This window comes from Rhizobium sp. GN54, assembly GCF_021026345.1.
Taxonomy (GTDB): Bacteria; Pseudomonadota; Alphaproteobacteria; order Rhizobiales; family Rhizobiaceae; genus Mycoplana.
Genome location: NZ_JAJNCZ010000014.1, coordinates 55,164 through 99,647, shown reverse-complemented (window position 1 = coordinate 99,647; position 44,484 = coordinate 55,164). Strand labels below are relative to the sequence as shown.

The following is a 44,484-nucleotide window of genomic DNA, read 5'->3' as shown; positions in this document are numbered from 1 at the left end:
CGCGCCCGCAGGCCCCTGCGCTAAATGGAGAGCTCCGGGCCTACGCGCGCTGACCCGATGCAACCAGAGGCAGGGGTCCCTTTTGGGAGCCGATAGGGGGGCCCGTTTCGATGCCGATTGACAAACTACATCGAATACAAGAAGCGCCTGGGTTACTCTATTGCCTTTGCGGAAATCGATGAGGAGTTGACGAAGATCGGTCAGCGTTTCATTGCAGACGGCAAGACGGGAACCGAACGCAACAAAATCCTACGAATTTTGGATGCAAGGAAGCTGTCAGATACAGAGCTGCGCTTTCTCATCGAGCGGCAGGCAAAAGGTACCAAACCGTCACAAGATGAATTTGCACAACTAGAGCGCGCTCGCTTTGAAAGTTTCTTCCGAAGGGAGGTCTTTGCTGACTTGATCGAATTGGAAGAGCGGGTCGATCTGGCCAACAAAGTGCGAATGTTCGAGCTTCTTTCGACGGGTCGGGTGGACGGCTCGGTCCGCGAGACGGAAGCAATCGCGCCCACGCCGATGAGTCGGGCACTATTCCTTGGTCAGGCTTTCAAGGCTGCGGGGATTTACAGCGAGAGCGGATTTCTCGGTGACACACATATTACCGACGATGATTTGAATGGGTTCCGGGGGTTTATGGAAGCGAACAGAGCATTCTACGAGGCCCAGTTCGGTCGAAGCCCTCGCAAGGACCTTGCCACCTCTCCAATGCGACAGCTAACCGACCTGTTAGAATGGTGTCGTCTTAGGACCGAGAAGGTGGCGACGAAGACCGTGGAGGGCAGGAAGAAATACCACTATCGCCTGGATGCACAGAGGCTGAGTGGGTTGAAGAAACTACAGCGCATAAGGAAGGCAGTGCCGACCGATTGGCCGGCTATCGACGGGTTCGAGAACTGAGAAAGCATGGATGTCCCGGACTCCGTCCGGGACAGACTTTGTCTACTGTCGCAGTTGCATGCTTCCAATTGACTGAGAATGCAGTGATGTAATGTCGGCGGATAGGTGATTTGACTAGTTTTTAAATATTTCTCCATTTCACCTATCCGCCTCAATCGTCAGTGGCAGACGCAGTCTGCCCCTGGACGAAAGTCCAGTACGCAGCGCTTTCTTTCGTAGCTGTTGACGTTCCTCAGAATCGATCCGACCCCGCCCGGGAAAGGATCCAATATGACCGACCCAGGTGACTTCGACTGCAAGTTCCGACCCGCTGACCCAAGCGACTACAGCCAGCTTCACCGGTTGATCCGCAAATGCTGGGTTGAGCTTTATGCACCACATATCCCGAAGGCGTCGGTCAGGCGCTTCCTCGATAGCGACTCGATCGGCAAGCACTTGGAAGCATTTCTGCCGTTCTCTGATGTCGCTGTGGTCGATGGCGTGGTCGTGGGCGTCATAGGCTTGTTCGAACAGTCGATTACGTCACTGTTCGTTGCGAAGCGTTGCCGAGGGTTTCAGATCGGGACGTGCCTTCTGCACAACGCTGAGCTTGCTGGTGGCAGGACACTTGAGGTCGCAGCGTTCAACTGGCGCGCAATCGGCTTCTACGCGGCGAGGGGCTGGCGCAAGGTTGGCGAGTGCTCTGAGGACGTTGGGGGAGCGCGGGTCGAAGCGTTTCGGATGGAGAGATGTTGACGGTGTACCCCCGAATCAAACCTTCAACCTCTTCGTCTATTCAGCGGCATGAACAATTATTAGCCTATTCGAGACTATGTACATTCATTTCCTTTGTTGACATCATAGTCTTTACTATAGAATACGTCTCTCTCTCGAACTTCTATTCCGTCAACGTATAGAAGTCTTCTGCAGACGTAATTATCTCTATTGAAATTTATCGAACCTTCAAATATATCATCAATATTTTTTCCGACGACGTCCGCGCAGGTATATAAACCACCGATATGTAAATCTTGAACGTCGGCGCCATGGAATGCCTGCGGACCGCAAAGTCGGACATTGAGTAATTTTGCATCTTTGAGAATGGTATTGCGTAGGCCTTCCACGTGGGAATCCTGGAACGTAGCATTTGTAAAGTCGGCACCCGCCAAATCGGTTGCGCTGAATCGAATTCGCCTGAAGATCGCGCCGTGAAAGTCGGCTTCCGGAGCTTTAAGCCCAGTGAGATCGTTGTCAAAAATTGCCGCTCCACGCGCGTCTGCTTGGCGAAAATCAGCACGACGCAGAATTAGCGGCATAAATGGCTTGGCTGCTGCAAGATAAATTAGAATCTGGCCGCGCTCTGGGCTTAAGGCCTTATCTGAAAGGTGCGATGCGTTGCCCGCATCCGAAAGGGCATGATACGGCCGTAACGATGCTGTTAGAGCGGCAATTCTGCCAACAAGAAATTCTGACGGAAGCAGTCCTTCCGAGCAGTAATAGTCCATAAGCATCAGGCATGGAGACAGGGCTGTAGCTTCCTGTCTATTAAAGCGCGCGTTGTTCCGCTGGGAATCAGTCATTGATAGCCAGGACTTAGTTTCATCTTGAAGTTGTTGCATTGCGTTCGAAAAGTCATCCATCTGCGAAATTCGGCCCTGGGCTTCCACAAGCTGGTTCTGTATACTTATTATTCTGTTTTGCTCAGTGACTAGGGCATTCTGACGATACATTAGAACACCCCCTAGAACGCTAACGTAGGCCGTAAGGCAGGCGACGGATGCGGCAAACAACCAGCGCCGAGCTTGCATCTGTGCAAACCACGATGACGCCTCCAGAATTGCCCTCTCAGCGTGGTTGATAGCGGCGGCATTTTGACCGGATCTGAAGGTTCTGGAGGCTTTGATACATTCCTCAGCAACATTCTTAACTGACGCGAGGGATTTTCCGAACATCATCTTCACAAGTGGCTGCGCGATTAAAGTTATCACACCGAGCCCCACGCCGAGAACCAATACAATTGTCATGACGACTAAGCTTATCGATCTGGCGTTAATTTCAGATGACTCGGTAATCACGAACGCAAGGGGTCCCCCGATCACCAACCCGACTAGAATTCCGATGATAACGTTTGCCACGACTCTCCTCCTTCGAGCGACTGCGCGAAGTCATTATCCATTACAAATAATTTGAAACTATCGATGAAAGCCAGCGCCGTCACAGATGAGAACGAACGACTGATTTATAATGCATTGTTGGTAGGTCGTCGCCAGTGTAGCGAATTGGTGTAGTGGTTGTTCGACTAAAGGGTAGTTTTGAATGGAAATATACATGTGTTACAATAACAAAGTTGAGCATGAAATAAGTATGTAAATTTATATTGTGATAGAAAAGTAACCATCATGCCTTAACACGTTAGCGTTGCCATTCGGGGACAAGTGTTCATGAAAAAGAGCGACGAATACCACCGAGCGTGGGGAGGTAATAATGAAACAGGAAAGGTTATCTCCTCTGAGATAATTCAACGTGTCAAGCCACACATCGTAAATCTGAATAATGGACGCCTTTCGTCGGATGGTATTGTAACCACAAACGAATTAGATTTATCTTATATATTTGATGTTAGATTAAAAGATGAAATAGAAAAATCACAAATGTTCGGTAAGCCGTGTAGGATTGTTATATATGCGCATGGAGGACTTGTTTCGGAATCTTCTGGAATAAAAGTTGCTGCAAAGCACGTTGATTGGTGGTTAAGAAATGGAATTTATCCGATCTATTTCACGTGGGAGACGGGATTGATCGGAGCGCTCTCTACGATCCTGCGAGAATGCTCATCAGAGTTGGGGTTATCTGGCCGGCGCGATCTATGGGATCATACAACCGATCCATTGATTGAACTGGCCGGAAGGGCTTTGGGGACTGCAAAGATCTGGTCCGCAATGAAGCGTAGTGCAGAGCGGGGTGTCCAGCCAGGCGGAGGTGCTCTCGAGGTAGCGAGCCGGTTGTCTGCGCTTGCCGCGGAGTATCCTGGAAGCTTGGAATTGCACGCGATTGGCCATAGTGCGGGGGCAAATTTTCATGCAGAATTCTTGAGGGCGCTCGCTGCAGAGAGTAATATAGAGATCAAGACTCTACATTTACTTGCGCCGGCAATTAATATTGCCGTGTTCAAAAAGAACTTGTTGCCGCTAATTGCAGAGAATCGAATAGCGTTGCTTCGCATTTTCTCGATGAACGAACGACTGGAGCGAGAAGATACTTGTGGAGTGATTTACCGAAAGTCGTTGCTGTATTTCGTGGCCAGCGCATGCGAGGAGCGCCGTGGCGAGCCCATTCTGGGTTTGGAAGAGAGCGTTCGCGGTGACCGTGAGTTGATCCAGCTCTTTGGACTTGATGGAGCGCAGCCGAAAAAGCGTGCCAAATGCGAAATAGTTCTTTCGTCAACAAGCGCTAAAGAAGGACTGCGGGCGAGCCAAGCGGAGACCCATGGGGGTTTTGACGATGATCCTTCCACCATGAATGCGGTGATGCGAAGTGTGCTCGAGAAAGACGATGGCGAAAATTTGGACCAGTCTTTTCCGAATGAGCAGTTACAGAATGATGGTCGTAGCATCGCGGAGGAGACTTTAATCGATTGGCCAGATGCACTCGGATTTATACGTCGGCGTACGCTAGAAGTTGCTGAAAAGAAAACAATCATCACTCAACAAGCCAGCGATATATTAAGTACGCCGAAAATGAAAAATTCTATAAAGCGAGCTTTGTGTGTTGGAATTGATGGGTATAAAACAAAGCCGTTGAGATATTGTGTGGCTGACGCAAAAAAATGGGACGAAGAGCTATCGAGTCTCGGTTTTGATGTTCTGAAATTGCATGACGATGAGGCGAGCCGGGATCGCATATTGGACGAATTAGCGGCAATGGTGAAACGAAGTTCGCCTGGTGATGTTTTGGTCTTCCAGTATGCGGGGCACGGTGTCTTGTCGCCTTACGCAGATCTCGACCCCGCGACTGCTGATGACAACGCCATTGTTCCAATCGATGGAGAGACGGGGCAGCTGATTTTTGACTATGAGATGCGCCACTTGTTCGGAAACCTCCCCGAGATGGTAAATCTTACTTGCTTCATGGATTGTTGTCACTCGGAGACAAACACTAGGCAATATCACGTGAGCGCTGCGGGAGCAAATGCTTGGCTCGCTTCCGGACGCGATAATCTATCTTCGACCAAGGCATCACAAGAGACATACATTGGTGGCCGATTCATTGATCCAACATCTGCGATGCGAGATGCCTTCGAGCGAAGAAGTGCAAAGCGAGCCTTGGAAAGAAAGGTATCTGGCTCAAGCGTCTCTCGCTCACAAAGTGAGAATTTGTCCGCCGAGGCGATGGAGAATGTTTCATTTGCAGCGTGTCAAGATCGTCAGGTCGCTTACGAGCTTGATGGATCGGGCCGCTATACAAATCACGCCATTTCAATACTTAAGAATAACTTTGGTAGTGGTATTACTAATAGACAATTCCATGAGATGGTGAAAAACGAATTTATTCAATCTGGGTTTACACTGCAGATTCCAGCGCTTGATTGTAAATCATCCTATCTAGACCGAGTATTTCTGAAATCAATGGTGGGGTAAAGTTAGATCGGTTTTAGATACGAAGAAACAACTCACGGGAGGACGTAAAATGGTCACGGCATTGAATATGACTCTTCCGTTAAAGCAGGATGATCTTTCAAAGAAGAAATTGAAGGAACTGGAAGAGATATTTGCAACAAAATTGCAGACATCCATAGATTTGGCATTGCGTGCTTCGAATACAGTGCATTTTGCAAGGGTTCTTGTTATTGACGACAAGTACATACAAATAATTACTGAATTTGACGGGTCCAAAGAGGTCTATACGGAGTTTTTTCGAGTTAACCTTCAGCCGGTTTTTGAGGCTATTTTTTCGTTGGTTGAAGGAGCACCGAAATGGGACGAAATCAATAACCAGGACGATTTCTTTAAACTGTCGCGGAAGTTCCAAGTTCGCTCTCTCGGATCTTCGGTTGGCGGTGATGGGGAGGAGGGATACCTCTTCAGCGCGTTCGGCAACTCTACAGTTCGAGAAATTCGCAATGCGTTAACTGCAATGGAAGCCCTTCAAGGGGACCGCGGCAGTTCGTCGTTCGCTCCGGGATGGCCACAACCAGTGGCGATGCATCACCCCGGGACTGCTATGCATCACCCGGCGGTCGCGATGCATCACAGTGGTGCTGTGGATAGAGGAGGGGGGCCCGCAATGCATCACCCCGGGACTGCTATGCATCACCCGGCGGTTGCGATGCATCACAGTGGCGCTGTGGATAGAGGATGGGGGCCCGCTATGCATCACCCCGGGACTGCTATGCATCACCCGGCGGTTGCGATGCATCACAGTGGCGCTGTGGATAGAGGATGGGGGCCCGCTATGCATCACCCCGGGACTGCTATGCATCACCCGGCATACATTGCGCCTTACTTTGCCTACCCCTATTACCCATATGGGTATTAGTTCTGATGTGGTCTACGCCATCTGTGGGGCTGCGGGATGAAAGTTGGTGGGCGGCGTGGTGCACTAAGCGCGTACGCCGTTCGAGTTCGCTAGTGCTTTCGTTCTCTGCCCAGAATCTTGTAGCTTTCAACTTTGTCGCGAAGTCGGCAATCGTCCTCGACTCGTTGAGCTGGTCGGTGTTGGCTGTGTCCGACGAGTGGGTGAGATTGGTAGACCTGAGCTGGTTGTTACCCAATGTGTCTATCCCAAGTTTGATCACGAATGTAGCTGAGCTCATCGGGACCGGACACATTGTTATGGATGGAACGGGGGCTGCCGCGAACGATGAGGCGTATCGTCAAAAATGGCTGTGGGGAGCTGTTGCCGGCCTATACCACTTTGGCATTAAAGACCCTGTGTATCTAGATCCGGCAGCGACATCTTCTTGGATCAGCAACCAAATTAAAGTTGCGCCTTCTCCAGAGCTTTATCAAACAAACGAGGATTATGAAAAGGTCATTCAACTGCAGATCCCCTGTTCTCGTGACGAATTAATGGCTACGCTCCTACGCCGTCGCAGCTATCGAGGATTTGACAGTTCTGCAGCAATCCATATTGATGATCTTGCTGCATGCTTATTTGCTGGACTTGGAATTACAGGTTTTATTATTTCAGGACCACCTGGCTATGGCCCGCTTCCTCTCAAGCCAACTCCCTCAGGAGGCGGTAGAAATCCCTACGAGGCGTACGTATACCTCCGAAAGGTGGACGGGATCGAGCCGGGAATATATCACTATTCCGCAATAGATCACACCCTCGGGTTGGTTGGAAGTGAGTTAAACTATCGAATAGGTGATTTATTGGCCGGGCAAACGTGGTTCAACGACGCCTGCGCGCTGGTCGTGTTGGTTGCGTGCTTTTCGCGCACAATGTGGAAATACCCTCACCCGACCGGTTATAGGGTGGTTTTGCTAGAAGCTGGACACATTGCGCAGAACATGTTGATCCTTGCCGAATCGCGTGGATTAAGTGCCGCTCCCACCTGCGCAGTTCGCGATGATTTGTGCAGCAAAGTACTCAATCTTGATCCCTACCTGCAGGGTGTCGTCTATACTGTAGCACTCGGGGTTCGGGGAAGTACGCCAACGATCGCAGATCCCGTGATTATTGAGCCTAATACTAGACTGGGAGAGGTTAAGTCCAAGTAGTCTAAGAGGCACCGCGATGTTTGTGGACACAGGGAACGTTCAAAGAATTGTTGCTAAACAGTATCCGTGGGGTTGTGCGAGACATATTTTTTTACATGCGCCCACCAGCGTCGCGATGCGAGCCCTGCTGCAGGAAATTGTTCAATATGTATGCTACGGGGACATCGGGCCGACTCAAGAGTGGGCGATAAACATAAGTTTCACATATGCGGGATTAGCGGCTCTTATTTCCCCTGCAGTGCTTGAAAGGTTTGAATCGGCTTTTATTGATGGACCTCAGGCAAATCAGCTGGGTGATGCTATTAATAGTCCGAGTAGTCCATTGAACTGGTGGGAGAAGCAGTTTACCTCTGATCAAGTCCATTGCATTGTGCATATTCACGCTGCCAATGATGTTGCGCTACTTGCTGGGACGGCGGCCGTTGAAGCCGCTATTTCAAATACGGCTATCGAAGAACTCATTCCTAGAAGTGATGGAAGTCGTCTAGACGGCCGAGTTTTTGAGAGATCAAAACTTCATTTCGGCTATATTGATGGACTGTCTAAGTTAGAGATTGGATGGGATGACGGTCTTCGGCGCGCAGACCAGGTTGATTTCAGGAGCTTTGTGCTTGGATATCATAGTGACGAAATACAATCATTTCCAATGAACGGCGACGCTGCCGATCTTGTTCGGGATTCAAGTTATATGGCATTCAGATGGATTTATCAGGATGTCGCTTCTTTCGAAAAATATCTGGCGTTCTACGGCCCAAAAATGTTCCCGGAGTTTGAGCATAGTCATGCAATCGAATTATTGGCGGCAAAGATGATGGGGCGATGGCGCGATGGTACGCCCTTGGTTCTTTCTCCTAATAGTTCTCAGCCGGCGTTGGCGGGCGAGGACTTCACTTACGCTGGCGACAAGATGGGATTCAAGTGCCCGCTTTCCGCACATATTCGCGTGGTCAATCCTCGCGACCAAGAACTTATGCCGCATGCCAAAATCCAGGGCGTTCCTCGGATCCTTCGCCGCGGTCTACCTTACGGACCGCCTCTGGCGTCGCCGGTTGATGATGGAGTTGATCGGGGCGTAATAGGATTGTTTCTTTGCTCAAACATTCGAAGGCAATTCATTACGTTGATGCAGTGGATCTCGCGTAACGACTTCAGTCCGGACTTTGATAGCCACGGGGCGTATCAGGATCCAATAATGGGAAACCGCCAAATTCCAGGTTGCAAACCCGAATTTAAGATTCCGAACCCGCAGGGCGACGTTACAACGCCGGCGTTGCCGGATTTTCTGCGAACGAAAGGCACCCTCTATCTTATGATTCCGAGCCGTCGGACCCTGCAACGCCTGGTCGATGCTAGTGATCCTTTGGCGCACTAGACAAGAAAGCTATTGCATTTAATCAACCTCATGATCCAGATCGTCGGCCTGCCGGACAAGGCGGTCGCCGAAAGCCGGGAACGTGTGCAGGCGGCCCTGCATGCGTCGGGGCTTTCGCTGCCGGCCAAGCGGGTGACGGTCAATCTCGCGCCGGCGGACCTGCCGAAGGAGGGCAGCCACTTCGACCTGCCGATCGCGCTCGGCCTGATGGCGGCACTCGGCGCCATTCCCGCCGATGCGCTGGAGGGCTACGTCGTCATCGGCGAACTCAATCTCGACGGCACGATCGCCGCGATCGCCGGCGCGCTACCGGCCGCGATCGGCGCCAACGCGCTTGGCAAGGGCCTGATCTGCCCGGCCGACAGCGGCGCCGAGGCCGCCTGGGCGGGAGCGGAACTCGATATCGTCGCGCCCCGCAGCCTGATCGCGCTCGCCAACCACTTTCGCGGCACGCAGGTGCTGTCGCGGCCCGAACCGGCGATCCGAGCGGCGCCGGCCGACATGCCGGATCTCGCCGACATCAAGGGGCAGGAAAGCGCCAAGCGGGCGCTAGAGGTCGCAGCCGCCGGCGGCCACAATCTCCTGATGGTCGGGCCGCCGGGTTCGGGCAAGTCGATGCTGGCCGCGCGCCTTCCCTCCATCCTGCCGCCGCTGGCGCCTGCAGAACTGCTGGAAGTGTCGATGATCCATTCGATCGCCGGCCAGCTTGCCGGCGGTCGCCTGTCCGATCGCCGGCCCTTTCGTGCCCCGCATCATTCGGCGACCATGGCCGCGCTGATCGGCGGCGGCCTGCGCGCCCGGCCGGGCGAGGCGTCGCTGGCCCATCATGGGGTGCTGTTCCTGGACGAGTTTCCCGAATTCACGCCGCAGGTGCTGGACGCGCTGCGGCAGCCGCTGGAAACCGCCGAATGCGTGATCGCGCGTGCAAACCATCGGGTCAGCTATCCGGCGGCGATCCAGTTGGTCGCGGCCATGAACCCCTGCCGCTGCGGCATGGCGGGCGAGCCGGGGCAATCCTGCGCCCGCGGTCCGCGCTGCATGGCCGACTACCAGGCGCGCATCTCCGGCCCGCTGATGGACCGCATCGACATCCGCATCGACGTTCCGGCGGTATCTGCGGCCGACCTGATCCGGCCGATGCCGGCCGAGCCGAGCGCAGTCATCGCGCGCCGGGTCGCCCAGGCGCGCGAGGCCCAGCGCGACCGCTTCGCAACCCTCGGCCATCCGCAGATCACCACCAATGCCCGGGCCTCGACGGCGCTGATCGAGCGCATCGTCGAGCCAGACCCGGGCGGCCTGCAGCTTCTTCGGGATGCGGCGGAGAAGATGCGCTTCTCCGCTCGCGGCTACCACCGCGTTCTCAAGGTCGCAAGGACGCTCGCCGACCTGGACGGGAAGGACATCGTCGGTCGCATCCATCTCGCCGAGGCGATCTCCTACCGCATCGCCGGCGAGCGGCTGGCTGCCGCAGCCTGACGTCGGCGTATCGGCCACCGCGGTCGCCGCCCGGCGGCGGGGTCGGCTCCACCACGATCGCAGTCGTGCGGGCGACCGGGCGCACGGATTGTCGGTTGTATGCCTATCGACTTCCTCTGGGAGCCAAGAACGGCCCTCCGCAGGCCGTTGCCCGGAGGCTGCCGGGATCCGGGCTCGTCGCCCGCCGAACTGTCGGATGCGCTGACAAGCCCACGGGACGGATACATTGGATGGCGGAACCGTATGCTCTGGCCCCTGCTGCAGACGGCGTCCGCCAGCGCTCAGGCCTTGGCGTGGCCTCCGTGCGATCATGGCAGCGGACCCAGTACAAGAGCGCGCTCATTTCATTGCACATCATTCACAGGACGGTCACCATGCCCCGCAAAGCCTACCCGAACCGGACCGACAGCGTTTCCAGGACGATCCAGGCACCGCCGGGGCGGATCTACCGCGCCCTGCTCGATCCGGTCGCCGTCGCGTCCTGGCTCCCGCCGCAGGGCATGGACGCCCGCATCGTTGCGTTCGAACCCTGGGAAGGCGGCGCCTATGCGGTGACCCTGCGCTACCACGATGCCCATGGCAGCGGCAAGACGTCCGCCGATGAAGACGTCGTCCGCGGCCGCTTCGTGCGGCTTGTCGTCGATGAGGAAGTCGTACAAGTGATGCGCTTCGAAAGCGACGATCCCACCTTCGCAGGCGAGATGACCATCACCTGGGCGCTGGAGGTGCTGGACACACCGGAAACCGGGACGAAGGTGACGGTCAACTGCGCCAGCGTCCCGGCCGGCATCTCCAAGGTCGACCACGAGACCGGCTTACGATCGACGCTCGACAACCTTGCAGGTTTCACGGAATGACCCGCGAAGACCTGTGCGCTACGCCGGGGCAGGAGCTCCGCCCGGCGTAGCGCCCATCCTTCTGCGTCCGGCCGGAACGATTAGCCGCCCAGGCCTTCGAACAGTGCCGTGGAAAGATAGCGCTCGGCGAAGGAGGGAATGATAACGACGATGGTCTTGCCTTCGTTTTCCGGACGGCTGCCCACCTTGATTGCCGCGGCGAGGGCCGCACCAGAGGAAATGCCGACCGGCACGCCTTCCAGCCGGGCCACGAGCCGGGCGTTCTCGAAGGCCTCGTCGTTGCTGACGGTGACGACCTCGTCATAGACCTTCGTGTCGAGGACGGCGGGCGCGAAGCCGGCGCCGATCCCCTGGATCTTGTGCGGCCCGGGGTTGCCGCCCGAAAGCACCGGGCTGTCGACCGGCTCGACGGCGACGACCCTGAAGCCCGGCTTTTTCGCCTTCAGCACCTGGCCGGCGCCGGTGATCGTGCCGCCCGTGCCGATGCCGGAGACGAGGATGTCGACCTGCCCGTCGGTGTCGTTCCAGATCTCTTCCGCCGTCGTCTTGCGGTGGATCTCGGGGTTGGCCGGATTTTCGAACTGCTGCGGGATGACCGCGTCGGGCAGCGTCGCAACCAGTTCCTCCGCCTTGGCGATCGCCCCCTTCATGCCCTTCGCGCCCTCGGTCAGAACGAGTTCGGCGCCGAGCAGCGCCAGCATCTTGCGACGCTCGATCGACATGGTTTCCGGCATGGTCAGGATCAGTTTGTAGCCCTTGGCGGCAGCGGCGAAAGCGAGCGCGATGCCGGTGTTTCCGGAGGTCGGCTCCACCAGCGTCGTCTTGCCGGGCGTGATCTTGCCCTGCGCTTCCAGCGCCTCGATCATGGCGACCCCGATGCGGTCCTTCACCGATGCGATCGGGTTGAAGAACTCCAGCTTGGCCAGAAGGTTGGCCTTGACGCCCTTCTCCTTCGCCAGCTTGTCGAGGCGGACGATCGGGGTATCACCGATCGTCTCGGTGATGGAGGCATAGACGCGGCCGCGGCCGGGCTTGCGGATCTCAGGCATTTCGGTCTCCCTTTCATTCTGCTGTTGCAGGGAGAATAGGTTCTAAGGCGATCGCAGGCCAGTGGCAGATCGTCCACGCCTTGCCGCCGGACTGGAAAAAAGCGCTTCCCATCCGGGTTGAGAACGGATCTTTATTTCACGCAAGGCGGGCTGCGGTACGCGCGTTACGCAGCGCGTGTCGCGATATAGGCGGCCGTGCTGGCGAGGACGCCGGCTGCGATGCGGTTCAGCGTCCGCAGGGCGGTCGGCTTTTTCAAGAGCAGCCGGGCGCGGGACGCGAGCGCCATGTAGGGGATCAGCACGACCAACAGGACGATGAAGGTCGCCGTCAGCAGCAGTCCGTACTCGTCGAGACCGATCGCTGCGAGATCGATCAGCGTCGGCACCAGCGCGACGTAGAAGAGCATCGTCTTGGGGTTTCCGAGCGTCACCAGCAGGCCGGAGAGGAACGACATCGCCATGCTCGACGAGCCCCGCGCCTGGATGTCCTGCGGCACGAGCCCGGTCTTCCAGAGCTTCCAGGCGATGTAGCCGAGATAGAGCGCGCCGGCGATCTTGATCACCATGAAGGCGGTGGTGAAGGTCTGCGCGATGAAGGCAAGCCCCAGGATCACCGCCGTCAGGTAGATCATGTCGCCCAGGATCAGCCCGAGCCCCATGAAGAAGGTCTCCCGGAAGCCGGAACCGAGCGCGCGGGCCACGATCGCGGTGATGCCGGGCCCCGGGATCACCGCTGCGATGAAGAGCGCTCCGCTATAGGCAAGCAATGCTGCAAGTGTCATGGCAACCGCTCTTGAACGCGCGTCCCGGATATCTCTCTCCGCCCTCTCTACGCCGGCGCCGCTTCCGTTTCAAGCAGGTGCCGTGCTCGGCCTGCCTCCCCCGGGGCGGGCGCAGGATCGCGCCGGCCGCGACCTGATGTCACACGGTGGTGAAGAGGCGCTGATAGGAAACGCGCAGCCGTTGAAGAACAGGCGCTGCGCCCTAGCTTGTTGTGGCCGGAAGCCGGCCGCCGCCGGCACTGCGCGGGCCCGGCATCCACGCCATTTCCCGCGTCAAAACAGAAGGAGTGTCTCCATGTCCACCGGTTCCGCCGAAAAGCGCAGGACTGCACCGCTCAAGACGCCGTCGGGCCTCGCCTCGAATGCGATCACCGACATTTCCGCCGCGCTGACGACGCTGCTTGCCGACATGTTCGCGCTCTACCTGAAGACCAAGAACTTCCACTGGCACGTCTCGGGCCCGCACTTCCGCGACTACCACCTGCTGCTCGACGAGCAGGCCGAGCAGATCTTCGCCACGACCGACGACATTGCCGAGCGCGCCCGCAAGATCGGCGGCACCACGCTGCGCTCCATCGGCCATGCGGCGCGCCTGCAGCGCATCCCCGACAATGATGCCGACTACGTCACGCCGGGCGACATGCTGGCCGAACTCCTGGAGGACAACAAGCACCTCGTCTCGCTCCTGCGCGAGACGCACGACCTCTGCGACGAGCACAACGACGTCGCCACCGCGAGCCTGCTGGAGAACTGGATCGACGAGGCCGAGCGCCGCACCTGGTTCCTGTTCGAGACGACGCGGCAGGCGAAATAGGCTCGCTGTTTTCGCCAAGGTTACGGCCGCCGCAGGGCGGCCGTCCCAGTTCTGGAAGGCATCAGCAGGCTGACCACCGCACCGATGACCTGGACAGGCTCCAGCGCATGCCCGAAAGGGATACGATCGGTCGCGATCGCGGCGACAGGATCGAGAGCACTCCGGTGAAACGACGGCTGTCCGCCTTTCTGCCGTGACGCCGGGCCGGATCCCGCGCCTGCTCAGAACTCCGCCATCGGCGAAAGCCGCACGGGACCGGCCGGCGCGAGACCCGGCCGGCCGCGCAGCATGAAGCAGAGCTCCTGGCCTTCGGCGATGCTCTCACCCTCCCATTCCATCAGGTCCGGCGGAAACATGATCTCGACGCTGCGCGGCTGCAGTCCGAGCGCCTGCAGGATCGCGGCGAGCGTGGGAATGCGCGTGCCGACCACGTCGAGCAGCGTGAACACGCCGCTCTCACGCTCGTGCCGCCAGGCGACGACGGCCGGAAACGCCGGCAGGAGGCTCAGTGTCACATCCTCGACCAGCGCGGTGTTGAGCAGGAACGTCTGCGTGTTCCGGCTGACGGAAAACCGCTGCGAGACCGGCGCACGCTCCTCCAGCAGGCCGCGAAGAAGGGACAGGTCGCGCTCATCGGCCATGTCGAGCGTCCGGCAGGTCGGGGCCGCATCGACCGGAGCGGGCGCGGGACCGACGAAGCGATGTTCCGGCACGGTCACGAAGCCGTGGCGCGCGTAGAGACCCGGCTTGTCGGTATAGAGCACAATCGCCTCGAAGCCGCGCTCGTCGCATCGCTGCAGGATGCGCCGGACGAGGTCGCGAAACAGGCCCCGGCCACGGTATTCCGGCAGGACCGCGCCGGACTGGAGGCCGGCGGCATGGACCGGCCGCCCGTCGATCACGAGCGGCATCGCAAAGGCCGACAGGTTCGCCACGCACCGGCCGCCGCCGTCGAACCAGGCCGAGGACATCAGGGTCCGGTCGCGCCCGCCCATCCGGTCCAGCGGGCTGACATCGATGTCGAACACGGTCAGAAGCAGCGCCTTCACCGCCGCCCAGCCGCCCGGATCGTCGAAATAGTCCTCGCGAAAGCTCAGCCCGGCGCGGTCTCCGGTCATGCGTCGGCCCTATACCCCGGTCGAGCCGAAGCCGCCGGCGCCGCGCTCGGTCGCACCGGCCTGCGACACCTCGCAGACCCTGGCCTGCACCACCGGTGCTATCACCATCTGGGCGATGCGCATGCCGCGCTCGATCGAAAAATCGGCGTCACCGAGATTGACCAACAGCACCTTCACCTCGCCGCGATAGTCGCTGTCGATCGTGCCGGGCGTGTTGAGGCAGGTGATCCCGTGCTTGAAGGCGAGGCCCGAGCGCGGGCGCACCTGCGCCTCGAACCCGGCGGGGATCTCGAAGACGAAGCCGGTCGGTACCAGCGCGCGCTTGCCCGGCGCCAGCACCATCGGTTCGCCGTCCCCGACCGCGGCGCGCAGGTCCATGCCGGCGGCGCCCGCCGTCTCGTAGGCGGGCAGATCGAGGCCCGCGCCATGCGGCAGGCGGACGAGGTTCAGGGTCGGATGGGGATCGTGGCGGATGTTCATCCCCTATTAGCCGATCGGCGACGGTCAGGGTCAATGCGAATGGGAGTTTTTCCACGGTGGAACGCGAATTGAAAGTTTTCCACGGAACCGCTACATAGCGCGCGACCAAGAGGATTTTCACGACATGGCCGAAAGTCTCGCCGAGGCGGTCTCCCGCCGCCGCACATTCGCTATTATCGCCCACCCGGATGCGGGCAAGACGACGCTGACCGAAAAGCTGCTTCTGTTCGGCGGCGCGATCCAGCTTGCCGGCGAGGTCAAGGCCAAGAAGGATCGCATCCAGACCCGCTCGGACTGGATGAAGATCGAGCGCGAGCGCGGCATCTCGGTCGTCACTTCGGTGATGACCTTCGAGTATGAAGGCAACGTCTTCAACATTCTCGATACGCCCGGCCACGAGGACTTTGCCGACGACACCTACCGCACGCTGACGGCGGTGGATGCAGCCGTCATGGTGATCGACGCCGCCAAGGGTATCGAGCCGCGGACCTTGAAGCTGTTCGAGGTGTGCCGCATGCGCGACATCCCGATCATCACCTTCATCAACAAGATGGACCGGGAAAGCCGCGATCCCTTCGAGATCCTCGACGAGGTAGAAGAGAAGCTGGCGCTCGACTGCGCGCCGGTGACCTGGCCGATCGGCCGGTCGAAGACCTTCTGCGGCTCCTACCACCTTTCCACCAACGAGGTGCGCGGTTCCGACACCCAGGAACGGCTGACCAAGGTCAACGATCCGGAAATGGCCGCCCATCGCCTGCCGGAAAACGAGCGCGAAGCCTTCATCGACGAGCTGACGCTGGCGATCGAGGCCTGCAAGCCTTTCGACAGGAAAGCCTTTCTCGAGGGACACCTGACGCCTGTCTTCTTCGGCTCGGCGCTCCGGAATTTCGGCGTGCGCGACCTGATCAACGCGCTGGGCAGCTTCGCGCCGCCGCCGCGCGACCAGGTGGCCGACATCCGCACGGTGCATGCGGCGGAAGACCGGATGACCGCCTTCGTCTTCAAGATCCAGGCGAACATGGACCCGAACCACCGCGACCGTATCGCCTTTGCCCGGGTCTGCTCCGGCAAGCTGGAGCGCGGCATGAAGGCGCGGCTGTCGCGCACCGGCAAGCAGCTCGGGCTGACGGCCCCGCAGTTCTTCTTCGCCTCGCAGCGCCAGCTCGCCGATACCGCCTATGCCGGCGACGTGGTCGGCATTCCCAACCATGGAACCTTGCGCATCGGCGACACGCTGACGGAAGGCGAGGCGCTGGTGTTCGAAGGCGTTCCGAACTTCTCCCCGGAAATCCTCCGCCGCGTCCGTCTCGAGGATGCAATGAAGGCGAAGAAGCTGAAGGAAGCGCTGCACCAGATGGCCGAGGAAGGCGTCGTGCAGCTCTTCTCGCCGGAGGACGGCTCGCCCGCGATCGTCGGCGTGGTCGGCGCCCTGCAGCTCGACGTGCTGAAGGAGAGGCTGCAGGCGGAGTATGGCCTGCCGGTGTCCTTCGAAATGTCGCGCTTCTCCGTCTGCCGCTGGATCTCGGCGGACAATGCCGCCGATCTCGACAAGTTCGTCACCGCCCGGCGCGGCGATATCGCCCGCGACCTCGACGGCGACCCGGTGTTTCTGGCGCAGGATGCGTTTTCGCTGCGCTACGAGGCGGAGCGCTATCCGGCGATCAAGATGGCCGCGGTCAAGGAATATCACGTCGCCAAGGCGGCGTGAGCCGCCGGTTCCGGGCGCGCGTCAGGCTTGCCATAGCGCGCGTCCCACGAGCCAGAGGCCGGCGGCGACCAGAAGCACGCCGGCGGCGCGGCCCATCCGATCGCCACCGGGCAAGAGCTTTTCCGCCAGCACGAAGATCGCGATCGCGGCGATCCAGAGGATGTTCATCACCCCGCCGACGAACAGCAGCAGCATCAGGGGCCAGCAGCAGCCGACGCAATAGGCGCCGTGGCGCATGCCCATGAGGAAGGCGCCGGAAGCATCGCGGCGGAACCCGCCCGCGGCCTGCAGGAAGGCGGCCGGTGCGCGGCACTTGCCGAGGCAGGCGCCTTTCAGCGGCGTCCACTGGTAGAGCCCGGCTGCGACCAGAAGCACGCCGCTGAGAACGGGGCTCGCGCTCTCCATCATCGGCGTTAGCAACAGCGCCCGCTCCAGCAGCCACTGGCCGAGGGTGGCCAAGAGCGAGAACAGGAACCAGATCGCGAGATAGCCTGCGCAGAAGAGGCCGGTGGCGGCGATCGGCGTTCCCTTTGCCGCCGCGTGCCGCCCGACCCGGGCATAGAGCAGGATCATCGGCGAGGCCGACGGCAGCATCATCCCCAACATCATCACGAACCACATGGCGATCACCAGCGCCGTGCCGTTCATGGTCCATCCGGCGGCGACCACGGGCGTCATCGCCATACCGGTCATATCCATTCCCGACATTGGCTCCATGCCCGACATGCCGTCCATGCTACCGCCCGCAGGCTTGGGCGCGGCACCCATCGAGCGGACGAGCGAGAGCAGGTAAAGCCAGGCCAGTGCCGTCATCGCAGCGAGGCACGCGGCGACGATCACGCGGTCACGCCTGAGCAGCCTTTCGAGTGCTGGGTCCCCCATGGCTCCGGCCTAGTGAACGACGCCCGCGCCGGTCATATGCAGCTTGCTGAAATGGGCGTGGCTGTCGGCGAGCGACAGCGCGATCGGCCCCTTCGTCTCCGCCCAGCCACGCCCGACCTCGCAGACGTCGTATTCGAACCCGTGCGGCAGGTTGATCCGGGCGCGGTGCTCCTGGCCGGTTACCGGATTGCGGATCGGCTCGGCCCGGGCATCGATCCAGCCGGGGATTTCGACGCGCGCCGCGCGGCCGTCGATGTCGACGTCAAAATCGATCCGGGTGAAGACCGGTTCGTGCACGGTGTCGAAGGTGGTGGCGAACACGGCGAAGAAGGTAGCGCCGGGCTCCGTGTCCTCCCCGCTCATGATGCGCAGCAAGGCCTCGCGCTGTTGGGGGCTCGCCCGTTCGTCGACGATCGGCACGCACTGGCCGCCGCCTTCGTGGATCGCGCCGGGCCAGGCGGCGATCAACCCGATTTTCAGCCCGTCGAGGCGGGTCTCGCCGTGAAACCCGTCCTCTATGTCGATCGCGCCGATCGCATGGCACTGGCCGTGCGTGGGCAGCGCGTTGAACTGGCAGGGGCAGCCATAGGCACAGTTGCAATGGATGAATTCGCGACCCTGGAGCTTCCAGCTGACGTTCGTCATGACGTCCTCCGCTGCGCGTTTCGGTATATTACCGGATCGTAATTTAATACTCGCACAGACGCCTTGTCCAGCGCGCCCGCCTTTGCAATGGCCGTGCGCTCGGGAGGACAGCGCGCTATTCGCCGTCCCGGGACGGCAGCCTGGAGAGGTCCATGGCCCACGGCAGGGCCGAGCGGCACCAGATCTGCCGCTTCGGAGCAAGGTCACGGCGCTGGTTGATCGTGCCGACGCGAATGCCGACCTCGTCCGCATCCTCGCCCTCGCCCGTGCGATAGCAGGGCGACCCGCATTTCGGGCAGAAATGCTGGAAGCTCCGGTTGCCGCTGTCGCCGGTCTTCACGTAGAGCGTGGGCGTTCCGCCCGTCAGGCGAAAATCCTCTGCCCGCACCAGCGCGGTGACCCGGTAGGCGGATCCCGTCATCCGCTGGCAGTCCCTGCAATGGCAGATCGAGACGATATCGGGATCGATCTCCGCCTCATAGGTGACGTGCCCGCAATGGCATTGTCCGTCGATACGCATGTCCGCCTCCTCCATATTGTTCATGGGACGACGCCCGGCCGCCGGCTGCGCGGAGCGGCCCGCAACGGCACAAATGGTTTCCGCGCCATTTACCTCCGTTAACGCAATTTTACCCTTTTTCGATGATTCTCGCAGGTGCACATGCAGTCCTCCCCTTCGGCCGTTGCGGCCGGCAGCCAAGCGAGTCGAACCTATGTGCCGTTGGGCAGCCTATCGCGGTGAACCGCTGTTTCTGGAAGAGCTCGTCTCCTCGCCGGCGCATTCGCTGATCGAGCAGTCTCATTGCGCCACCCGCGCCAAGACGGCGACCAATGGCGACGGCTTCGGCATCGCCTGGTACGGCGAGCGGCCAGAACCCGGACGCTACCGCGACATCCTGCCGGCCTGGTCGGACTGCAACCTGAAGAGCATCGCCCGGCAGATCCGCTCGCCCCTGTTTCTCGCCCACGTTCGGGCCGCCACCGGCGGCGGCACGCGGCGGGACAATTGCCACCCCTTCGTCCACGGCGCCTGGTCCTTCATGCATAACGGCCAGATCGCCGATTTCGAGCATCTGCGCCGGCCGATGGAGACGATGCTTGACAACGACCTCTATGCCGCCCGCACCGGGGCCACGGACTCGGAGCTCCTGTTCCTGCTCGCCCTGCAGTTCGGGCTGGCGGAGGATCCGCTGGCGGCGATCGCCGAGACGATCGCCTTCGTCGAGCGACTGGCACGGCATCTGGAGCGGCGGGTGCTCGTCCGTTTCACGGCCGCGCTCTCGGATGGTCGCACTCTCTATGCGATCCGCTACGCCACCGACCTGCGGGCGCCGACGCTCTATGCGGCGCCGATGGGCGGAGCCGGCGGCTACTGCCTCGTCTCCGAGCCCCTGAACGACGACACCGACGCCTGGGTGGAGATCCCGGACGGCAGCTCCGTGGTGCTCGGCGAGGACGGCGTGGACGTCCGCCTCTTTTCGCCCGCCGGTCGCCCGGCGCCACTGCCGGCGCGCGTCGCCAGGCCGGAACTCGCAGTAGTCGGTTGAACCCGTCCTTAAGCGAAAGCTCTCGATAGCCTGCCGATGGCGGGCCTTACGACCCCACCGCCAGCCTTTCGGCGATCAGGGCCGCAAGCCGCGCGGCCACCTCCTCCTTCGACAGATCCGGCCAGGCATCGATGCCGCTTTTGGAGACGACGCGCACGCTGTTGCGGCTTCCGCCCATGATGCCGGTCTCGGGCGAGACGTCGTTGGCGACGATCAGGTCGGCGCCCTTGCGCTTCAGCTTGTCGCGCGCGTTCGTTTCCAGGTCCTGCGTCTCGGCCGCGAACCCGACGACCAGCTTCGGCCGCAGTTCATGATGTCCGATCGTCTTCAGGATGTCGGGGTTTTCCGCAAGCTGCAGCGGCGGCGGCGCCTCGCCGGGCTTCTTCTTGATCTTCTCGCCCGCAGCGGTCGCGACGCGCCAGTCGGCGACGGCTGCGACCATGACGGCGATGTCGGCCGGAAGGCCGGACAGGACCGCTTCCAGCATCTCCTCCGCGCGCTCGACATGCACGACACGGATGCCGGAAGGATCGGCGATCTCGACCGGGCCGGAGACCAGCGTGACGTCCGCACCCAGCTTCGCCAGCGCTGCCGCAATCGCATGGCCCTGCCGGCCGGACGAGCGGTTGGCGATATAGCGCACGGGGTCGATCGGCTCGTGCGTCGGGCCGGACGTGACGACCGCCTTCCTGCCGGCAAGCGGCCCGGGCGCCCTGCCGCCATCGCCGCCGATACAGGCCTCGACGGCTGCGACGATCTCCATCGGTTCGGCCATGCGTCCGAGCCCGGCCTCGCCGCCCTCCGCCATCTCGCCCGCATTCGGCCCGACGAAACGAATGCCGTCGCCGGCCAGCGTCTCGGCGTTGCGCAGCGTCGCCGGATGCGTCCACATCCGCGGGTTCATCGCCGGCGCGATCAGCACCGGACGGTCGGTGGCGAGAAGCACGGTCGATGCGAGGTCGTCGGCCAGGCCGTTCGCCATCTTGGCCATCAGGTCGGCCGTGGCGGGCGCGACGAGCACGAGGTCGCAATCGCGCGCCAGCCGGATGTGCCCGACATCCTGCTCGTCCTCCCGCGAAAAGAGATCGGTATAGACATGGCCGGCGGCGAGCGCGCCGACCGCGAGCGGGGTGACGAACTGCTGCGCCCCGGCGGTCATGAGCGGAACCACCCGGGCGCCGCGCTCGCGCAGGCGGCGGATCAGGTCGAGGCTCTTGTAGGCCGCGATCCCACCCGAAACGATCAGGAGAATGCGCTTGTCCTTCAATGTCATGGGCAGGGTCATGTGCCGCTCCGGCAATACGAGGTCTGATGCGTTCCCAAGGGTAGCACCTACCTAGCGCCTTCGCCGCCCGTTTCCAAGCGGCGCCCCTCGTCGGCGCGGCACAGCCGGCGTCACGAGCCCTCGTCGGGGATGTTCAGCACATGCCCGCAGGCCTTGCAGTGCACGGCATCGGCGTCGTGGCGCTGGAGGCCGCATTGCGGGCAGGCGAATGAGACCTTGTGCGGCCGCACGATCGTCTGCGCCAGCCGCACGAACAGCGAGATGCCGATGATCATGGTGATGATGGAGGTGAGCTTGCCGAGCGTGCCCGGCAGCGTGATGTCGCCGAAGCCGGTGGTGGTCACGGTGGCGACGGTGAAATAGAGCGCATCGACGAAGCCGCCGACGTTGTCGGCATAGAAGAAGGTCGAATAGACGAAGCCGGTGACGACGAAGAGGAACACGAGAAAATTCACGCAGGCCTGGATCGTGTCCTCGTAGTCAGAGAGGCCCTGTCGCCGCAGGATGAGCGAGAACAGGCGGCTCTGGCTCACCGACCAGATACGCAGCGCGCGCAGGAAGGCGAAGTTGGCGAGCTGGTTAGGAAAGAGCAGCGTGGCGAGGATGAAGAGGTCGACCCAGGTCATCGGCCGGGCCAGCCAGTAGCGCAAGGTCGGGGCCACGAGCATGCGGGCGGCAATCTCGAAGGCGATGATGACGGCGACGACATAGTCGACCAGCAGATAGGCGTGGCCGGCGCGGAGATAGGGCCCCGTCAGGAAGAAGACGATGATGGCGAGATCGATAACCATCATGCCGAACTGGAAGGCGATGGCACGCGGGTCGCCGCCGAAATAGAGGCCGCGCAGATGACGGCGCAGCCCCTCGATCATCGATACCTGTTCCGTGGAATGCCCTCTCTCAGCCATGGCGCCAATGTATGTCGCGCCGCCTCGGGGTCAAGCAGCACGGCAGACGGCCGGCATCGTCGCGGGGAGGACCGGCTATCGGACCACCGGCTCGCCATGATATCGCCGCCTCGACGGCTTCGAGACGCCGAAGCCGACTTCCATCATCAGGCGCGGCTTGCTCTTCGCCAGCGTGCCCATGTGGAAGCCGAACGGGTCCTCGACGAAGCCGGAGCCCGCCTTGCCGGTCAGGGTGACGGCATTCTCCGCCCCATAGAAGTCCAGCACCTCGTCTGCCGGGTGCCCGACGAGCAGGGTCAACTGGTGCTTGATGTGCCTCCGGTTGTGGCTGCCGCGGACATAGACGTGCGGGCCGGCATCCTGGTCGACGTCGGACAGGTAGAAGAAGAACTTCAGCATCCGCCAGTCGTCGAGATCGAAATGGAACTTGAACGAGGCGCGGCTGAGATCGGCTTCCGAGGCCGTCTTCGTGGGGAAGCTCCACCAGGTTCGCGTGGTGATCAGCCTCGCCTCGCCGCCGAGATAGTGCCGCGCGATATTGAGCAGCAACGGATCCTTCTGGACTTCGACCGCTGCCTCGCACTGCAGGACGCGTTCGAAGTGATGGCCGCTCAGGATCGTGCGGCCGAAGCGGCGTTCGGCCTCCGCGTGGTCCTCGGCGAGAAACTCGAGCCTGCGCTCGAAATTGCCGAAACAGGGCGTTTCCCGGCCGAAACGGGCGATCTCCTGCCGGATCTCGACCGGCAGGACCAGTCCGTCGAAGATGCCCGATCTCTTCAGTTCCGCGGCAACGTCCTCGGCACGGATATCGCCGAACATTGACGTCTCACCCCTGTCCGCGGCCGGCACCGGTCTGGCGGTCAGCCAATGGGCCCGGCGGAAGGGCATCGTCCGCGCCAGAAGGAACATCGGCAGCCATGCGGGGTTTTCCCGCACGTCCGTCAGATAGGTGGGGATGCGCGCCGCGATGCGGCTGAAGCGACCCCCGCTGCGGGCGATGGCTTCGAGGTCTTTCGGCTGCGGTCGAGACATGGTGCGCATGATGCATCCTTACCGAACCGTCCCGAAGGACGATCTTCAATTGCGCACAGGGCCACGCGATGGCGGCAGGTTTGTGCTGCAGTGCAGCATGGACGTTGCGGGCAGGACGTTAATATTCGACGAACCGGCATGGTCAACGAAACATAAACAGGCTTGCGCCCGCGGTATCAGCTGACCGCCCAGGCGATATAGACGAGCGCCGCCGCGATCACCCATAGTGCGAGGCGGCCGGCGCGGCCGTGGCGGGCCTCCGACTTGCCGATCGCCTCCGCGGTGGCCTCGTCGAAACGGAAGCCCTTGTCGGCCATGGCGGCGAGGTCGAGGGAGAACTTCTCGGCCTTCGCTGCGATCTCGGGAGCGGCCTCGGCGAGCCGAAGGGCAGCATGCGCCCCCTCGCGCAGGTCGGCGAGAATGCGCTTCGGACCGAGATTGTCGCGGATCCAGCCGCCGACCACGGGCTCGGACGCCTTCCACATGTTGAAGCGCGGGTTCAGCGTGCGCGCCACGCCCTCGACCACGACCATGGTCTTCTGCAGCATCACCAGCTCGGTCCGCGTCTCCATGTCGAACAGTTCGGTGACCTCGAAGAGCAGCGTCAGAAGCTTGGCCATCGAGATCGTCTCGGCAGGCTGCCCGTGGATCGGCTCGCCGATGGCGCGGATCGCCTGGGCGAAGCTGGCGACGTCGTGATGCGAAGGCACGTAGCCGGCCTCGAAGTGGACGTTCGCCACGCGCACGTAGTCGCGGGTGATGAAGCCGAACAGGATCTCCGCCAGGAAGCGGCGCTCCTTGCGCCCCAGCCTTCCGACGATGCCCATGTCGACGGCGACGATGTGTCCTTGCGGATCGACGAAGAGATTGCCCTGGTGCATGTCGGCATGGAAGAAGCCGTCGCGCAGCGTATGGCGCAGGAAGGACTGGATCAGGCTGTCGGCGAGCGCGTTCAGGTCGTGACCCGCGGCGCGCAGGCCCTCGATGTCCGACATCTTGACGCCGTCGATCCACTCCATGGTGACGACGTCGCGGCCGGTGCGCTCCCAGTCGACCTTCGGCACGCGGAAGCCGGGGTCATCGGCGGTGTTCTCGCCGAGTTCCGACAGGGCGGCGGCCTCGAGACGCAGGTCCATCTCGACCTTGGTGGTCTGCTCCAGCGTGCGCGTCACCTCGACCGGCTTCAGCCGGCGGGTGTGCGGCAGGAGGCGCTCCTGCAGGTGCGACGCGGCATACATCGCCTGCAGGTCGTGGGCGAAGCGCTGGCGCACGCCCGGGCGGATCACCTTGACGGCGACGCGGCGCTCGCCGTCCCTGTCGCGGACGACGGCAGGATGGACCTGGGCGATGGAGGCGGCCGCGATCGGTTCGTCGAAACTTACATATAGATCGCTGACCGAACGGCCGAGCGAGCCCTCGACGGTGGCCTTCGCCTCTGCCATCGGAAAGGTGGCCATGCGGTCCTGCAGGGCGGACAGATCATCGGCGATCGCAACGCCGACCACGTCGGGACGGGTGGCGAGGAACTGGCCCATCTTGACGTAGGAGGGGCCGAGCCGTTCGATCGCATGCGCAAGCCGGGCGCTGCGGCCCTCGCCGGGCTTGCGCCGGCGGGCGAACAGGCCGGCAACGCGCGCAAGAAAGCGGGCGGAGGCCGGAAGTTCCTGCAGCGGCAATTCCGTGACGACGCCTTCGCGCACGAGCACCCAGCCGACGCGGGCAAGGCGGAAATAGGCCGTCAGATTGCTCATGCGGCGTCACCGCGGAAGCGGCCGTGCGCTGCAGGACCACCGGCAGCGGGGCACGTCTTCATTCGGGCGAGCGGGAGCTTGTCAGCGGTCTGCGGCATGCCTCAGAGCTTCCAGCCGGAATGCAGGGCGGCGATGCCGCCGGTATAGTTGGTGAAGCTGACGCGGGAGAAGCCGGCCGCACGGATCATTTCGGCGAAGTCGGCCTGGTTGGGGAACTTGCGGATCGATTCGACAAGGTACTGGTAGGGTTCGGCCTCGCCGGTCACCATCTTGCCGAACTGCGGGATCGCCTTGAACGACCAGGTGTCATAGAACCGGTCGAGCAGTGGCACCTCGACCTCGGAGAATTCGAGCACGAGCAGCCGTCCGCCGCGCTTCAGCACGCGATAGGCCTCCGACAGCGCCACGTCGATGCGCGGCACGTTGCGGATGCCGAAGGCGATCGTGTAGGCATCGAAGGAATTGTTCTCGAACGGCAGTTCCTCGGCGTTCGCCTCGACGAAATCGAGATTGGCGGCCAGCCCCTTCTTCGCCGCGCGGTCGGCGCCGACGGCGAGCATCGAGCCGTTGATGTCGAGCACGGTGGCATGGGCGAGGCGATCGGACGCCTCGACGATGCGGAAGGCGATGTCGCCCGTTCCGCCGGCGACGTCGAGGACGCGGTAGGACGCTTCCTTGCGCGGGTTGAGGGCTGCGATCATCGCATCCTTCCAGGCGCGGTGGAGGCCTGCGGACATGATGTCATTCATGATGTCGTAGCGCTTGGCGACCTTGTGGAAGACGTCGTTGACGAGCGCCTGCTTCTCGCCCTCGGCCACCTGCCGGAAGCCGTAGGAGGTTTCCATGCCGCCATCCGCCGAGGTGCGTTCCCGATCGCTCATGTCCGTCTCCATTGTTGCGCTCCGCCGGGCCGGTTGTCCCGCGGCATCGTCGGGCTGGTATATAGGATAAAGATCGGCGATAGGGAATTGCGAAGCGGCGGCAAATGCGTCGCAGGGTTAAATCGCTTCAGGAGCATGCGATGCCGGAATTGCCGGAAGTGGAGACGGTCAGGCGCGGGCTGGCGCCTGTGATGGAAGGCGCTGTCATCGCACGCGCCGAATTGCGCCGGCCGGACCTGCGCTTCCCCTTCCCCGCCGGTTTCGCCGAGGCGCTGGCCGGGCGCAGGGTGATCTCGCTCGGGCGGCGGGCAAAGTACCTGCTGATCGATCTCGACGGCGGCGACGTGGTCATCGCCCATCTCGGCATGTCCGGCTCCTTCCGTGTCGCGGGACCGCGGGACGAGACCGTGCCCGGCGAATTCCATGTGCCGCGCGGCAAGGACGAGCGGCACGACCATGTCGTGCTGCATCTCGAAACACCCGGCGGGCCGCAGCGCGTCATCTACAACGATCCGCGCCGGTTCGGCTTCATGGACCTCGCCCGGCGCGAGGGGCTTTCCGAACATCCCTACCTGCGCGAACTCGGCATCGAGCCGACCGGCAACGCGCTCGACGCAGCGTATCTGGCGGCAAGGCTGCGCGGTCGCAGCCAGCCGTTGAAGGCGGCGCTGCTCGACCAGAAGACCATTGCCGGGCTTGGCAACATCTATGTCTGCGAGGCGCTGTGGCGGGCGCATCTTTCGCCCGAGCGGGCGGCGGGGACGCTGGTGACGGCGGCAGGCAAGCCCCGGCGCGAACTGCTGACGCTGACGGATGCGATCCGCGCGGTGATCGCCGATGCGATCGAGGCCGGCGGATCGACGCTGCGCGACCATATCCGCGCCGACGGCTCGCTCGGCTATTTCCAGCATTCGTTTTCCGTCTACGACCGCGAGGGCGAGGCCTGCCGCACGCCCGGCTGCGGCGGCACGGTCAACCGCATCGTCCAGTCCGGCCGCTCCACCTTCCGCTGCGTGGCCTGCCAGAAATAGCCTGCCAAGGAGACGTTGGTCACCCGCGCGGGTCCCGCCTTATCGGATCGGGGGCCGCTTCCCGCTACTGGCGCTTCTTCTCGATCGCGTCCCAAAGCAGGCTTGCGATATCGGCGCCGCCGAACCTTTTCACTTCGCGGATGCCGGTCGGCGAGGTGACGTTGATCTCGGTCATGTAGTCGCCGATGACGTCGATACCGACGAGCAGGAAGCCGCGCTCCTTCAATGCCGGCCCGATACGCGCGCAGATCTCCTCCTCGCGCTTCGTCAGTTCGGTCGGTTCGGCACGGCCGCCGACATGCATGTTGGAGCGGCTGTCATGCTCGGCGGGAACGCGGTTGATCGCGCCGACCGGCTCGCCGTCGACGAGGATGATGCGTTTGTCACCCTTGCGGACGTCGGGCAGGTAGGCCTGCGCGATGAAGGGCTCGCGGAACATCTGGCCGAACATCTCGAGCAGCGAGGACAGGTTGCGGTCGTCGCGGGTGGAATGGAAGACGCCGGCGCCGCCATTGCCGTAGAGCGGCTTCAGGATGATATCGCCCATCTCCTCGCGGAAGCGGCGGATCTCGCCCGGGTCGCGGGTGATCAGCGTCTCCGGCATCAGGTCGGCGAATTCGGTGACGAAGATCTTCTCCGGCGAATTGCGCACCCAGGCCGGGTCGTTGACCACCAGCGTCTTCGGATGGATGCGCTCCAGCATGTGGGTGGAGGTGATGTAGGCCATGTCGAAGGGCGGATCCTGTCGCAGCAGCACCACGTCCATCGTCGACAGGTCGATCCGCTCGGGTGCGCCGAGTTCGTAGTGATCGCCCTTCACCTCGCGCAGCGTCATTGGCTCGACGGTCGCAAAGACCGTGCCGTCGCGCAGGCTGAGCCTGTCGGGCGTGTAGTGGAAGAGGTTGTAGCCGCGGGCCTGGGCCTCGAGGCTCATGGCGAAGGTGGAATCGCCTGCGATATTGACGGTGGACACGTGGTCCATCTGGACTGCGACGTTCTTGATCTTTGCCATGGATAGTCCCTCACGGAGTGCCGGTCACATTTAGGACCGTCGCCCGGCAAAGGCAACGGGCGGCGCACAGGCTTCGCCCGTCATGGAGCGCTTTCGCTCCGGAGGATCAGGCGGCCAGGCCGCCGCGGGCACCGCCGGCCCGCATCATGTCGCGAACCTTCAGAAGCATTGCCACCGGGGCCGGGAACTGCTTGCGGCAGAACGCGATCTTGCGGACGTAGCTGTCAACGCGCCAGGTGGCCCAGGTCTTGCCGGCGAAATAGGCGATATCGCCGGCGCGCAGCGTCCGTTCGGTGCCGTTCTCGGTCGTGACATGCACCTCGCCTTCCAGGATCATCACCGTCTCGTCCCAGCCGAAATACCAGCGGAAGGTGCCGGCCGTGCAGTCCCAGATCGCGGTGGTCGACTGGTCGTCATGGCCGCGCGAATGAAGGGCGAGACGCGCGCGTGGTTCTCCTTCGAGGATCCAGGACGACTCGATCGGGGCGTCCGCCATTTCCATCTCGTCCATGGAGGCGGCGATCAGCGGTTGCGCCGGCAGCGCCTTTGCCGGGATCGTCCGCACCGCCATGCCGATCGCACTCGCAAGCATCAGTTTCAGAACCATGGAAGTCCCCTCTCCGTCATCCCCGATCACATAGACGAAGAAGGTTCGAGGCCGGTTCATGCGGACGCTACAATTTTAGCGATCACGGCTCTTTTCGGGGCAGATGTCTATTCCAGCCCCTCGATGCGGCAGACGATCAGGTCGTGGTCGGAGAGCGGGCGACCGGTTTCGTCGAGCGAGGGGACGATGCGGGTCTCGCCGACGACGAGGCCGCGGGCGAGGAACCAGTCGAGCTTCATCGCCCGCTCCGGCCAGCGAGTGATCAGGCTCGGCCGCGTGGTCATCCGGTCCAGTGGTCCGCCATGGCGGGAGAAACCACGCGCGGCCGCCTGCCGGAACAGGCCCTCGGCCTCGAAATCGCCGCCGGCGTGGTTGCCGGTGTTGAGATCGCCGCCGATCAGCACCGGCACGCCCGGGAAGGCCTCGTCCAGCGCATCGATGAGGCTTGCTACCTGGCGTTCGCGGTAGGCAGCGGTTGTGGCGCTTTCGAGATGGACGGAGACTATGACGATGGGGCCGGCATCCGTCTCGATCACGGCGCCGATCGCCATGCGCTCACCAAGCCGCGGCTGGTCGCCGCCGTCGATGAACCAGAGCCTTTCGCCTTCGAGACGCAGCATGAAGGGCTGCGCCAGCGGAACGGCTGCCATCAGTCCGTTGCCGTGGAATCCGTGAAGGTTGAAATCGTCCTTGCAGAACGCGCGCTCGGTGGCCGAGCCGAGGCCGAGTTCGAGGAACTCGACGCCGTAGGCATAGGCCATGCCGAGAAGGCCGGCGAGATCGGCGGTGGTGTTGCGCTGTCCGGTCCGGGCCATGCCGTCGTCCATCTCGGAGACAAGCACGACGGGCGCCGACGTTGCCTGCCGCAGCAGGCCCGCTGTCGCCTCGGGAAACAGGCAGCGCTCCAGGTTCCAGGCGGCAACCTCGAACGGGAAGGCGAGCGGGCCGGCCGACGCTGCGTTCCCGCCCGTCTCGATCGCGTTCATGAAGGGCAGCTCCGCCATCTTCCCGTCATGGGCGGCGATCGTGCGCGGCAGGGCGGCGACCTGCAGGCGAATGTCCTCGGGCGCGCCCGCGAGGGCCGGGACGGTCGCACGGATCATCGGGCGGTCTCCAGAAGGTTTGCGGTCGTGGTGGTGCGGTGCGTTTCGGCGGTCGACCAGGCGAGACGGCGGCCGGTCCCGGCATCGAAGAAATGCAGCCGGCCGAGCGGGACCGCGACCTGCATCTCGCCGGACAGCGGCGCGTCCGACGAAAGCGCGACGGTGACGGCCTGGTCGCCGACCGTGCCGTGGACAAGGCGCTGCGAGCCCAGTTCCTCGACGTAGTCGACACTGAGCGGCAGGGTGTCGGCGTGGGCAGCGGCGCCGCCGGTCGCCACCTGCAGGTCCTCGGCACGAAAGCCGACGGTTACGGCGCCTTGGGTCGGCACCGCCTGGCCGAGATCGATCAGCGCCGGGCCGATCGCGAGCCTGCTGCCGTGCAGTTCGCCCTGCACGAGGTTCATCGCCGGCGAGCCGATGAAGCTTGCGACGAAGGTCGAGGCGGGGGCGTGGTAGACGTCGAGGGGGCGGCCGATCTGCTCGATGCGGCCGCCGTTCAGGACGACGAGCCGGTCGGCCAGCGTCATCGCCTCGAGCTGGTCGTGGGTGACATAGAGCGAGGTGGTGCCGACACGGCGCTGCAGGCGCTTGATCTCGCCACGCATGGAAACGCGCAGCTTGGCGTCGAGATTGGAGAGCGGCTCGTCGAAGAGGAAGGCTGAGGGATGGCGGACGATGGCCCGGCCCATGGCGACGCGCTGGCGCTGGCCGCCGGAGAGCGCGCGCGGCTTGCGGTCGAGATAGGGCCCGAGCTCCAGCATGCGGGCGGCTTCGGCGACGCGGGCCTCGATCTCATTCTTCGGCGTGCGCCGGTTCTTCAGCCCGTAGGCGAGGTTCTCGCGCACGCTCATGTGCGGATAGAGCGCGTAGTTCTGGAACACCATGGCGATGTCGCGGTCGGCCGGTTCGACGTCGTTGACGACGCGGCCGCTGATTTTCACCGTGCCGGACGAGATCGTCTCCAGACCGGCGACCATGCGCAGCAGGGTCGACTTGCCGCAGCCGGACGGGCCGACGAGGACGATGAACTCGCCGTCGTCGATCTGAATGTCGACCTCGCTCACCGCCGGCACGCCGCCGTGATAGATCTTCGATACCTTGTCGATCTCGATCGTTGCCATCGACGTTTCCTTACTTGTCGCTTTCGGTGAGGCCCTTGATGAACCAGCTCTGGAAGACCACCACGACGAGGACGGGCGGAAGCATGGCCAGCACGGCCAGCGCGAAGGCCTCGTTGTAGTCGGGGATCTGCGAGCCGATCCAGACCTGGAGGATCTGCTTGATGCCGCGCATCAGGGTGAAGAAGCGCTCGTCCGTGGTCATCAGCATCGGCCAGAGATACTGGTTCCAGCCATAGACGAACATGATGATGAAGATCGCCGCGATCATCGTCTTCGACAGCGGCACCAGCACGTCTATGAAGAACTTGAACGGCCCGGCGCCATCGATGCGGGCGGCCTCCAGAAGCTCCTCGGGCACCGACTTGAAGAACTGGCGGAAATAGAAGGTGCCAGTGGCGGATGCCAGCAGCGGCACGATCAAGCCGGTATAGGTGTTGATCAGGCCGAGGCCGCTCATCACCTCGTAGGAGGGCATGATGCGCACCTCGAGCGGCAGAAGCAATGTGGTGAAGATCACCCAGAAGGCGAGCGTCGCAAAGCGGAAGCGGAAATAGACGATCGCATAGGCGGCGAGCATGGAGAGCACGATCTTGCCGAGGGCGAAGCCGACGCCGAGGATGAAGGAATTCATCATCATCCGCGCGCCGGTGACCTGGCCGGTGAAGCCGCCCTGCCGGGTCAGGACTTTCTCGTAGGTATCGACGAAGTGCCCGCCGGGGGAGAGCATCAGCCCCTTCGAATGGATCGCGGCCGCCTCGTGCGACGAGGTCATGAAGGCAACCACCACCGGCAGCGTCAGGAACAGGGCGCCGAGGATCAGGACGGCATGGTCGAGGATGCGGGTTCTGTGCATGGACGCCTCAGGTGTAGTGGATGCGCCGCTCGATGAAGCGGAACTGCAGCACGGTGAGCACGAAGACGACGATCATCAGGATCACCGACTGGGCGGAGGAGCCGCCGATGTCGTTACCGCGGAAACCGTCCATGTAGACCTTGTAGACGAGCGTGATCGGGTTGTTGGCTGCCTTGTCCTTCACCATCACGTCGATGACGCCGAAGGTGTCGAACAGCGCATAGGTGACGTTGATGATCAGCAGGAAGAAGGCGGTCGGCGCCAGAAGCGGGAAGATGACGGTCCAGAAGCGCTTGACGCTGGAGCGGCAGTCGATGGCGGCCGCCTCGCGTACCGACGCCGGCAGCCCCTGCAGGCCGGACAGGAAGAAGATGAAATTGTAGGGGATCTGCTTCCAGACAGCGACGACGATCATGGCGAAGGCGGTGTCGAAGTAGCTCAGCCCCACCTTCATCTCCCAGCCGAAGAAGGCAGCGATCTTGACGAAGGGGCCGATGTGCTGGTCGAAGAACATCATGCCGATCAGGCCCGCGACCGGCGGGGCGATGGCATAGACGGAGATCAAAAGCGTCTTGTAGGTGGCATTTCCGCGGATCACCGCGTCAGCCTTGACGGCGAGCAGCAGGCCGAGCGCCAGCGAGAAGAAGGTGACGAGTGCGGTGAAGATCGCCGTGAAGCGGGCGATGGCGAGATATTCGGGGTTGAGCAGCGTGCCGATGTAGTTGTCGAGGCCGACGAAGGTCGAGCCGAAGCCGAAGGGGTCCTCCAGATAGAAGGAGGACTGGATCGCCCGCACCGACGGCCAGTAGAAGAAAATGACGATGACCGCCAGCTGCGGCGCCAGGAACAGGTAAGGCAGCAGCGGCGAGGAGAACTGGACGCGCTTCATGGGAGAACCTTCGAGCGGATGGGGCCACGGTCATTCGGGCGTTCTGAGAGCCCCTCACCCTCATTGGTGATTGCCCCTCACCCCTCCCCTCTCCCCGCGAGCGGGAGAGGGGAGAGGGGGATGGAAACGCTGCGGCGAGGATCCTTCTCCCCGCTCGCGGGGAGAAGGTGGCCGGCAGGCCGGATGAGGGGCGGACTGTTTCGCCAGCCAGTCCCTATCAACCCGCCGTCTTGGCGAAGCGGGCGAGGAGTTCGTTGCCTTCGCGCTCGATGGTGTCGAAGGCGTCCTTTACCGACGTTTCGCCGGAGAAGATGCGGCCGTATTCGCGCTCCATGATCTCGCGGATCTGCGGGTAGAAGCCGAGGCGGTAGCCCTTCGACCATTCGCCGGCCGGCAGCATCAGCTGCTTGATGCCGACTTCGGCGACCGGGGTCTTGTCGTAGTAGCCTTCCGACTTGGTCAGCTCATAGGCAGCCGTGGTGATGGCGACGTAGCCGGTGGCCTGGTGGTAGAACTTCTGGATTTCCGGCGAGGTCAGGAACTGGAAGAAGTCGGCCACGCACTTGTTTTCCTCGGCCGGCTTTCCGGCCATGGCGAAGAGGGCCGCGCCGCCGATGAAGGAATTGGTGCCGGCGCCCGAGATCGAACCCCAGTAGGGCAGGAAGTCGGCCGAGAACGGCATCTGCGCCGTCTTCTGCAGGCCGCCGAAGGAGCCGGACGAGCCGATCCAAAGGGCAACCTTGTTTTCCTCGAACGGCTTCTGGTTGTCGTTCCAGCCGGCGCCGTAATAGGCGAAGTAGCCCTGGTCGGCCCAGGATTTCAGCTTGTCGAACATCATGACGAGGTTCGGGTCGGTGACCTTCAGCTGGGTGTCGGCGACGCTGTCATAGCCGTTGTTGTTGGTGGCGAACTGGATGTTGTTGCGCGAGAAGAAGTTCTCGGTGAACTGCCAGGTCAGCTGCGACTGGACGAGCGGGATGAAGCCGGCTTCCTTCAGCTTAGGGGCCGCCGCCTCGAACTCTTCCCAGGTCTTGGGGGCTGCGACGCCGGCCTTCTTAAGCGCCTCGTCGTTGATGTACATGATCGGCGCGGACGAGTTGAACGGCATGCCGACGAACTTGCCGTCGCTGTCGGCGTAGAAGTAGCGCACGCCCTCGATGAATGAATTGCGGTCGAACTCGTAACCGGCTTCCTTGATCAGGTCCTCGGCGGGGACGACGGCGCCCTTGGCGTTGATGATGGTGGCCGCACCGGCATCGAAGACCTGCAGGATGTTCGGCTGCTCGCCGGAACGGAAGGCGGCGATGCCGGAGGCCAGCGCCTCCTCATAGGTGCCCTTGGAGACCGGCGTCAGCGCGCAGGCGGTCTGCGAGGCATTGAACTTCTGGGCCACCTCGTTGATGACCTCGCCGTTGCGGCCGGCCATGCCGTGCCACCAGGAAATGTTGGTCGCGGCGAGCGACGAGGTCGCGGTCAGTGCTATCGAGACTGCTGCGAGGGAAAACTGCTTGATCATGGAAGGATCCTCTCCACCGGTTACATCGGTGTGCGAGTGCCTATTGCGCCACCATGACGGGCGCGTAACAGTTTCATGGCAGCACGGTTACAATTCACATGACGTTCGTTTCACTTTCCTTTTACGCCTTAGAAGGCGTCGGGAAGGTGTCGCGGCAGGCGCCAGGGGAGGACAGCGACGATGTCGTAGCGGATCGAGAGGCGATGGGCATCCGGCTGCCGGGCCAGCCAGAAATCGCTTGCGGCGCGGATGCGGTGCTGGGCCGTGCCGGTAACGGCGAAGACGGCCCCTTCCTCGCTGGCGCGCGCCTTAACCTCGACGCAGGCGACGAGATCGCCCTTGCGGGCGATGATGTCGATCTCGCCGACCTTGGTACGATAGCGGATGGCCATGATGCGATAGCGCCTGGCGATCAGATAGAGGGCAGCGATGAGTTCGGCGCGGTGGCCGCGCCGAAAGGCCTTCCGGCGAAGCTTCTTTTCCGCCTCAGTCGCCATCGCCCGCCTTCAGTTCGAGCAGGCGCTGGTAGAGTTCGCGCCGCGGCATGCCGGTCTGGCGGGCCGCCTCCGTCGCCGCCTTCCCCGCGGACATGTCGCGTATCAGCAGCGACAGAATTGCATCGACGTCCGCCGCTTCCGGCGGCGCACGCTCCGCCGGCGGCCCGACGACGAGAACAATCTCTCCCTTGACCTGCGGGTTTGCCGCATAGTGCACCGCCAGCTCGGCGAGAGCGCCGCGACGGAATTCCTCGAAGGTCTTGGTAAGCTCGCGGCAGACGGCGGCAGGGCGATCGGCGCCCAGCACGTCGGCTGCGGCCGCAAGCGTGGCGCCGATGCGATGCGGGCTCTCGAAGAAGACCAGCGTCGCCGGCACCGTGGAGAGTTCGCCCAGGCGGTCGCGGCGGGCCTTGTCCTTCGTCGGCAGGAAGCCTGCGAAGAGGAAGGCGTCGTTCGGCAGGCCGGAACCGACGAGCGCTGCGAGCGGCGCCGAGGCGCCGGGGATCGGAACGACCCGGTGGCCGGCGGCGAGCGCCAACTGGCCGAGGCGATAGCCGGGATCGGAAACGAGCGGCGTGCCGGCATCGGAAACGAGCGCCACGGACCTGCCCTCGTCGAGCGCCGCGACAAGCTTCGGGCCGACCTCGTCGGCATTGTGCTCGTGATAGGCATGGGGACGGGTGGCGATACCGTAGCGATCGAGCAGCACGCGGGTGACGCGGGTATCCTCGCAGGCGAGCACGTCGGCACCGGCGAGCGTTTCCAGCGCCCTGAGCGTGATGTCCCCGAGATTGCCGATCGGGGTGGCGACGAGATAGAGCGCCGGCTCAAGCGGGCGCGCGGCGACGAGCGCGCCGTGGACGCGGTAGTGGCGGGCAGCCGGTGCTGCCTCCCTTTGCGGCTGTTCGTGCATTGCGGGACTACGTTCCTGCTGGCGCCTCCGGATGTCGGGGCGGCCTCCGTCTCCTTATGATAGAGGTCAGGACGGGCCGCAAGGGCGCGGACGCGCCGACCGGGTGCGCTATCCCCTGCCGCGCGCGCCAAGCCTCTTGCATTCCGGAGGCTAAATCTGCCAATTTGCCCGTCCACATCCTTCCGGCGCCAGCCGGCAAACAAGAAGACGCCGCGCCGGCGCAGCCGGCGGGCAGAGCGGTCGAAAGCGGTACTCCAATGCGCATCACCATCGAACGGTCCAACCTCCTGAAGTCGCTGAACCATGTCCATCGCGTGGTCGAACGGCGCAACACGATCCCGATCCTTTCGAACGTGCTCCTGCGCGCCGATGCGGGCAGCCTCGAGATGAAGGCGACCGACCTGGACCTCGAGATCACCGAGGCGACGCCGGCCCAGGTGGAGCAGGCCGGCGCGACGACGGTTCCCGCCCACCTGCTCTACGACATCGTGCGCAAGCTGCCGGACGGATCCGAAGTGCTTCTGGCCAACACGCCGGATGGCGGCTCCATGACGGTTGCCTCCGGGCGCTCGAAATTCTCGCTGCAGTGCCTGCCGCAGTCCGACTTCCCCGATCTCACCGCCGGCAGCTTCAGCCATACCTTCAAGCTGAAGGCGACCGACCTGAAGATGCTGATCGACCGCACGCAGTTCGCCATCTCCACGGAAGAGACGCGCTACTACCTGAACGGCATTTTCGTGCACACGATCGAGAGCGACGGCAAATTGAAGCTGCGCGCGGTGGCGACCGACGGCCACCGCCTGGCACGCGCCGACGTCGAGGCGCCGTCCGGTTCGGAGGGCATGCCCGGCATCATCATCCCGCGCAAGACCGTGGGCGAGTTGCAGAAACTGGTCGACAATCCGGACCTCGTCGTCGCCGTGGAAGTGTCGGACGCGAAGATCCGCTTCACCATCGGCTCGGTGGTGCTGACCTCGAAGCTGATCGACGGCACCTTCCCCGACTACCAGCGCGTCATCCCCGCCGGCAACGACAAGGAACTGAAGATCGGTTGCCAGTCGTTCGCCCAGGCCGTCGACCGCGTCTCCACCATCTCCTCCGAACGCGGCCGCGCGGTGAAACTGGCGCTCTCCGAGGGCCAGATGACGCTGACGGTCAACAATCCCGATTCCGGCAGCGCCACGGAAGAGCTGCCGGTCGGCTACGAAAGCGACCCGCTGGAGATCGGCTTCAACGCGAAATATCTTCTCGACATCACCGCCCAGCTTTCCGGCGAGGAGGCGGTGTTCATGCTGGCCGACCCCGGTTCGCCAACGCTGGTGCGCGACCTTGCAGGCGACGACGCGCTCTACGTGCTGATGCCGATGCGGGTTTAGAGTCTGTCCGGAGTCTAGATCAGGCTTGGTCTGGTGACGGCGGGTCGGATGGCCCGCCGTTTTGCATTCTGCCGACAAGCTGTTGATCTGGCGTGAACAGACTTGTTTTTGACGCAAACGACTACACATAGTGTGCCATGGAATAGACACGGTTCAGGGATCCGGTCCGCACGGGCGCCGGAGCGGCTTTCCTGACGGCCACACCGGGGGACGACATGGGTTTGCGTGTGAAGGTGAAGGAACGGCTCGGCAGGAAATTTGACGAGGAGATCCGCTTCTTCAAGGGATGGATCAGCAACACACGCGCAGTCGGCTCGATCATTCCGACCTCATCGGTGACGGCGCGCCGGATGGCAAGCGTCATCGATCCGCAGTCACACCGCCCCGTCCTCGAGCTCGGCCCCGGCACGGGCGCCATCACCAAGGCGATCCTCGAGGCGGGCATGGCGCCGGACAAGATCGTCTCGGTCGAATACTCCACCGATTTCTACAACCACCTCGTCGAACGCTTCGAGGGCGTGCACTTCATCAATGGCGACGCCTTCGATCTCGACAACACGCTCGGGCCGCTGAAGGACGTCCAGTTCGACAGCGTCATCTCGGCGGTTCCGCTGCTGAATTTCCCGATGCATCGCCGCGTGGCCCTGATCGAGGACCTCCTGCGGCGCATCCCGGCCGGTCGTCCGGTCGTGCAGATCTCCTACGGACCGGTGTCGCCGGTGACCGCGATGCCCGACCGGTACCAGATCAGCCATCTCGATTTCGTCGTGCGCAACATTCCGCCGGCGCAGCTCTGGACCTACCGCAAGACCCATTAGGGCTGCCGCGATGTTCGCCCTCTATGTCACCCACCCGCAGGTCCGGATCGATCCGGACGTGCCGGTTCCGCAATGGGGACTTTCCGACATCGGGCGCGAGCGTGCGGAGCAGGCGGCGCAATCGGCCTGGGCCTGCGCGCTGCGGCGCATCGTCTCCAGCGACGAGGTGAAGGCGGTCGAGACCGCGGAAATCCTGGCGCGCGCCGCCGGTGTCGAGGTCGAGATCTTAGACGGCATGGGCGAGAACGATCGCAGCGCCACGGGCTTCCTGCCACCCGACCGTTTCCAGGAGGCGGCCGACTGGTTCTTCGCCCATCCGACGGAGAGCTTTCGCGGCTGGGAGCGGGCGGTCGACGCCCAGGCACGGATCGTCACTGCGGTCGAGGCCATTCTGAAAGGGCAAGACCCGACGCAACCCATCGCCTTCGTCGGCCATGGCGGGGTCGGAACGCTGCTCAAATGCCACCTGAAGGGGGTGGCGATCTCGCGCAGCCACGACCAGCCCGGAAGCGGTGGCAATCTTTTCGCTTTCCGGCTTGAAGATCGCACCGTCACATGCGACTGGACGACCATGGAAACGTGGCAGGGGATCTGAGCATGGAAGCACGCGAACGTCTGATCGTCGGACTGGACGTGCCGACGGTGACCGAGGCCGAGGAGAAAGTTCGCGCGCTCGGCGACAGCGTGCTCTTCTACAAGATCGGATACCAACTGGTCTTTGCCGGCGGACTGGAGTTCGCCCGTGACCTCGCGCAGGAGGGCAAGAAGGTCTTCCTCGACATGAAACTGCTCGACATCGACAACACGGTGGCGAAGGGCGTCGAGAACATCGCCAGGATGGGGATGTCGATGCTGACGCTGCACGCCTATCCGAAGGCGATGCGGGCGGCGGTGGAAGCGGCCAGGGGCTCCGGCCTCTGCCTGCTCGGGGTCACCGTGCTGACCTCCATGGACACGGAGGACCTGATCGAGGCCGGTTACCAGACCGATCCGCACGGGCTGGTGCTGCGCCGGGCCGAACAGGCGCGCGCCGCCGGCATGGGCGGCATCGTCTGCTCGGCCGAGGAGGCAGCCGCGGTGCGCGGCATCGTCGGAGCGGACATGGCGATCGTGACGCCCGGCATCCGGCCGGCCGGCGCCGACAAGGGCGACCAGAAGCGGGTGATGACACCGGCGCAGGCGCTGAAGGCGGGATCGAGCCATCTCGTCGTGGCGCGGCCGATCGTCAAGGCGGACGATCCGCGGGCTGCCGCAGAGGCGATCCTCGCCGAGATGGCGGGCGCGCTGACAGCATAGACAGACAGACCGAGGAGGATAGCATGGCCAAGGGATACTGGATCGCTCGCGTCGATGTTCGCGATGCCGAGCGCTATAAGGATTACGTCACGGCGGCGAAGCCGGCCTTCGAGAAATACGGCGCGACCTTCCTGGCGCGCGGCGGTGCGTTCCAGAAGCTGGAAGGCCCGGTCCGCGCCCGCAACGTCGTCATCGAGTTCCCGTCGCTGCAGGCGGCGATCGACTGCTACAATTCGCCGGAATACCAGATCGCCGCCGCCATCCGGCAGGAAGTCGCGGATGCCGAGATGGTCGTGGTCGAGGGCGTCTGACGGGGCTGCCCTGAGGCCTTCGCCGATGCGACGAGTTGCGCGCAGGAGAAGCCTTCACCTGCCCGGATCTTTGGGCTATGTAGGCCTCACCCACCTTCGCCTTTTCCAGGAGCATCCCGCATGACCCTCTCCAACCTTCCGCCACAGGTCACCGTGTTCGGCGGCTCCGGTTTTGTCGGCCGACATGTGGTAAGGGCACTGGCGAAGCGCGGATACCGCATCCGGGTCGCCGTGCGGCGGCCGGACCTGGCGGGTTTCCTGCAGCCGATCGGCGGGCTGGGCCAGATCTCCTTCGTGCAGGCAAACCTGCGCTACCGCAACAGCATCGAGCGCGCCGTCCATGACGCCGACCATGTGGTCAATTGCGTCGGCATCCTGTTCGAGAAGGGCCGCAACCGCTTCGACGCGGTGCAGGACTTCGGCGCCCGCGCCGTGGCAGAGGCGGCGCGCGCCCGCGGCGCCACGCTGACGCATATCTCGGCGATTGGCGCCGACGTGAACTCGGCTTCCGACTATGCCCGCTCCAAGGGCCGCGGCGAGGCCGGCATCCGGCAGGTCCTGCCCGAGGCGGTGATCCTGCGTCCCTCGATCATCTTCGGGCCGGAAGACGGCTTCTTCAACAAGTTCGCCAACATATCGCGCTTTGCGCCAGCCCTGCCGCTGGTCGGCGGCGGCCACACCAAGTTCCAGCCGGTCTACGTGACCGACGTGGCCGAAGCCGTGGCCCGCGCCGTCGACGGCCAGGCCGTGGGGGGCGCGACCTACGAACTCGGCGGCCCGGAAATCCTGTCCTTCCGCCAGTGTCTCGAGCTGATGCTGGATGTGATCGACCGCAAGCGGGCGCTGGTGTCCCTGCCCTTCGGCATCGCCTCCCTGATCGGCTCGCTGGCCTCGCTCGTCCCCTTCGTCGATCCGCCGCTGACGCCGGACCAGGTCAAGCTGCTGCGCTCGGACAACATCGTCTCCGACGAGGCCAAGAAGGACGGCCGCACGATCCAGGCGCTCGGGATTACGCCGGCGCTCGCCGAAGCGATCCTGCCGTCCTATCTCGTGCGCTACCGCCCGCAGGGCCAGTTCACCCGCGGCACGGCCTGAGCGGACAGGCTCCCTCCCCTCATCGCCCGACGCACCGGCGCCGGGCGGCTTTCAATGCCGGACCAGACACGACCGGGGCCGTCTGTTCACCGATGATGGCGGCTTCGCGGGCATGTGTTCGCTCCGCTCCGCCACCCACTACGTGGCCGGCAGCGAGCGCCGGCAGACGCCCCCGAAGCGGAGCGTTGCAGTTGTGCCGCAGTGAGAAAAATCAGCGCGCCATTTACGCGGGATTCAGCATGTCGGCTTATTGATGTTTCCCAGGGCGGCGCATACACACCGCCTCGCGCGACAGGGCCGCACCGGCTGACCGGCGCAGACTTCTTCCTCAGGGACTTCATAGACATGGGCAAGGCAATTGCACTCTTCTTCGGCTGCGCAGCGCTGGTGATCCTGGCGGGCTCGTTCATTGCGCCCGGCACGGTTGCCGCCGGGAAGCATGGCTGCGCGCCGGCCTATGGCGTCGATCCCTGCACCACCTCCTCGGTCGCCCGCTAACCCTTTGCCGCCAACGGAAAGGCCGGACGTTTCCGCCCGGCCTCCGTTTGTCGTCGAGGTCTTCCCTGAGCCTTTTCAGCCCCAGATCGCGAGACCGATGAGGCCCGCGATACCGACGACGATTCGCCAGATGGCGAACGGCGCAAAGCCGCGGCGCGACACGAAATCCAGCAGCGAGCGCACGACGATCAGGGCGGCAAAGAAGGCGGCGATGAAGCCCACGCCGATGATGAGGCCATCGTCCATGCTGAGCGCATCGCGGTTCTTGTAGAGATCGAGGGTGAAGGCCCCGAGCATCGTCGGCATGGCGAGGAAGAAGGAGAACTCGGCGGCCGAGCGCTTGTCAGTGCCCATCAGGAGGGCGCCGGCGATGGTGGCGCCCGAGCGCGAGGTGCCGGGGATCATCGCCAGGCACTGGAACAGGCCGATCTTGAAGGCGAGCGACGGCGGATAGTCCATGACGTCCTTGTAGCGGGGCTTCAGCGGCAGCCGATCGATGACATAGAGAATGATGCCGCCCACGATCAGGACGACGCAGATCAGTTGCGGCGTTTCGAACAGCACGGTCTTGATGAAGTCGTGGGCGAAGACGCCGATGACGGCGGCGGGCAGGAAGGCCAGCAGCACGCTCAGCACGAAACGGCGGGCGTCAGCGCTGGTCGGCAACGCGCGGGCAATCGCGATGAGCTTGCCGGTATAGACGGCGAGAATCGCCAGGATGGCACCGAGCTGGATCAGGACGGGGAAGGTATTGCCGGGGGACTTGAAGCCCAGAAAGTGTCCGGCAAGGAGGATGTGCGCCGTAGAAGACACGGGGATGAACTCGGTCAGGCCCTCGATCACTCCGAGTACGAGGGCGCTGACAATCGACTGGTCGGCCATTGAAAATCCTTGAAGAGGTGATGTTGGGAGGGAACATCACGAACCGATTCGCTTGTTTTTGCCTTGCCATCTTCCTATAGCTTTGTGTCAGGAGTCGTGAAAAGCGCAATCCGCATTTCCGGCCGGCGGCCGATCCCACTTCCTCCGACAATCACTTGAAGAAAAGCGCCTCAATGCCGACCCTCTATCATCACCCGATGTCCTCCGCCTCGCGCTTCGTCCGCCTGATCCTGAGCGAGTACGGCTACCAGACCGACCTTGCCGAGGAGCAGCCCTGGGAGAACCGGCGCGACTTCCTGGCGCTGAACCCGGCCGGCGCCCTGCCCGTCTATGTCGACGACAGCATGCGGGCGCTTTGCGGGGCGACCGTCATTTCCGAGTATGTCGACGAGACCCATGGCGTCCTGAAGCGCGACCGGCGGCTTCTGGCCGAGGACCCGTTCCAGCGCGCGGAGATCCGCCGCCTCGTCGAGTGGTTTTTGCAGAAGATGGAGCAGGACGTCACCCGGCCTTTGGTGCGCGAACGCATCTTCAAGCTGCAGATGACGCCGGACCAGGGCGGCGGACCGCCGGACAGCAAGATCCTGCGCAATTCGCGCGCCAATATCCGCCAGCACATGAAGTATCTCTCCTGGCTTGCCGGGTCGCGCACCTATCTCGCCGGCGACCGGCTGAGCTATGCGGACCTCGCCGCTGCGGCCTCCATCTCGGTGCTGGACTATCTCGGCGAAATCAGCTGGCAAGACGCGCCGCAGGCCAAGGACTGGTACCAGCGCATCAAGTCGCGTCCCGCGTTCCGGCCGCTCCTGGCCGAGCGCGTGCGCGGCGTCACCCCGGTCTCGCACTATGCGGACCTCGACTTCTGAGGCGGAAGCCATGTCCGTCGCCGCCGACACCGAGACGCGAAGCGAACGGCAGCGGGAGAAGCTCAGGGCGTTCCTGCTTTCGGAGGCGCGCGACAAGGGGTTCGACGCCTGCCAGGTGACGCACCCCGACGCGATCCCCGAGGCACCCGCGCGGCTGCAGGCGTTCCTCGCCGCCGGCTGCCACGGCACCATGGAGTGGATGGAAGAGACGCGGGCGCGCCGCGGCGATCCGCGCGTGCTGTGGAGCGACGTCCGTTCGATCGTGCTGTTCGGCATGAACTACGGACCGGACGAGGATCCGCGCGCGGTGCTTGCCAAGCGCGACCGTGCGGCGATCTCGGTCTATGCGCGCAACCGCGACTACCACGACGTCATCAAGGGCCGGCTGAAGGAGATCGCCACCCGCTTTGCCGCGCGCGCCGGCGCCGACGTGAAGGTCTTCGTCGACACGGCGCCGGTGATGGAGAAGCCGCTGGCGATGCAGGCGGGCCTCGGCTGGCAGGGCAAGCATACCAATATCGTCAGCCGCGAATTCGGCTCCTGGCTCTTCCTCGGCAGCCTGTTCACCACCGCCGAGCTCGGCGCGGACGCGCCGGAGCGCGACCATTGCGGCACCTGCCGGGCCTGCCTCGACGCCTGCCCGACCGACGCCTTCCCGGCGCCCTACAGGATCGATGCGCGGCGCTGCATCTCCTATCTGACGATCGAGCACAAGGGATCGATCGATCCCGCCCTGCGCCCGCTGATCGGCAACCGCATCTATGGCTGCGACGACTGCCTTGCCGCCTGTCCCTGGAACAAGTTCGCAGCCACCGCCGCCGAAATGAAGTTCCATGCCCGCGACGACCTGCGGGAGCCGCCGATCGCGGAGCTGCTCGCACTCGACGACGCGGCCTTCCGTGCGCATTTCTCCGGCTCGCCGGTCAAGCGGATCGGCCGTGACCGGTTCGTGCGCAACGTGCTGATCGCGGCCGGAAACAGCGGCGAGGCCGGGCTCGTGCCGACCTGTCTTCGGCTTGCCGGCGACCCCTCGCCGACCGTGCGCGGCATGGCTGTGTGGGCGCTGTCGAGGCTGATGGCGAAGGCCGATTTCCAGGCTTTCGCTCGCGGTGCTGCGCGGGAACCCGACGCCGAGGTGCGGGCGGAATATGACATTGCGATGGAGGTTGCCTGATGCGGCTGTTGGTTCTGGGGGCCGGCTTTTCCGGCCGGGCGATCGCCGAAACGTTCCGCGCGGCCGGCTATGCGGTTGCCGGGACGACGCGCTCGCAGGAGAAGGCGGCCGCGCTCGACGCCCGCGGCATCGAGGCGATCCTCTATGACGGCGAGACCATCTCCGATGCCCTGCGGGGAGAGATGCGACAGGCGACGCATCTGGTGCAGTCGATCGCGCCGGGCAAGAGCGGCGACCCGCTCTTTCGCGACGGGGCGGCTCCGATCGCCGACCTCATGCCGCGCCTGCGATGGGCGGGCTACCTGTCCACCGTCGGCGTCTATGGCGACCACAAGGGCGGCTGGGTGGACGAGGACACGCCGATCCATCCGGTCTCGGCGCGCTCGGTGGAGCGGATGGAGGCCGAGGGCAAGTGGCTTTCCTTTTCCGGGACGAGCG

General features: G+C 63.2%; 44 protein-coding genes and 1 pseudogene (1 of these 45 cut by a window edge). 22 read left to right on the top strand and 23 right to left on the bottom strand.

What is annotated here, in order from left to right; genetic code table 11:
• Nucleotides 1-117: 117 nt before the first annotated feature.
• A complete protein-coding gene (locus LQK81_RS24445; protein WP_230809026.1) occupies nt 118-900 on the top strand; it encodes a hypothetical protein in 783 nt (260 codons plus the stop codon).
• 270 nt (nt 901-1,170) lie between these two features.
• Nucleotides 1,171-1,635, top strand: a complete 465-nt coding sequence (locus tag LQK81_RS24440; protein WP_230809025.1) for a GNAT family N-acetyltransferase — start codon at nt 1,171-1,173, stop codon at nt 1,633-1,635.
• Between the two features lie 74 nt (nt 1,636-1,709).
• On the opposite strand, the gene LQK81_RS26390 is transcribed toward LQK81_RS24440, so the two are convergent.
• Nucleotides 1,710-3,014 carry a pentapeptide repeat-containing protein gene (locus LQK81_RS26390; protein ID WP_230809024.1) on the bottom strand — a complete coding sequence of 435 codons (1,305 nt, stop codon included), beginning with the start codon at nt 3,012-3,014 and terminating at the stop codon, nt 1,710-1,712.
• Nucleotides 3,015-3,320: 306 nt separating this feature from the next.
• Between LQK81_RS26390 and LQK81_RS24430 the strand changes: the two genes are divergently transcribed.
• The 6 genes and pseudogenes from LQK81_RS24430 to LQK81_RS24405 all read left to right on the top strand — a co-directional run bounded on the left by LQK81_RS24430 (nt 3,321) and on the right by LQK81_RS24405 (nt 11,306).
• Nucleotides 3,321-5,516 (top strand): caspase family protein, encoded by a 2,196-nt coding sequence (locus LQK81_RS24430; RefSeq protein ID WP_230809023.1) that lies wholly within the window; start codon nt 3,321-3,323, stop codon nt 5,514-5,516.
• Between the two features lie 49 nt (nt 5,517-5,565).
• Nucleotides 5,566-6,414 (top strand): hypothetical protein, encoded by an 849-nt coding sequence (locus LQK81_RS24425; RefSeq protein WP_230809022.1) that lies wholly within the window; start codon nt 5,566-5,568, stop codon nt 6,412-6,414.
• Nucleotides 6,415-6,620: 206 nt separating this feature from the next.
• Nucleotides 6,621-7,601, top strand: coding sequence for a SagB family peptide dehydrogenase (locus LQK81_RS24420; RefSeq protein ID WP_230809021.1), 981 nt, complete (start codon nt 6,621-6,623; stop codon nt 7,599-7,601).
• Nucleotides 7,602-7,617: 16 nt separating this feature from the next.
• Nucleotides 7,618-8,973, top strand: coding sequence for a Dyp-type peroxidase (locus LQK81_RS24415; RefSeq protein WP_230809020.1), 1,356 nt, complete (start codon nt 7,618-7,620; stop codon nt 8,971-8,973).
• A 33-nt stretch (nt 8,974-9,006) separates the two neighbouring features.
• A pseudogene (locus LQK81_RS24410) lies at nt 9,007-10,449 on the top strand (YifB family Mg chelatase-like AAA ATPase); the annotation flags it as partial.
• A gap of 374 nt (nt 10,450-10,823) precedes the next feature.
• Entirely contained in the window at nt 10,824-11,306 is a 483-nt protein-coding gene (locus LQK81_RS24405; RefSeq protein ID WP_230809019.1) for an SRPBCC domain-containing protein, read from the top strand.
• A gap of 80 nt (nt 11,307-11,386) precedes the next feature.
• Here the strand turns inward: LQK81_RS24405 and cysK are convergent, their stop codons facing one another.
• Together cysK and LQK81_RS24395 are read right to left on the bottom strand one after the other, a co-directional pair.
• Nucleotides 11,387-12,355, bottom strand: a complete 969-nt coding sequence (cysK, locus tag LQK81_RS24400) for a cysteine synthase A (protein WP_230809018.1) — start codon at nt 12,353-12,355, stop codon at nt 11,387-11,389.
• A 164-nt stretch (nt 12,356-12,519) separates the two neighbouring features.
• Complete coding sequence (locus LQK81_RS24395) at nt 12,520-13,137, bottom strand: LysE family translocator (RefSeq protein ID WP_230809017.1); 618 nt, start codon at nt 13,135-13,137, stop codon at nt 12,520-12,522.
• Between the two features lie 295 nt (nt 13,138-13,432).
• Between LQK81_RS24395 and LQK81_RS24390 the strand changes: the two genes are divergently transcribed.
• Nucleotides 13,433-13,951: a Dps family protein gene (locus LQK81_RS24390; protein WP_230809016.1), complete on the top strand. Its 519-nt coding sequence runs from the start codon at nt 13,433-13,435 to the stop codon at nt 13,949-13,951.
• A gap of 221 nt (nt 13,952-14,172) precedes the next feature.
• Here LQK81_RS24390 and LQK81_RS24385 read toward each other — a convergent pair whose 3' ends face one another.
• Complete coding sequence (locus LQK81_RS24385) at nt 14,173-15,069, bottom strand: GNAT family N-acetyltransferase (RefSeq protein WP_230809015.1); 897 nt, start codon at nt 15,067-15,069, stop codon at nt 14,173-14,175.
• 9 nt (nt 15,070-15,078) lie between these two features.
• Complete coding sequence (gene dut, locus LQK81_RS24380) at nt 15,079-15,549, bottom strand: dUTP diphosphatase (protein ID WP_230809014.1); 471 nt, start codon at nt 15,547-15,549, stop codon at nt 15,079-15,081.
• 124 nt (nt 15,550-15,673) lie between these two features.
• Between dut and LQK81_RS24375 the strand changes: the two genes are divergently transcribed.
• Nucleotides 15,674-17,257 carry a peptide chain release factor 3 gene (locus LQK81_RS24375; protein WP_230809013.1) on the top strand — a complete coding sequence of 528 codons (1,584 nt, stop codon included), beginning with the start codon at nt 15,674-15,676 and terminating at the stop codon, nt 17,255-17,257.
• A gap of 21 nt (nt 17,258-17,278) precedes the next feature.
• On the opposite strand, the gene LQK81_RS24370 is transcribed toward LQK81_RS24375, so the two are convergent.
• From LQK81_RS24370 to LQK81_RS24360, 3 genes are all read right to left on the bottom strand, one after another.
• Nucleotides 17,279-18,139 carry a DUF2182 domain-containing protein gene (locus LQK81_RS24370; protein WP_230809012.1) on the bottom strand — a complete coding sequence of 287 codons (861 nt, stop codon included), beginning with the start codon at nt 18,137-18,139 and terminating at the stop codon, nt 17,279-17,281.
• Between the two features lie 9 nt (nt 18,140-18,148).
• A complete protein-coding gene (locus LQK81_RS24365) occupies nt 18,149-18,784 on the bottom strand; it encodes a DUF1326 domain-containing protein (RefSeq protein ID WP_230809011.1) in 636 nt (211 codons plus the stop codon).
• A 115-nt stretch (nt 18,785-18,899) separates the two neighbouring features.
• Entirely contained in the window at nt 18,900-19,304 is a 405-nt protein-coding gene (locus LQK81_RS24360; protein WP_230809010.1) for a GFA family protein, read from the bottom strand.
• A 193-nt stretch (nt 19,305-19,497) separates the two neighbouring features.
• On the opposite strand from LQK81_RS24360, the gene LQK81_RS24355 reads away from it, so the two are divergent.
• On the top strand, nt 19,498-20,331 hold the full coding sequence (locus LQK81_RS24355) for a class II glutamine amidotransferase (RefSeq protein ID WP_230809009.1): 834 nt from the start codon (nt 19,498-19,500) through the stop codon (nt 20,329-20,331).
• Nucleotides 20,332-20,377: 46 nt separating this feature from the next.
• On the opposite strand, the gene coaBC is transcribed toward LQK81_RS24355, so the two are convergent.
• The 5 genes from coaBC to ubiE all read right to left on the bottom strand — a co-directional run bounded on the left by coaBC (nt 20,378) and on the right by ubiE (nt 26,188).
• On the bottom strand, nt 20,378-21,604 hold the full coding sequence (gene coaBC, locus LQK81_RS24350) for a bifunctional phosphopantothenoylcysteine decarboxylase/phosphopantothenate--cysteine ligase CoaBC (protein WP_230809028.1): 1,227 nt from the start codon (nt 21,602-21,604) through the stop codon (nt 20,378-20,380).
• A 122-nt stretch (nt 21,605-21,726) separates the two neighbouring features.
• Entirely contained in the window at nt 21,727-22,488 is a 762-nt protein-coding gene (locus LQK81_RS24345; RefSeq protein WP_230809008.1) for an ion channel, read from the bottom strand.
• Between the two features lie 111 nt (nt 22,489-22,599).
• The gene (locus tag LQK81_RS24340; RefSeq protein ID WP_230809007.1) at nt 22,600-23,565 is read right to left on the bottom strand and encodes a phytanoyl-CoA dioxygenase family protein; all 966 of its coding nucleotides are present in this window, start codon (nt 23,563-23,565) and stop codon (nt 22,600-22,602) included.
• Between the two features lie 167 nt (nt 23,566-23,732).
• Complete coding sequence (ubiB, locus tag LQK81_RS24335; RefSeq protein ID WP_230809006.1) at nt 23,733-25,307, bottom strand: 2-polyprenylphenol 6-hydroxylase; 1,575 nt, start codon at nt 25,305-25,307, stop codon at nt 23,733-23,735.
• A gap of 101 nt (nt 25,308-25,408) precedes the next feature.
• Nucleotides 25,409-26,188, bottom strand: coding sequence for a bifunctional demethylmenaquinone methyltransferase/2-methoxy-6-polyprenyl-1,4-benzoquinol methylase UbiE (ubiE, locus tag LQK81_RS24330; RefSeq protein ID WP_230809005.1), 780 nt, complete (start codon nt 26,186-26,188; stop codon nt 25,409-25,411).
• Nucleotides 26,189-26,328: 140 nt separating this feature from the next.
• Between ubiE and mutM the strand changes: the two genes are divergently transcribed.
• Nucleotides 26,329-27,219, top strand: a complete 891-nt coding sequence (gene mutM / locus LQK81_RS24325; RefSeq protein WP_230809004.1) for a bifunctional DNA-formamidopyrimidine glycosylase/DNA-(apurinic or apyrimidinic site) lyase — start codon at nt 26,329-26,331, stop codon at nt 27,217-27,219.
• Between the two features lie 64 nt (nt 27,220-27,283).
• On the opposite strand, the gene gshB is transcribed toward mutM, so the two are convergent.
• The 9 genes from gshB to rsmI all read right to left on the bottom strand — a co-directional run bounded on the left by gshB (nt 27,284) and on the right by rsmI (nt 35,730).
• Entirely contained in the window at nt 27,284-28,231 is a 948-nt protein-coding gene (gene gshB / locus LQK81_RS24320) for a glutathione synthase (protein WP_230809003.1), read from the bottom strand.
• Nucleotides 28,232-28,337: 106 nt separating this feature from the next.
• Nucleotides 28,338-28,838, bottom strand: coding sequence for a cupin domain-containing protein (locus LQK81_RS24315; protein ID WP_230809002.1), 501 nt, complete (start codon nt 28,836-28,838; stop codon nt 28,338-28,340).
• A 107-nt stretch (nt 28,839-28,945) separates the two neighbouring features.
• Nucleotides 28,946-29,941 (bottom strand): endonuclease/exonuclease/phosphatase family protein, encoded by a 996-nt coding sequence (locus LQK81_RS24310; protein WP_230809001.1) that lies wholly within the window; start codon nt 29,939-29,941, stop codon nt 28,946-28,948.
• Nucleotides 29,938-31,062 carry a sn-glycerol-3-phosphate import ATP-binding protein UgpC gene (locus tag LQK81_RS24305; protein WP_230809000.1) on the bottom strand — a complete coding sequence of 375 codons (1,125 nt, stop codon included), beginning with the start codon at nt 31,060-31,062 and terminating at the stop codon, nt 29,938-29,940. The genes LQK81_RS24310 and LQK81_RS24305 overlap by 4 nt, the downstream gene beginning before the upstream one ends.
• Before the next feature lie 10 nt (nt 31,063-31,072).
• The gene (ugpE, locus tag LQK81_RS24300) at nt 31,073-31,915 is read right to left on the bottom strand and encodes a sn-glycerol-3-phosphate ABC transporter permease UgpE (RefSeq protein ID WP_230808999.1); all 843 of its coding nucleotides are present in this window, start codon (nt 31,913-31,915) and stop codon (nt 31,073-31,075) included.
• A gap of 7 nt (nt 31,916-31,922) precedes the next feature.
• Complete coding sequence (locus tag LQK81_RS24295) at nt 31,923-32,804, bottom strand: ABC transporter permease subunit (protein ID WP_230808998.1); 882 nt, start codon at nt 32,802-32,804, stop codon at nt 31,923-31,925.
• Nucleotides 32,805-33,021: 217 nt separating this feature from the next.
• On the bottom strand, nt 33,022-34,320 hold the full coding sequence (locus LQK81_RS24290; protein WP_230808997.1) for an extracellular solute-binding protein: 1,299 nt from the start codon (nt 34,318-34,320) through the stop codon (nt 33,022-33,024).
• Between the two features lie 128 nt (nt 34,321-34,448).
• Nucleotides 34,449-34,817 (bottom strand): YraN family protein, encoded by a 369-nt coding sequence (locus tag LQK81_RS24285; protein WP_230808996.1) that lies wholly within the window; start codon nt 34,815-34,817, stop codon nt 34,449-34,451.
• Nucleotides 34,807-35,730, bottom strand: a complete 924-nt coding sequence (rsmI, locus tag LQK81_RS24280) for a 16S rRNA (cytidine(1402)-2'-O)-methyltransferase (protein ID WP_230808995.1) — start codon at nt 35,728-35,730, stop codon at nt 34,807-34,809. Before rsmI ends, LQK81_RS24285 begins: the two co-directional genes overlap by 11 nt.
• Nucleotides 35,731-35,987: 257 nt before the next feature.
• Here rsmI and dnaN point away from each other — a divergent pair, with 257 nt between their 5' ends.
• The 7 genes from dnaN to LQK81_RS24245 all read left to right on the top strand — a co-directional run bounded on the left by dnaN (nt 35,988) and on the right by LQK81_RS24245 (nt 41,124).
• Entirely contained in the window at nt 35,988-37,106 is a 1,119-nt protein-coding gene (gene dnaN / locus LQK81_RS24275) for a DNA polymerase III subunit beta (protein ID WP_230808994.1), read from the top strand.
• A 215-nt stretch (nt 37,107-37,321) separates the two neighbouring features.
• Nucleotides 37,322-37,924 (top strand): phospholipid N-methyltransferase PmtA, encoded by a 603-nt coding sequence (gene pmtA, locus LQK81_RS24270; RefSeq protein WP_230808993.1) that lies wholly within the window; start codon nt 37,322-37,324, stop codon nt 37,922-37,924.
• A 10-nt stretch (nt 37,925-37,934) separates the two neighbouring features.
• Nucleotides 37,935-38,519, top strand: coding sequence for a histidine phosphatase family protein (locus LQK81_RS24265; protein ID WP_230808992.1), 585 nt, complete (start codon nt 37,935-37,937; stop codon nt 38,517-38,519).
• Between the two features lie 2 nt (nt 38,520-38,521).
• Nucleotides 38,522-39,220 carry an orotidine-5'-phosphate decarboxylase gene (gene pyrF, locus LQK81_RS24260; protein ID WP_230808991.1) on the top strand — a complete coding sequence of 233 codons (699 nt, stop codon included), beginning with the start codon at nt 38,522-38,524 and terminating at the stop codon, nt 39,218-39,220.
• A 23-nt stretch (nt 39,221-39,243) separates the two neighbouring features.
• Entirely contained in the window at nt 39,244-39,531 is a 288-nt protein-coding gene (locus LQK81_RS24255; protein ID WP_230808990.1) for a DUF1330 domain-containing protein, read from the top strand.
• Nucleotides 39,532-39,651: 120 nt separating this feature from the next.
• A complete protein-coding gene (locus tag LQK81_RS24250) occupies nt 39,652-40,626 on the top strand; it encodes a complex I NDUFA9 subunit family protein (protein WP_230808989.1) in 975 nt (324 codons plus the stop codon).
• 345 nt (nt 40,627-40,971) lie between these two features.
• Entirely contained in the window at nt 40,972-41,124 is a 153-nt protein-coding gene (locus LQK81_RS24245; RefSeq protein WP_230808988.1) for a hypothetical protein, read from the top strand.
• A 75-nt stretch (nt 41,125-41,199) separates the two neighbouring features.
• Here LQK81_RS24245 and LQK81_RS24240 read toward each other — a convergent pair whose 3' ends face one another.
• Entirely contained in the window at nt 41,200-42,006 is an 807-nt protein-coding gene (locus tag LQK81_RS24240; protein WP_230808987.1) for an undecaprenyl-diphosphate phosphatase, read from the bottom strand.
• A gap of 173 nt (nt 42,007-42,179) precedes the next feature.
• Here LQK81_RS24240 and LQK81_RS24235 point away from each other — a divergent pair, with 173 nt between their 5' ends.
• The 3 genes in view from LQK81_RS24235 to LQK81_RS24225 are tightly spaced (at most 10 nt apart) and all read left to right on the top strand, a layout consistent with a single transcriptional unit that may run on beyond the window.
• Nucleotides 42,180-42,872, top strand: coding sequence for a glutathione S-transferase family protein (locus LQK81_RS24235; RefSeq protein ID WP_230808986.1), 693 nt, complete (start codon nt 42,180-42,182; stop codon nt 42,870-42,872).
• Nucleotides 42,873-42,882: 10 nt separating this feature from the next.
• Nucleotides 42,883-44,046, top strand: a complete 1,164-nt coding sequence (gene queG, locus LQK81_RS24230) for a tRNA epoxyqueuosine(34) reductase QueG (protein ID WP_230808985.1) — start codon at nt 42,883-42,885, stop codon at nt 44,044-44,046.
• Nucleotides 44,046-44,484, top strand: partial view of an SDR family oxidoreductase gene (locus LQK81_RS24225; protein WP_230808984.1) — the 5' portion only. Its footprint extends 434 nt past the window's final position; only the first 439 of its 873 coding nucleotides appear in the window; it begins with the start codon at nt 44,046-44,048; its stop codon lies off the right edge, out of view. The genes queG and LQK81_RS24225 overlap by 1 nt, the downstream gene beginning before the upstream one ends.

What these genes read in the sequence shown, in the direction of transcription:
- LQK81_RS24365 (WP_230809011.1), bottom strand. Translation starts at nt 18,784, where the DNA reads ATGACGAACGTCAGCTGGAAGCTCCAGGGTCGCGAATTCATCCATTGC.
- LQK81_RS24340 (WP_230809007.1), bottom strand. Translation starts at nt 23,565, where the DNA reads ATGCGCACCATGTCTCGACCGCAGCCGAAAGACCTCGAAGCCATCGCC.
- queG (WP_230808985.1), top strand. Translation starts at nt 42,883, where the DNA reads ATGTCCGTCGCCGCCGACACCGAGACGCGAAGCGAACGGCAGCGGGAG.
- ubiB (WP_230809006.1), bottom strand. Translation starts at nt 25,307, where the DNA reads ATGAGCAATCTGACGGCCTATTTCCGCCTTGCCCGCGTCGGCTGGGTG.
- LQK81_RS24430 (WP_230809023.1), top strand. Translation starts at nt 3,321, where the DNA reads ATGAAAAAGAGCGACGAATACCACCGAGCGTGGGGAGGTAATAATGAA.
- dut (WP_230809014.1), bottom strand. Translation starts at nt 15,549, where the DNA reads ATGAACATCCGCCACGATCCCCATCCGACCCTGAACCTCGTCCGCCTG.
- LQK81_RS24285 (WP_230808996.1), bottom strand. Translation starts at nt 34,817, where the DNA reads ATGGCGACTGAGGCGGAAAAGAAGCTTCGCCGGAAGGCCTTTCGGCGC.
- dnaN (WP_230808994.1), top strand. Translation starts at nt 35,988, where the DNA reads ATGCGCATCACCATCGAACGGTCCAACCTCCTGAAGTCGCTGAACCAT.
- LQK81_RS24415 (WP_230809020.1), top strand. Translation starts at nt 7,618, where the DNA reads ATGTTTGTGGACACAGGGAACGTTCAAAGAATTGTTGCTAAACAGTAT.
- LQK81_RS24440 (WP_230809025.1), top strand. Translation starts at nt 1,171, where the DNA reads ATGACCGACCCAGGTGACTTCGACTGCAAGTTCCGACCCGCTGACCCA.
- ubiE (WP_230809005.1), bottom strand. Translation starts at nt 26,188, where the DNA reads ATGAGCGATCGGGAACGCACCTCGGCGGATGGCGGCATGGAAACCTCC.
- mutM (WP_230809004.1), top strand. Translation starts at nt 26,329, where the DNA reads ATGCCGGAATTGCCGGAAGTGGAGACGGTCAGGCGCGGGCTGGCGCCT.
- LQK81_RS24345 (WP_230809008.1), bottom strand. Translation starts at nt 22,488, where the DNA reads ATGATCGAGGGGCTGCGCCGTCATCTGCGCGGCCTCTATTTCGGCGGC.
- LQK81_RS24245 (WP_230808988.1), top strand. Translation starts at nt 40,972, where the DNA reads ATGGGCAAGGCAATTGCACTCTTCTTCGGCTGCGCAGCGCTGGTGATC.
- LQK81_RS24310 (WP_230809001.1), bottom strand. Translation starts at nt 29,941, where the DNA reads ATGATCCGTGCGACCGTCCCGGCCCTCGCGGGCGCGCCCGAGGACATT.
- LQK81_RS24375 (WP_230809013.1), top strand. Translation starts at nt 15,674, where the DNA reads ATGGCCGAAAGTCTCGCCGAGGCGGTCTCCCGCCGCCGCACATTCGCT.
- coaBC (WP_230809028.1), bottom strand. Translation starts at nt 21,604, where the DNA reads ATGACATTGAAGGACAAGCGCATTCTCCTGATCGTTTCGGGTGGGATC.
- LQK81_RS24290 (WP_230808997.1), bottom strand. Translation starts at nt 34,320, where the DNA reads ATGATCAAGCAGTTTTCCCTCGCAGCAGTCTCGATAGCACTGACCGCG.
- LQK81_RS24250 (WP_230808989.1), top strand. Translation starts at nt 39,652, where the DNA reads ATGACCCTCTCCAACCTTCCGCCACAGGTCACCGTGTTCGGCGGCTCC.
- LQK81_RS24390 (WP_230809016.1), top strand. Translation starts at nt 13,433, where the DNA reads ATGTCCACCGGTTCCGCCGAAAAGCGCAGGACTGCACCGCTCAAGACG.
- pyrF (WP_230808991.1), top strand. Translation starts at nt 38,522, where the DNA reads ATGGAAGCACGCGAACGTCTGATCGTCGGACTGGACGTGCCGACGGTG.
- LQK81_RS24305 (WP_230809000.1), bottom strand. Translation starts at nt 31,062, where the DNA reads ATGGCAACGATCGAGATCGACAAGGTATCGAAGATCTATCACGGCGGC.
- LQK81_RS24315 (WP_230809002.1), bottom strand. Translation starts at nt 28,838, where the DNA reads ATGGTTCTGAAACTGATGCTTGCGAGTGCGATCGGCATGGCGGTGCGG.
- cysK (WP_230809018.1), bottom strand. Translation starts at nt 12,355, where the DNA reads ATGCCTGAGATCCGCAAGCCCGGCCGCGGCCGCGTCTATGCCTCCATC.
- LQK81_RS24235 (WP_230808986.1), top strand. Translation starts at nt 42,180, where the DNA reads ATGCCGACCCTCTATCATCACCCGATGTCCTCCGCCTCGCGCTTCGTC.
- gshB (WP_230809003.1), bottom strand. Translation starts at nt 28,231, where the DNA reads ATGGCAAAGATCAAGAACGTCGCAGTCCAGATGGACCACGTGTCCACC.
- rsmI (WP_230808995.1), bottom strand. Translation starts at nt 35,730, where the DNA reads ATGCACGAACAGCCGCAAAGGGAGGCAGCACCGGCTGCCCGCCACTAC.
- LQK81_RS24405 (WP_230809019.1), top strand. Translation starts at nt 10,824, where the DNA reads ATGCCCCGCAAAGCCTACCCGAACCGGACCGACAGCGTTTCCAGGACG.
- LQK81_RS24255 (WP_230808990.1), top strand. Translation starts at nt 39,244, where the DNA reads ATGGCCAAGGGATACTGGATCGCTCGCGTCGATGTTCGCGATGCCGAG.
- LQK81_RS24425 (WP_230809022.1), top strand. Translation starts at nt 5,566, where the DNA reads ATGGTCACGGCATTGAATATGACTCTTCCGTTAAAGCAGGATGATCTT.
- LQK81_RS24360 (WP_230809010.1), bottom strand. Translation starts at nt 19,304, where the DNA reads ATGCGTATCGACGGACAATGCCATTGCGGGCACGTCACCTATGAGGCG.
- LQK81_RS24265 (WP_230808992.1), top strand. Translation starts at nt 37,935, where the DNA reads ATGTTCGCCCTCTATGTCACCCACCCGCAGGTCCGGATCGATCCGGAC.
- LQK81_RS24395 (WP_230809017.1), bottom strand. Translation starts at nt 13,137, where the DNA reads ATGACACTTGCAGCATTGCTTGCCTATAGCGGAGCGCTCTTCATCGCA.
- LQK81_RS24370 (WP_230809012.1), bottom strand. Translation starts at nt 18,139, where the DNA reads ATGGGGGACCCAGCACTCGAAAGGCTGCTCAGGCGTGACCGCGTGATC.
- LQK81_RS24240 (WP_230808987.1), bottom strand. Translation starts at nt 42,006, where the DNA reads ATGGCCGACCAGTCGATTGTCAGCGCCCTCGTACTCGGAGTGATCGAG.
- LQK81_RS24295 (WP_230808998.1), bottom strand. Translation starts at nt 32,804, where the DNA reads ATGAAGCGCGTCCAGTTCTCCTCGCCGCTGCTGCCTTACCTGTTCCTG.
- ugpE (WP_230808999.1), bottom strand. Translation starts at nt 31,915, where the DNA reads ATGCACAGAACCCGCATCCTCGACCATGCCGTCCTGATCCTCGGCGCC.
- LQK81_RS24355 (WP_230809009.1), top strand. Translation starts at nt 19,498, where the DNA reads ATGTGCCGTTGGGCAGCCTATCGCGGTGAACCGCTGTTTCTGGAAGAG.
- pmtA (WP_230808993.1), top strand. Translation starts at nt 37,322, where the DNA reads ATGGGTTTGCGTGTGAAGGTGAAGGAACGGCTCGGCAGGAAATTTGAC.
- LQK81_RS24385 (WP_230809015.1), bottom strand. Translation starts at nt 15,069, where the DNA reads ATGACCGGAGACCGCGCCGGGCTGAGCTTTCGCGAGGACTATTTCGAC.